This window comes from Lentzea fradiae (assembly GCF_900100955.1).
In the GTDB taxonomy this organism is placed as follows: domain Bacteria; phylum Actinomycetota; class Actinomycetes; order Mycobacteriales; family Pseudonocardiaceae; genus Lentzea; species Lentzea fradiae.
In genome coordinates this window covers 393,577-451,247 of record NZ_FNCC01000004.1, presented here as the reverse complement: position 1 = coordinate 451,247, position 57,671 = coordinate 393,577, and the positions used below count along the sequence as shown (strand labels likewise).

The 57,671-nt window shown below is 69.4% G+C and carries 46 protein-coding genes and 1 tRNA gene (2 of these 47 only partly in view); 22 read left to right on the top strand and 25 right to left on the bottom strand.

Going from position 1 to position 57,671, the window contains the following annotated elements; genetic code table 11:
• Positions 1 to 2,560, top strand: the 3' portion of a protein-coding gene (locus tag BLT23_RS11830; RefSeq protein ID WP_090048423.1) for a GH92 family glycosyl hydrolase. It extends 1,673 nt beyond the left edge of the window; only the last 2,560 of its 4,233 coding nucleotides appear in the window; its start codon lies beyond the left edge, outside the window; it ends in the stop codon at positions 2,558 to 2,560.
• Positions 2,561 to 2,809: 249 nt separating this feature from the next.
• Here BLT23_RS11830 and BLT23_RS11825 read toward each other — a convergent pair whose 3' ends face one another.
• The 3 genes from BLT23_RS11825 to BLT23_RS11815 form a co-directional block, all read right to left on the bottom strand.
• Entirely contained in the window at positions 2,810 to 3,718 is a 909-nt protein-coding gene (locus BLT23_RS11825) for a cation diffusion facilitator family transporter (RefSeq protein WP_090048422.1), read from the bottom strand.
• Positions 3,719 to 3,809: 91 nt separating this feature from the next.
• Positions 3,810 to 4,658, bottom strand: coding sequence for an alpha/beta fold hydrolase (locus BLT23_RS11820; RefSeq protein WP_090048420.1), 849 nt, complete (start codon positions 4,656 to 4,658; stop codon positions 3,810 to 3,812).
• A 115-nt stretch (positions 4,659 to 4,773) separates the two neighbouring features.
• Complete coding sequence (locus BLT23_RS11815; protein WP_090048418.1) at positions 4,774 to 6,330, bottom strand: S8 family peptidase; 1,557 nt, start codon at positions 6,328 to 6,330, stop codon at positions 4,774 to 4,776.
• A 184-nt stretch (positions 6,331 to 6,514) separates the two neighbouring features.
• Between BLT23_RS11815 and BLT23_RS11810 the strand changes: the two genes are divergently transcribed.
• Positions 6,515 to 6,589: transfer RNA gene (locus BLT23_RS11810), tRNA-Arg, on the top strand.
• Positions 6,590 to 6,722: 133 nt separating this feature from the next.
• On the opposite strand, the gene BLT23_RS11805 is transcribed toward BLT23_RS11810, so the two are convergent.
• The 5 genes from BLT23_RS11805 to BLT23_RS11785 form a co-directional block, all read right to left on the bottom strand.
• The gene (locus BLT23_RS11805) at positions 6,723 to 7,973 is read right to left on the bottom strand and encodes a DUF2399 domain-containing protein (protein WP_090048613.1); all 1,251 of its coding nucleotides are present in this window, start codon (positions 7,971 to 7,973) and stop codon (positions 6,723 to 6,725) included.
• Positions 7,973 to 12,139, bottom strand: a complete 4,167-nt coding sequence (locus BLT23_RS11800) for a TIGR02680 family protein (RefSeq protein WP_090048417.1) — start codon at positions 12,137 to 12,139, stop codon at positions 7,973 to 7,975. The genes BLT23_RS11805 and BLT23_RS11800 overlap by 1 nt, the downstream gene beginning before the upstream one ends.
• A gap of 41 nt (positions 12,140 to 12,180) precedes the next feature.
• A complete protein-coding gene (locus tag BLT23_RS11795; RefSeq protein ID WP_090048415.1) occupies positions 12,181 to 13,326 on the bottom strand; it encodes a TIGR02678 family protein in 1,146 nt (381 codons plus the stop codon).
• On the bottom strand, positions 13,323 to 14,855 hold the full coding sequence (locus BLT23_RS11790) for a DUF2397 domain-containing protein (protein ID WP_218133718.1): 1,533 nt from the start codon (positions 14,853 to 14,855) through the stop codon (positions 13,323 to 13,325). Before BLT23_RS11790 ends, BLT23_RS11795 begins: the two co-directional genes overlap by 4 nt.
• Before the next feature lie 97 nt (positions 14,856 to 14,952).
• Positions 14,953 to 16,599 carry an SWIM zinc finger family protein gene (locus BLT23_RS11785; protein WP_176946698.1) on the bottom strand — a complete coding sequence of 549 codons (1,647 nt, stop codon included), beginning with the start codon at positions 16,597 to 16,599 and terminating at the stop codon, positions 14,953 to 14,955.
• A 186-nt stretch (positions 16,600 to 16,785) separates the two neighbouring features.
• Here BLT23_RS11785 and BLT23_RS11780 point away from each other — a divergent pair, with 186 nt between their 5' ends.
• From BLT23_RS11780 to BLT23_RS11755, 6 genes are all read left to right on the top strand, one after another.
• Positions 16,786 to 17,517: a hypothetical protein gene (locus BLT23_RS11780; protein ID WP_143035904.1), complete on the top strand. Its 732-nt coding sequence runs from the start codon at positions 16,786 to 16,788 to the stop codon at positions 17,515 to 17,517.
• Between the two features lie 30 nt (positions 17,518 to 17,547).
• On the top strand, positions 17,548 to 17,925 hold the full coding sequence (locus tag BLT23_RS11775; RefSeq protein WP_090048410.1) for a WhiB family transcriptional regulator: 378 nt from the start codon (positions 17,548 to 17,550) through the stop codon (positions 17,923 to 17,925).
• A gap of 307 nt (positions 17,926 to 18,232) precedes the next feature.
• Positions 18,233 to 19,024, top strand: coding sequence for a hypothetical protein (locus BLT23_RS11770; RefSeq protein WP_090048408.1), 792 nt, complete (start codon positions 18,233 to 18,235; stop codon positions 19,022 to 19,024).
• Between the two features lie 505 nt (positions 19,025 to 19,529).
• A complete protein-coding gene (locus BLT23_RS11765; protein ID WP_090048407.1) occupies positions 19,530 to 20,324 on the top strand; it encodes a hypothetical protein in 795 nt (264 codons plus the stop codon).
• 89 nt (positions 20,325 to 20,413) lie between these two features.
• Positions 20,414 to 22,090 carry a fatty acyl-AMP ligase gene (locus BLT23_RS11760; RefSeq protein WP_090048405.1) on the top strand — a complete coding sequence of 559 codons (1,677 nt, stop codon included), beginning with the start codon at positions 20,414 to 20,416 and terminating at the stop codon, positions 22,088 to 22,090.
• Positions 22,091 to 22,139: 49 nt separating this feature from the next.
• The gene (locus BLT23_RS11755; RefSeq protein WP_090048404.1) at positions 22,140 to 22,421 is read left to right on the top strand and encodes an acyl carrier protein; all 282 of its coding nucleotides are present in this window, start codon (positions 22,140 to 22,142) and stop codon (positions 22,419 to 22,421) included.
• 290 nt (positions 22,422 to 22,711) lie between these two features.
• On the opposite strand, the gene BLT23_RS11750 is transcribed toward BLT23_RS11755, so the two are convergent.
• From BLT23_RS11750 to BLT23_RS11735, 4 genes are all read right to left on the bottom strand, one after another.
• Positions 22,712 to 23,323 carry a TetR/AcrR family transcriptional regulator gene (locus tag BLT23_RS11750; protein WP_090048401.1) on the bottom strand — a complete coding sequence of 204 codons (612 nt, stop codon included), beginning with the start codon at positions 23,321 to 23,323 and terminating at the stop codon, positions 22,712 to 22,714.
• 13 nt (positions 23,324 to 23,336) lie between these two features.
• Positions 23,337 to 24,041, bottom strand: a complete 705-nt coding sequence (locus BLT23_RS11745) for an ABC transporter ATP-binding protein (protein WP_090048400.1) — start codon at positions 24,039 to 24,041, stop codon at positions 23,337 to 23,339.
• Positions 24,038 to 25,159 carry an ABC transporter permease gene (locus BLT23_RS11740; protein WP_090048398.1) on the bottom strand — a complete coding sequence of 374 codons (1,122 nt, stop codon included), beginning with the start codon at positions 25,157 to 25,159 and terminating at the stop codon, positions 24,038 to 24,040. The genes BLT23_RS11745 and BLT23_RS11740 overlap by 4 nt, the downstream gene beginning before the upstream one ends.
• A gap of 126 nt (positions 25,160 to 25,285) precedes the next feature.
• A complete protein-coding gene (locus BLT23_RS11735; protein WP_245743900.1) occupies positions 25,286 to 25,768 on the bottom strand; it encodes a MarR family winged helix-turn-helix transcriptional regulator in 483 nt (160 codons plus the stop codon).
• Between the two features lie 64 nt (positions 25,769 to 25,832).
• Here BLT23_RS11735 and BLT23_RS11730 point away from each other — a divergent pair, with 64 nt between their 5' ends.
• Positions 25,833 to 27,284: an LLM class flavin-dependent oxidoreductase gene (locus tag BLT23_RS11730; RefSeq protein ID WP_090048395.1), complete on the top strand. Its 1,452-nt coding sequence runs from the start codon at positions 25,833 to 25,835 to the stop codon at positions 27,282 to 27,284.
• A gap of 39 nt (positions 27,285 to 27,323) precedes the next feature.
• Here the strand turns inward: BLT23_RS11730 and BLT23_RS11725 are convergent, their stop codons facing one another.
• The 4 genes from BLT23_RS11725 to BLT23_RS11715 form a co-directional block, all read right to left on the bottom strand.
• Positions 27,324 to 29,414 carry a M6 family metalloprotease domain-containing protein gene (locus tag BLT23_RS11725; protein WP_090048609.1) on the bottom strand — a complete coding sequence of 697 codons (2,091 nt, stop codon included), beginning with the start codon at positions 29,412 to 29,414 and terminating at the stop codon, positions 27,324 to 27,326.
• Positions 29,415 to 29,507: 93 nt separating this feature from the next.
• The gene (locus BLT23_RS42035) at positions 29,508 to 29,636 is read right to left on the bottom strand and encodes a hypothetical protein (RefSeq protein ID WP_281248833.1); all 129 of its coding nucleotides are present in this window, start codon (positions 29,634 to 29,636) and stop codon (positions 29,508 to 29,510) included.
• A 10-nt stretch (positions 29,637 to 29,646) separates the two neighbouring features.
• Complete coding sequence (locus tag BLT23_RS11720) at positions 29,647 to 31,185, bottom strand: SdrD B-like domain-containing protein (RefSeq protein WP_090048394.1); 1,539 nt, start codon at positions 31,183 to 31,185, stop codon at positions 29,647 to 29,649.
• A 533-nt stretch (positions 31,186 to 31,718) separates the two neighbouring features.
• Positions 31,719 to 34,667, bottom strand: a complete 2,949-nt coding sequence (locus BLT23_RS11715) for an AfsR/SARP family transcriptional regulator (protein WP_090048393.1) — start codon at positions 34,665 to 34,667, stop codon at positions 31,719 to 31,721.
• Between the two features lie 231 nt (positions 34,668 to 34,898).
• Between BLT23_RS11715 and BLT23_RS11710 the strand changes: the two genes are divergently transcribed.
• Complete coding sequence (locus tag BLT23_RS11710; RefSeq protein WP_090048391.1) at positions 34,899 to 36,020, top strand: hypothetical protein; 1,122 nt, start codon at positions 34,899 to 34,901, stop codon at positions 36,018 to 36,020.
• A 103-nt stretch (positions 36,021 to 36,123) separates the two neighbouring features.
• On the opposite strand, the gene BLT23_RS11705 is transcribed toward BLT23_RS11710, so the two are convergent.
• The 3 genes from BLT23_RS11705 to BLT23_RS11695 form a co-directional block, all read right to left on the bottom strand.
• Positions 36,124 to 37,320: a tetratricopeptide repeat protein gene (locus tag BLT23_RS11705; protein ID WP_090048390.1), complete on the bottom strand. Its 1,197-nt coding sequence runs from the start codon at positions 37,318 to 37,320 to the stop codon at positions 36,124 to 36,126.
• Positions 37,321 to 37,349: 29 nt separating this feature from the next.
• Positions 37,350 to 38,156, bottom strand: coding sequence for a P-loop NTPase family protein (locus BLT23_RS11700; RefSeq protein ID WP_176946697.1), 807 nt, complete (start codon positions 38,154 to 38,156; stop codon positions 37,350 to 37,352).
• Between the two features lie 206 nt (positions 38,157 to 38,362).
• Positions 38,363 to 39,280, bottom strand: coding sequence for a GGDEF domain-containing protein (locus tag BLT23_RS11695; protein ID WP_090048386.1), 918 nt, complete (start codon positions 39,278 to 39,280; stop codon positions 38,363 to 38,365).
• 215 nt (positions 39,281 to 39,495) lie between these two features.
• On the opposite strand from BLT23_RS11695, the gene BLT23_RS11690 reads away from it, so the two are divergent.
• The 4 genes from BLT23_RS11690 (at position 39,496) to BLT23_RS11675 (ending at position 43,403) form a co-directional block, all read left to right on the top strand.
• Complete coding sequence (locus BLT23_RS11690; RefSeq protein ID WP_143035903.1) at positions 39,496 to 40,203, top strand: hypothetical protein; 708 nt, start codon at positions 39,496 to 39,498, stop codon at positions 40,201 to 40,203.
• Between the two features lie 64 nt (positions 40,204 to 40,267).
• Positions 40,268 to 40,825 carry a hypothetical protein gene (locus BLT23_RS11685; RefSeq protein WP_090048382.1) on the top strand — a complete coding sequence of 186 codons (558 nt, stop codon included), beginning with the start codon at positions 40,268 to 40,270 and terminating at the stop codon, positions 40,823 to 40,825.
• Positions 40,812 to 42,026, top strand: a complete 1,215-nt coding sequence (locus BLT23_RS11680; protein ID WP_090048379.1) for an MAB_1171c family putative transporter — start codon at positions 40,812 to 40,814, stop codon at positions 42,024 to 42,026. The genes BLT23_RS11685 and BLT23_RS11680 overlap by 14 nt, the downstream gene beginning before the upstream one ends.
• Positions 42,027 to 43,403, top strand: a complete 1,377-nt coding sequence (locus BLT23_RS11675; protein WP_090048377.1) for an NAD(P)/FAD-dependent oxidoreductase — start codon at positions 42,027 to 42,029, stop codon at positions 43,401 to 43,403.
• A 207-nt stretch (positions 43,404 to 43,610) separates the two neighbouring features.
• Here BLT23_RS11675 and BLT23_RS11670 read toward each other — a convergent pair whose 3' ends face one another.
• Positions 43,611 to 44,084, bottom strand: a complete 474-nt coding sequence (locus tag BLT23_RS11670) for a VOC family protein (protein ID WP_090048375.1) — start codon at positions 44,082 to 44,084, stop codon at positions 43,611 to 43,613.
• 82 nt (positions 44,085 to 44,166) lie between these two features.
• On the opposite strand from BLT23_RS11670, the gene BLT23_RS11665 reads away from it, so the two are divergent.
• A complete protein-coding gene (locus BLT23_RS11665; protein WP_281248832.1) occupies positions 44,167 to 45,159 on the top strand; it encodes a helix-turn-helix transcriptional regulator in 993 nt (330 codons plus the stop codon).
• Here the strand turns inward: BLT23_RS11665 and BLT23_RS11660 are convergent.
• Complete coding sequence (locus BLT23_RS11660) at positions 45,117 to 45,608, bottom strand: DUF4262 domain-containing protein (protein ID WP_090048373.1); 492 nt, start codon at positions 45,606 to 45,608, stop codon at positions 45,117 to 45,119. The two genes, BLT23_RS11665 and BLT23_RS11660, sit on opposite strands and share 43 nt — an antisense overlap.
• Before the next feature lie 223 nt (positions 45,609 to 45,831).
• Here BLT23_RS11660 and BLT23_RS11655 point away from each other — a divergent pair, with 223 nt between their 5' ends.
• The 3 genes from BLT23_RS11655 (at position 45,832) to BLT23_RS11645 (ending at position 50,253) form a co-directional block, all read left to right on the top strand.
• Positions 45,832 to 48,891, top strand: a complete 3,060-nt coding sequence (locus tag BLT23_RS11655; protein ID WP_090048371.1) for a TIR domain-containing protein — start codon at positions 45,832 to 45,834, stop codon at positions 48,889 to 48,891.
• A 112-nt stretch (positions 48,892 to 49,003) separates the two neighbouring features.
• Positions 49,004 to 49,807: an SAM-dependent methyltransferase gene (locus BLT23_RS11650; protein WP_090048369.1), complete on the top strand. Its 804-nt coding sequence runs from the start codon at positions 49,004 to 49,006 to the stop codon at positions 49,805 to 49,807.
• Between the two features lie 17 nt (positions 49,808 to 49,824).
• The gene (locus BLT23_RS11645) at positions 49,825 to 50,253 is read left to right on the top strand and encodes a very short patch repair endonuclease (RefSeq protein WP_176946696.1); all 429 of its coding nucleotides are present in this window, start codon (positions 49,825 to 49,827) and stop codon (positions 50,251 to 50,253) included.
• A gap of 23 nt (positions 50,254 to 50,276) precedes the next feature.
• Here BLT23_RS11645 and BLT23_RS41295 read toward each other — a convergent pair whose 3' ends face one another.
• On the bottom strand, positions 50,277 to 51,884 hold the full coding sequence (locus tag BLT23_RS41295; protein ID WP_218133717.1) for a PI-PLC domain-containing protein: 1,608 nt from the start codon (positions 51,882 to 51,884) through the stop codon (positions 50,277 to 50,279).
• A 162-nt stretch (positions 51,885 to 52,046) separates the two neighbouring features.
• Between BLT23_RS41295 and BLT23_RS11635 the strand changes: the two genes are divergently transcribed.
• The 4 genes from BLT23_RS11635 (at position 52,047) to BLT23_RS11620 (ending at position 56,161) form a co-directional block, all read left to right on the top strand.
• Positions 52,047 to 52,553 carry a sigma-70 family RNA polymerase sigma factor gene (locus BLT23_RS11635; RefSeq protein WP_090048367.1) on the top strand — a complete coding sequence of 169 codons (507 nt, stop codon included), beginning with the start codon at positions 52,047 to 52,049 and terminating at the stop codon, positions 52,551 to 52,553.
• The gene (locus BLT23_RS11630) at positions 52,550 to 53,476 is read left to right on the top strand and encodes an LCP family protein (protein ID WP_090048364.1); all 927 of its coding nucleotides are present in this window, start codon (positions 52,550 to 52,552) and stop codon (positions 53,474 to 53,476) included. Before BLT23_RS11635 ends, BLT23_RS11630 begins: the two co-directional genes overlap by 4 nt.
• Positions 53,477 to 53,885: 409 nt before the next feature.
• Positions 53,886 to 54,980, top strand: a complete 1,095-nt coding sequence (locus tag BLT23_RS11625; RefSeq protein ID WP_090048362.1) for a nucleotide disphospho-sugar-binding domain-containing protein — start codon at positions 53,886 to 53,888, stop codon at positions 54,978 to 54,980.
• 35 nt (positions 54,981 to 55,015) lie between these two features.
• The gene (locus BLT23_RS11620) at positions 55,016 to 56,161 is read left to right on the top strand and encodes a glycosyltransferase (protein ID WP_090048360.1); all 1,146 of its coding nucleotides are present in this window, start codon (positions 55,016 to 55,018) and stop codon (positions 56,159 to 56,161) included.
• Between the two features lie 75 nt (positions 56,162 to 56,236).
• Here BLT23_RS11620 and BLT23_RS11615 read toward each other — a convergent pair whose 3' ends face one another.
• The 3 genes from BLT23_RS11615 to BLT23_RS11605 all read right to left on the bottom strand — a co-directional run.
• Complete coding sequence (locus BLT23_RS11615) at positions 56,237 to 56,620, bottom strand: STAS domain-containing protein (RefSeq protein ID WP_176946695.1); 384 nt, start codon at positions 56,618 to 56,620, stop codon at positions 56,237 to 56,239.
• A gap of 254 nt (positions 56,621 to 56,874) precedes the next feature.
• Positions 56,875 to 57,249 (bottom strand): ATP-binding protein, encoded by a 375-nt coding sequence (locus BLT23_RS11610; RefSeq protein WP_090048355.1) that lies wholly within the window; start codon positions 57,247 to 57,249, stop codon positions 56,875 to 56,877.
• 86 nt (positions 57,250 to 57,335) lie between these two features.
• Positions 57,336 to 57,671 carry the 3' portion of an FAD-binding oxidoreductase gene (locus tag BLT23_RS11605; protein ID WP_090048353.1) on the bottom strand. The gene runs 654 nt beyond the window's last position, so 336 of the gene's 990 nt are visible here — the last part of the coding sequence; its start codon lies off the right edge, out of view — the gene reads right to left on this strand; the stop codon is at positions 57,336 to 57,338.

Below are 57,671 nucleotides of genomic sequence, written 5' to 3'. Positions count from 1 at the left end.
CGACCCGGCGAACGGTGTCGTCACCGGCTACTCCGACTTCAACCTCATGGCGGGCGCGACCCGCATGTTCGTCTACGGCAAGGTCGACAAGCCCGTCACGGCGAGCGGCAAGCTCACCGGCGCCGGGCGGGACAACGTCGGCGGCTACTTCTCGTTCGCGGACAAGACGGTGCAGCTGCGCATCGCCACCTCGCTGATCTCCGTCGACCAGGCGAAGTCGAACCTGGAGCAGGAGATCAGGGACTCGGACACGTTCGAGGCCGTGCGCGACCGCGCGCAGGCGGCGTGGGACGACGTCCTCGGCATCGTCACCGTCGAGGGTGCGACCGAGGACCAGCTGATCACGCTGTACTCCAACATGTACCGGCTCTACCTCTACCCGAACTCGGGCTTCGAGAAGGTCGGCGACAAGTACCAGTACGCGTCCCCGGTGTCGCCCGCGACCGGTCAGAACACGCCGACGCGGACCGGTGCGAAGATCGTGGACGGCAAGATCTACGTCAACAACGGGTTCTGGGACACCTACCGCACGACCTGGCCCGCCTACAGCTTCTTCACCCCGTCCAAGGCGGGTGAGCTGGCCGACGGCTTCGTCGAGCAGTACCGCGACGGCGGCTGGGTCTCGCGCTGGTCCTCCCCCGGCTACGCGGACCTGATGACCGGCACGAGCTCCGACGTCGCGTTCGCCGACGCCTACCTCAAGGGCGTCACGAACTTCGACATCAAGAGCGCCTACGACGCCGCGGTCAAGAACGCCTCCGTGCTGCCGCCGAACAGGGCGGTCGGCCGCAAGGGCATGGACCGGTCGATCTTCCTCGGCTGGACCGGCAGCGACCAGCTCGACGAGGCGTGGTCGTGGGCCATCGAGGGCTACCTCAACGACTTCGGCATCGCGTCGATGGCGAAGGCGCTGCACGAGAGGACGGGCGAGAAGCGGTACGCCGAGGAGTACGAGTACTTCCTCAACCGCGCCCAGAACTACGTGCTGACCTTCGACGAGCGGATCGGCTTCTTCCAGGGCCGCAAGGTCGACGGCTCGTGGCGCGTCCAGGACCCGGCGAAGTACGAGCCGCGCGACTGGCGCCACGACTACACCGAGACGAACGGCTGGAACATGGCGTTCACGGTGCCGCACGACGGGCAGGGTCTCGCGAACCTGTACGGCGGGCGGGACAAGCTGGCGCAGAAGCTCGACACGTTCTTCTCGACGCCGGAGACCGCGAAGTTCCCCGGCGGCTACGGCGGCGTGATCCACGAGATGGTCGAGGCGCGGGACGTGCGGATGGGCCAGTACGGCCACTCCAACCAGCCGTCGCACCACATCCCCTACATGTACAACTACGCGGGCCAGCCCGCGAAGACGGCGGAGAAGGTGCGCGAGGTCCTGTCCCGGCTCTACGTCGGCTCGCAGGAGGGCCAGGGCTACGCGGGCGACGAGGACAACGGCGAGATGTCGGCGTGGTACCTGTTCTCGGCGCTCGGCTTCTACCCGCTGCAGATGGGCAAGCCCGCCTACGCGATCGGCTCGCCGCTGTTCACCAAGGCGACCGTCAAGCTGGAGAACGGCAAGAAGCTCGTCATCAACGCGCCCAAGAACAGCACGAAGAACATCTACGTGCAGGGCGTGAAGGTCAACGGCAAGCCGTGGAACAAGACGTCGCTGCCGCACGACGTGCTCGCCGCCGGCGGCACGATCGACTTCGACATGGGCCCGAAGCCGTCGAAGTGGGGCACGGGCAAGGACGACGTGCCGGAGTCGATCACCAAGGGTGACGCCGTTCCGACGCCGTTGCGCGACGTCGCCACGGGCGTCTCGACGGCGGCGCTGGTGGACAACAACTCCACCACCGCGGCGACGGTCCGCACGTTCGACTTCACGGCGGCCGACGCCAAGGAGAAGGCGGAGTTCTACACGCTGACCAACGCGAAGACCGGCACCTCGCCGTCGTCGTGGGAGCTGAAGGGCTCCTACGACGGCAAGACGTGGGCGACCGTCGACAAGCGTTCCGGCGAGAAGTTCCAGTGGCAGCAGTACACCCGGTCGTTCAAGATCGCCTCGCCGGGCCGCTACAGCTTCTACCGGCTGGAGTTCTCCGAGGACGTCGCGCTGGCGGAGTTCGAGCTGCTGTCGAAGCCGCTGACCGCGCCCACCACCACGGTGACCGGTGCGGTGGACGGCCCGATGCAGGTCAAGGGCGTGACGTACGTGGACGGGGCGACGATCAGCGGTCCGGTGACCGTCGCCCGCGGCGCCACGCTCTACGTCTTCGGCGGTGAGATCCGGGGCCCGGTGACGGCGTCGGACGCGGCCTCGGTCGTGTTCGTCGGCACCCGCGTGAACGGCCCCGTGTCGGTCAACGGTTCCGTCACGGAGGTCGCGCTCGAGAACACGTCGGTCGGCGGCCCGGTGTCGCTGACGTCGAACAAGACGCGGTCGGTGGTGGCCTTCTCGTCGGTCGGCGGACCGTTGTCGTGCACCGGCAACGACCCGGCGCCGGTCGGCAACGGCTTCCCGAACGACGTGAAGGGTCCGAAGGCAGGACAGTGCGCTGGGCTGTAATGCCCAACTGAGGTGGAAAGCCGCGTTCCGTCACGGAACGCGGCTTTTCTCATTCACCTGAAAGGATCTATCCGAATCGGACATACTCCGATGGGATCTTGGCGTTCGTTGTGCGGTGTCGGGGAGGCAGCTGTGGTTCCGTTCGAACGAGGCCGTGTCCGGGTACCGGTCCCCCGGCCCCGCACGGAGACAATTCCGTCACGGACAGGGGCCCCGTCCACGAAGGACGGCCTGCGGGACCTCCCGGCGTCACCAGGAAAGCTCCCGGCACCTCTGCGCTGACGAGCCGCCCTCGACCTGCAACGTGGCGTGCTCGATGTGGTACTTGGTCGCGAGCAGCGACTGAGCGGCCTTGAGCACGCTCTCGTGGTCGGCGTCGGCGGTGGTCGTGAGGTGCGCGGACGCCACCTCCATGCCGCTGGTGAGCGTCCACACGTGCAGGTCGTGGGCCTCGGTGACACCGGGGAGCCGCGCGAGGCTCTTCTGCATCTCCGTGACGTCCAGCCGCTCGGGGGCGTGCTGGAACAGGATGTGCAGGGCGTTCTTCGCGAGGCTGTACGTCCGCGGCAGCACCCAGACGCCGATCAGCACACCCATGATCGGGTCCGCGTACTTCCACCCGGTCGTGATGGTGACGACGGCGGAGACGAGCACGCCCACCGAGCCGACGAGGTCGGCCAGCACCTCCAGGTAGGCGCCGCGGACGTTGATGCTCTCCTTGGCGCCGTCGCGCAGCACGGCGAAGCTGACCAGGTTGGCCCCGAGCCCGAGCGCCGCCGCGATCAGCACGGGCCACCCCGGCACGCTCGGCGGGTCCTGGAAGCGCCCGACGGCCTCGTAGACCACGTACCCGGCCACGCCGAACAGCAGCACGGCGTTGGCGAGCGCGGCGAGGACCTCCGCCCGGTAGAAGCCGAACGTGCGGTTGCGCCCGGCCTTGGCCCGTCTGGCGACCATGATCGCCGCCAGCGCCATGCCGACGCCGAGCACGTCGGTGAGCATGTGGGCGGCGTCCGAGATCAGCGCGAGCGACGAGGTGGCGAACCCGACGACGAACTCGACCACCATGAAGACGGCGCCGATGCCGAACGCGACCCACAACTTGCCGGCGTGCCGCCCGCTCGCCGACGCCGACCCGTGACCGTGGCCATGACCCATGCCCGGAACATATAGCGACATGCGCATGAATGCAATTCGGCACGCGCGGAAGCCGCCCGGCCTCTGGGAGACCGGGCGGCTCTGCTGACGCTCACCGGTGGGAAGCCTTGGCCACCACCCGCTGGACGGCGTCCACGGCCACCCGCGGCGCGTCGACGTGGACGTAGTGGCCCGCGTCCTTCGCGGTCCGGATCGAGGAGTTCCAGGACAGCTTGAGCCACGAGCGCTGACCGGCCGCCCACGCCTTCTCCAGGGCGGGGCCGTACTGCGGGAGCGCCTCGAGGTAGCGCTGACCGTGCTCGACGACCTCGACGGGGATGCTGCCCGCCGAGCGCACCGGCCCGTCCTCGACCACGAGCCGCTCGGGGCTCTGCCCGGCGAAGACGGCGAGCGACTGCGCCCGGACGTCCGCAGCGGGACCGGTGGCGTGCGCCGGGATGGAGCGCTTGAGGTCGGCGACCATCGTGGGCGACGTGGCGTCCAGCAGCACGACGCCCTTGACGGTGTCCCGGTGCTCCGGGGCGTACCGGGCGGCGATCAGCCCGCCGAGCGAGTGCCCGACGAGCACGACCGGCCGCCCGCCCGCCGTCTTCTTGATGACCTTCGTCAGCACCGCGCCGGTGCTCTTCATGCTCTGCGGCCCGTTCGGCTGGTCGCTGCGACCCTCACCGAGCCGGTCGTAGGAGCAGACCCGGTCAGACCGGCTCAGCGTCTCCTGGAACCCGGCCATCGCGTCCAGGCCGTCCCCGAGACCGGCCATGAGGACCACGACCGGCCTGTCCCGCTTCTGCACGCCCGAGCACGACACGTGGACCGACTTGCCCCCGCCGACCTCGACGGACCGCACGTCCGGCTTGGACGGACCGGCGACCGCGACCCCGGCGGTGGCCGCGGCGGCGACCAGGGCGAGCGCGGCGGACGTCTTGAAGTGGCGGAACATCGGATCTCCCGGACGAGTCGGTGTCGTTTCTGACACCGCAAACGCTATGGATTTCCGCCGCCCGGAACGTCACCGCGCAGTGGACACTTCCCGGTAGCTCTCCCGGGGGACAAGGTCAGACGTCCAGCGTCCAGCTGTCGATCCGGCCGACCGACCAGAGCACCAGGTCCCGGATCCGCAGGGTCCAGGTGCCCTCGACCCGCTCGGCGGAGAGGTTGACGGTGTAGGTGGTGTGGATGCCCCACGCGAGGCCCGTCCGGTTCTGCAGCGTGTAGACGGTGCCGGCGGGACTGATGAGCTCGACCACCCAGTCGGACGCGAACCCGTTCTCGATGTGCACCTCGACCGTGGCCGCCCCACCGGCGACGCCCGTGCAGCCGGTGAGCGCCAGCGGGCTGGAGGCGGTCGCGTCGTCCCCGATCGGGTAGTCGGCCGAGTTGGTCGCCGCGGCGCAGGGGTTCTGCAACGGGTTGACCGCGGGACCCGTGTGCACCAACAGGTTCGGCGTGTCGACACCGATGCCGGTGATCTTGTTCGGCGTGGCCTCCGCCTTGAGCCGCGCCTTCACGACCGCGGGCGACGCACCGGGGTTCCGCGCCAGGAACAACGCCGCCGCACCGGCCACGTGCGGAGCGGCCATCGACGTGCCGTTGATCGTGTTGGTCGCTGTGTCACTCGTGTGCCACGCGGACGTGATGGCCTGACCGGGCGCGAAGATGTCGGTGCAGGGCCCGGAGTTCGAGAACGCGGCTCGCGCGTCCGAGTCCGTGGAGGCGTTGACGGTGATCGCCGCGGCAAGCTTGGCAGGCGTGACGAAACAGGCGTTCGCGTTGGAGTTGCCCGCCGCCACGACGTAGGCGACGCCGTCGGCCACCGAGTTCTGCAGCGCCCTCTCCAACGCCACGTCCGACCCCGAGGCGCTCAAGCTCATGTTGGCCACGGCGGGCCCGGAGGTGTGGTGCTGCGTCACCCAGTCGATCCCCGCGGTGACCCCGGCGAACGAGCCGGTGCCGGAGCAGTCGAGCACCTTGACCGCGACGAGGTTGACGTTCTTGGCCACCCCGTGAGCCGCACCACCGAGAGTCCCGGCGACGTGCGTGCCGTGTCCGTTGCAGTCGGTGTCGACACCGTCCCCGGTGGTGTTGATCCCCCACGTGACACGCCCACCGAAGTCACTGTGCGTGGCGCGGATACCGGTGTCGATCACATATGCGGTGACCGCCCCCGCCCCTTCCACGTACGAGTAGTTCCGGTCGAGCGGAAGCGCACGCTGGTCGACGCGGTCCAACCCCCACGACGGCGGATCGGCCTGGTCGGCGGCCAGCCGGACCGTCCGGTCCTGCACCACGTGGCTGACGGCGGGATCGGCGGCCAGCCGCTTCGCCGCCTGCCTGCTCATCGTCCCGGAAAAGCCGCGTAACGCCGCGGTGTACGTGTGGCCGACCCCGCTGCCGTACCGCCCGGCGAGGCTTTTGACCTGGTCCGCGACGCTCTGAGCCGACAGGGGCGCGTCCTTGAGCACGACGATGTAGCTGCCCGCGATCGCCCCCGGCGCTCCTTCGGCCAGGATCTGACCTTCCGCGGCCCGGGCTGCCGGCGCGAACCCGGCCGTCACCACCGCGGCGACGACGGCGAGCGTCTTGACACGTCTCTTCGAAGCGGTCTTCGGCATCTGATCTCCTCGGGGAGCCGGGGTGGTTTCACTTTCAACCTTCTCCGGAGATCATGTGCGCGCAAGGGAACCAGCCAAGAGAGACGGGCCGTTCGTCGCAGGCGCGGCGGGCGCCGCCGGGCGATCAAGAGGGGGTGGTCGAAACCGGGTTCCGGCGTGCGCTAAGCTTCTCGACGTAGCTACGGCCCCCGTAGCTCAGGGGATAGAGCACCGCCCTCCGGAGGCGGGTGCGCAGGTTCGAATCCTGCCGGGGGCACCACAGTGATTAAGCATTTCCGCAGGTCAGCCCCGTTCCCCTAATGAGGCTGACCTCGCGAGAAAACACAAAACCGCAGGTCAGCCCTGTTCCCCTTGGTCTCCTCCGGGGGCTCTACTCACTGAAACAACAGTGTCTACCGGGGCTGCTGATCAACAGAGCGCGCTACAGCCTCGAGGTCAGCCATCAGCAACGCGAGCACGCGCTCCTCGTGCACCGCAATGCGCGTGAGGTCGTGAACGTCCCGCAGTCCTCCGACAGCAGCCGCAAGATCGACGGGCGCATCGCAATGACCGCTCAAACCGCACTCCTCGGCATACGTTCTCGCATCGAAACGCCAAGATCTCGACCTGGGTGCCACGGAAAGCACCTGGTCGGCAATGGTGAACCCGGCCGGGTCGAAGTCTGCCCGCGCGTGGATCGTGCAGTCGGCGGTAGCGAGTCCGGCGAGGAGATCAAGGGCAGCACCGGAGGCGATCCCATCGGTGCACACCAGTGGTGGGCAATGCGCGCCAAGAGCGTCGGCGGCAGCTTCAGCGATCGTGGGGTTCTCGCACACGAAGACATCGCTCGCGGATGTGGTCCAGGTGCCCGTGAGCGAACGGAGCGTCAGCCAGACGGGCTCGCCCGGAGCGGCGGCGCAGAGCCGTGCAGCCGGAGATTCACCGGTCAGCGGGAGGTTCAGCACCAGCACGCGAGAGGACACTCCATCGCACATCACCCCCGCGGCGGCCCATGCCGCGCGCCAGGCTCGGCCCGCGCGTTGCGGTCGGGGCAAGTCGTGCAGGAGCGCGAGGAGACGGGCCACTCCACGACCCAGTTGTCGATCGGCATCGAGCGCGTGGGCATCGTGCAGAGTGCCTGCGGCAAGTTGAGCGAGCCTTGTCCCTCCGCCTGTGCACCGCAGTTCAACCAGGACGGTCGCCGTTTGTTCGGCGAGGGTCTGGAGCTCACCCGAGCCTGGCCGAGGTAGTCCTGCGTCGAGCAACCACCTTCCCGCCACGTCTGCGGCTACGCCCGCCTTGGTCAGGTGCGCGGCCGCGCGGTCGCGCTCAGCGGTTGCCTCGGCTTGGGCTCGGCTACGATGTGCCTTGTCTGGTTCGATCTGTTCTCCGTGCAGTGCCTCAACGAGTCCGAGCACGGTCAGGTGGTGTTCGGCCAGCTTCGCAGCGAGGTCTTGGAGACGAACGGGTTTACCGGACAGTTCCCACCGCGTACCGAGCATCAGCGCAACCTCCCGCCGCTGCTCCGCGCTCAGCGCAACACCGGTGAGAGTTCCCGTTTCGGTGCGGTGTCCGCGCCTGGCCCGGTTGTGGACGGTGGCGAGCACGGCCGCAGGACCTGACAGACGTGCCCAGTTCTTGATGCCAGACGGGATCGTGGTCATCACTCGGCATCCACCTCGGCGAACAGGCCGTCGGCCGTCATCAGCGCTTCGTCCGCCGCGCGTACATTCGAAAGTGGTAGTGCGACCGCGGTCAACTCGCCACCGCACCACAGGTACGGAACGGCATCGACTCCGGGCAGCCCCTTGTGCCTGGCAAGGTCGTACACGGCGACCGCCGGGACTGTCGGGTACTTGCACCACTCGTCGTGGGCGGTCAGCATCACGTCCAGGTCGAAGCTCACGGTCAGGCCCATGAACGAAGCCTTGATCTCGTCGTCCACTCCGGTCATCGCCTCGTCCAGCCACACGCAACGGGGGGCGCGCCCACTGGCGGCGTTGTAGGCAACCACCGCGGCGGCGAACAGCGGCTGGGACAGCAGCACGACCTTCTCGCCGCCGGACTTGGCACCGTGTTTCGCTGCGTCGAACGGCACCCAGCGGCTGGTGGAACCGGGACGGTACTGCAGCGAGATCTTCAGCCAGCCGCGGTAGTCCAGCGCGGTCGACAGTTGCTCCCGCCAGTCAGCAGAACCCCCGGCAGCCGCGTCCGCCCTGGCAGTGTCGATCTTGCGTGCGAGGAAGGCGCGCACCGTTTCCTGGCGCGCGGGTGAGAGTTGCTGGTAGCCCTGGGTCAGCGCGTCCACCACGGTGCCCGCGTCGGGGTCGTTGGGGTCGGGTTCCCACTTCAGCTGCACGGCGTTGCCGTGCCGCGTCGGGTGGCTGGCCAACTGCTTGTTGATGTCGGTGAACGTCCGGGCGGTGTAGTCGAGCCGGTCCTTGAGGTGCTCGATGAACGTGGAACCGAGCAGGGTGGTCAGCACTCGTTGCTGCTCGGAGTCGAACGCGTTCTCCTGCGCACGTACCTGGTCGGCGAGCAGGTTTGCGGCGATCGGGGGCGCCTGCCAGCCGGCGGAGCTGTCGGCCAGGACGACCACACGTTGGATCGCACCGCCCTGTTCCGGCTCCCGCACGCGGGCGTCGCGATCGGGCAACAGGTCTTGTCGCAGTGCTTCGAGCTTGCTGTAGCAGAGCCTCCAGGCTCGGTCCTCGTCGCCTGGGTCCGGTAGTTCCCGGCGTGCGGCGCGTGTCGACTCGCGCGCGGATTCCACGCTTCGGCGTTCCGGTTCTTCCAGTCCGAGGGGCTGTGCGAGGCCGGCGTCGTAGACCTCCCACCACACAGAGAGCACAGAGTCGCGCCTGCTTTCCGCGCTCTGGCGACGTTCCTCGTGCCGGGCAAGGGTTTCTTCGGCACGGGTGACCGCGACCAGCGCGCCAGTGAGCCTCTGCCCGAGTCCGTCGAGTTCATGACCGACCTGCTTCACCAGACGGTCAAGTTCGGCTCGGCGGTCCAACTGCGCGTGGATGTCGCTGGTGAGTGCCTCTTCCGCGGTGCGCAGGCGGACCTCCGCCTTGCGCTTTCGTCCACGCAGTTCTTGCAGTTCGGCATTGACGTCGGCGAGCCTGCGTTGAGCGCCGGCCAGGTCGGTTCGCAGACGTGTGAGGGTCGCTGTGTGCAGGTCGAGCAGTTCCTTGCGGCGGGCCAGATCGCCCACGGCCTGGTGGTAGTCCCGCAACGCCGAGTCGAGGCGTTCCAGATCGTCCAGCGGGAAGGCGTGTTCGCCCGCATACGCGGAAAAGTCCGCCCAGGCGGTGTCCTGGGCGGATTCGTTCTCCCGGTGGATGTTCCTGGCCGAGATCACCTTGCGTTCGCTGTCGGCCGCCTGACGTTCCCTCTCCCGCAAGATGGTGACGGCGTCGGTGACCACCCGCTCGCCCGGAATCCTCCCGAGCTCCTCGGCGAGGCGGCGCAGATCGTCGTCGAGTTCTCCGATCCTGGCTTCGATCTCGCTCCTCGACTCTTCAAGTGCTGCCAGTCGGGTCCGCAACCGGATGATCTCGCGCTGCCTTGCGGCCTCGCGGGCGGTGGCTCCCAAGTACGAGGCGGGTCTGGCCACCTCTACGCGTCCGGTCAGGGCGGCACACCGCCAGGTTCCGTCCGCCGCCAACCAGGTGCCGGCCTCATCTCCGCCAGGGCGAGAGCCGTACCAGCCGATCGAGGTGAGCACGGTGTGGATGGCGATCTGAGTGACACCACCGACCGGAGTGGGCTCCAGAACCTGCGTCAGGTTCCTGTCAGCCAGAGGTCCACCCGCGCGCACTACCGTGTCCGCCTGTTCTTCTCCTTCCAGGGTGATCAGCTCACCGTCGGCGCTCAGCCAGGCATCGAGTACGCCAGCGGCGGCCAGGGTCGCCTCCAGCAAGTCGACTTCGTCTGTCGCCAACTCGGCGACGGGCTGCACGCACCGCCAGAACGGCGCACCTAGCCCGCTGTCGGGCTGTGGCCGATCGCGACGGTGCCACGAGTCCGGAGAGGTCGGTGGGCGCTCGGTCCGGTCGAGCACTCCGGCCAGTTCCGCTGTGACCTGCTCTCGTTCCACACCGAGAGCACCGTGCTCGTGGACGAGTGCCGCGCGCCGCGATCTCAGCGCGTCGCGAACCTCCTCGACGTGCCGGGTGACCGCCGCTGCCGGGGAGGCACCGCGCTGTGCTGCGGGGGCGCCCGACGGGTCCACAGCGGTCAGCTCGGCCACCAAATCGCACCAGGACTCGACCGTTCGCTCGTCGGCCTTGGCGAGTACGACGCTCGTGCTCCATTCCCGGAGCTGCCTGCACAAGGTGTCCACTGCGGTCTCGACGCCATCACGTGCCACCTCGCGCTGCTCGGCGGCGTCGGTCAGGTCCGACTCACGGTCGGCGAGCAGATCGGCCGAACGCGCCGCGTTCGACTCGGCCCGCTCGAACTCCGCCCGTAGCCGCTGCAACCGCGTGAAGCGCTCTTGGCGGACCGAGAGATCTGCGCGCAACGCGGCCACATCGCGAATGGGCAGATGTCGACCAACCGACTGGTGCAGTCCGGCGGGACGTCCGGCTGCCTCGACGCGTTCGGACGCCTGAACCACATCGGCTTCGGCCAGCTCGATGACGGAGGCGGCTTCTGCCTCCGACTCGGCGACTCGCGCCACATCCTCAGCCGCACCTGCGTGGCGCTGTTCGACTCCCCCGAGTTGCTCTGCCAGTCCCCCTAGTTGGTTACGAAGTCCGTCGACACGGCTCGCGGCGCTCACCGCATCCTGGAAAGCCTGGCTGTCCAGCAACTCGCGTAGCTCCGTGCTGAGGTCGCTTTGGTGCGTTCGTGCCTGGCGGATGTCCTTGTCCAGCTCGTCGGCTTCAACACGGGCCGTGGTCAGCGCGGTTTCCGCAGCGCGGCGGTCCTTGGTGGTGCGGTCCAGCTCGGTGGTTGCCGCGGTCAACGCGTCGGCGCGATGGCGCACAACGGTGCGCGCCCAGGGGGTCCAGCCGGTGCGCACGAACCCGGCCAGCCGCACTGCCGCACAGCGGGTTTGCTCCACCGCCGTGCGCAGCTTCTCCAGGTTGTCCCAGCCGTCGGCGAGTTGGGTGACCTCCGCGGTCGCGAGCGGTGGCAGAGCCGCGCGCAGCGTCTCCGCCAGACTGGAGGGGTTGAGCCGTTCGCCGAGCTTGGGCTTGCGCAGCTGCTTGAGGAGCTCGGTCAGGTTGTCGTAGGCGTCGGAGCCCAATCCGAACAGTTCGGAGGCCACCACGGTTCGGTATCGCGCCGCGCCATCGGGCACCGTGACACCGGAGATCTTCTTGAGTTCCTTCTGGTCGAGCGGCCGATCGGCCGTGGACAGTTTCAGATCGCGGCCCGGACGCAGATGCGTGATCAGGTGCCACGTGGTCACCGGGGAGGTGCCGCTGCCACGACGGGCGCTCACACCGAGCCCGCACACGAAGAACCGCGGCGTGCCGTCATCTTCGAGCCTGCCGAACTCGGCCCAGGCGTATCCAAGACCGGCGTCCGAAGGAGCACGAGGGTCGTCGTCATCCCCCGTGGGCAGCAGGTTGAAACGCATCGTGCGGTGCTGGGATCCGAACGGATCGAGCACCGAGGCACCAATCTCCCCGCGCATCAACATCAAGGTCGTCAGTTCGAGCACCTTCGTCTTGCCCGCACCGTTGCCGCCGCGCAGCACCAAGCGACCGTCGGCGAACCAGAACTCCGCCCGGTCGTACTCCCACAGGTTGACGATGCCCACTCGCAGGGGCTGCCAGCGGTGCAGAGCCGGCTCCGGGAGACCACCCGTCATCGCCGCCGCCAGCCACTGCTCGCGGTCAGGTCCTGGTCGGCTCAACCCTCGCCCTCCTCGTCGAGCCTTGCGTTGACGGCCACCACCCGCGGGTCGCGGTAGCGGGCCGCAGCAGCGGTCAATCGCCAACTGTCCGGTGCGCCGGTCGGGCGCAACAGGTCCAGCGCTCCCAGCAGATCCCGTGCCGTGTTTTCCACGGCGTTGCCCACGCGTAAGTCGTTGGTCATCGCCTTGAAGTGCCGCTCCCGAACCGCGGTAGCCGCTGAACTCAGTTCCACGGCTGTGATGACCGAACCCGCACCGTGCGCGCGCACCAACTCGTCGAGGACCATCAAGGCGGCGAAGTCGGCGGCACGCAGCCTTGGGAACGGCAGGTCTGTGTCCGTCTCATCGGCAGCGATGAGCGCCAGCCCTTCCGCGCGTTGCTCGACCACCCAACCAGTCATCTCCACGCACCAGTTGAGAACGCGGTGCCGTTGACCGGTCAGGTAGAACCGTTCTGCGTCGGTGAGGTCCTCGTGCAGGACCACGGGCAGTTCGACCAGCTTGCGCATCAAGCCGATCCGCGCTGCTGCTTCGTGGGGCGCTCCTTCATCGTGGCCTCCGGTGAGCGCGGCGCGCAACGAAGCAGGGTCGACCAGACGCAGCAGCAACTCGCGGCGGACTTCATAGGCGCCGCCGATCGCGTCACGGCGGCGCGCCCAACCCTCGCGCTGATCCTCGTCGTCGCGACCGGTCGGCCGCAGCGCACCCACGGACACCAGCAGGTGGACGGCTTTGACGAACAGCATGCGCTCAGCGAACCGGTCGGGGTCGTAGTGAGCAAGCTCGACGTCCTCGTGCGTGGAGAGCGCCCGGACCCGGTCCGACAGGTCCTGGGTGGTGGTGATGTCCTCGGCGTCCTCAGCCGCGGCTGCGGCCAGGATCGTCAGGACGACCACTCTCCGAGCCGGCGGCATGAAACGTCGGGGCGCGACGACGACACCGTCGAGAGGAAGCCGGAACAACCTGGCGGCGGAGCCGGTCACCACCAGTCGGTAGCCGAGCCGTTGGGCGAACCACTCGCCCAACGTAGCCCGGTGTACCCGCACGAGCGGCCACAACTCGGGGTGGGTGTGCCGGTCGAGTACCGGCGAGCGGAGCAGGGCGGTGAACGCCCGTTGTCGATCCGCAGCCTCGCGGTTCACGCGGGTTCCATTTCGAAATACCAGTTCAAGGTCGTCATGCTGCCTTTGTCGGCGCGCAGGCTGGTGGTGTCGTGCGCCTGTGGTGGTCGACGCAGCGTGATCCGCCAGCGACCGTCCCCCGTCACAGCGCTCTCCGACCGTGTCCGCCGCACGACTCCGACGAACTCCAACAGCAGGTCCATTTCGGCATCGGTGATCTCTCCCCAGTCGACCAGGTGCGTTCCGGAACGCAGACGCAGCGCCGCCTCCGCACCGTTGCGGGCGGCTTGGGCTGCCAACCTGGCCCGTCGAGCGGCACTCTTGCCGGTCGAGTAGTCCGGGATCTTGGTTCGCCTGCCGACCGCCGCTCGAGCGCCTTGTTCGCGGAAGCGAGCTGTGACCGGCGCGGGCGGCGCGGTGGTCCAGCTCAAGTCGCTGTCGTCGGCAGAGTCCGGCGCCAGCATCAGGTGGCGTGTGGAGAACGCTCCGACCGCGGTGTCCCAGATCCGCCAGGCGGTTTCGTCGTCGGGGGCACGCTCGACCGCAACGGCCAAGGCGAGAAGTTCGGCTCGGCGAGTTACCGCGCCGCCGGTGTCCAGTAGGAGGTTCATGTTGCGCGCCCAGGGAGCGACCAGGTCACGCAGCTGACGACGCAGCCTTCTGGCCTGGCTGTCAACACCGCCGAACCAGGAACCGAGGGCGTCCCAGGTGTGCGCCCAGCGGCGTGCCTGGGACGCCACCACCTCGTCGTCGGCATCGGTGTCCAACGCGGCGCGAACACAGGCCCGCCACACGTCAGGGGTCAGCAGCGGGTCCAGCTCGACGACCAACTCCGCGATCCGCGGTGTGTGAACGTCGACCTGCTCTCCCCACATGCCGATGTAGGAACGCAATGTCTGCCACAACAGGTCCTGCTTGGCTGGGTCTGGGCCACCTGACAGGGCGTGTGCCAGGGTGCGCTGCCACCCGCGAGCGGCGGTGGCCATCGCCTGGTGCATGGCGCCGACCTGCTGGAACTCCGTAGCTGCGTTGGTGTACACCGCATTGCGAACAGACTCCGCGAAGGCGATCAGTCGTTCGTGGATGGCGCGCGGGGCCAGTGTCAGATCACCCGCGGCCTCCTCGGTGTCGTCGACCGATGACCAGAAGACGTGCAGACCCGCTGCTCTCGGGGTGAGCTGGTACCGGTCACGCCGGCGCAGGAAGTCTTCCCCCGAACGAGCCGGTTCCTGCCAACGGGTCAACACCTGCCACTGCACCAGCCGCTCCAACCGTGCGTCGAGGTGCAGGACCTCGGGTGCGAGCAGACGGTCGATCACGTCGATCGGCACCTGTCCGGCGAGACGAGCACGAATCCCGGTGGCGACCTCGTCGTAGGACAACCCGGTCAGGCTGGTGTCCTGTTCGGCCAGCAGGACCTCGACGATCACTCGATACTGTGCCGCGAACCGCGAGGTCAGGTAGGCCGGTACGAGTTCCTGTCCCGGCAGGAGCGCTGACCACGGATCGGCGGGTGACTCCATCTCCGGCGCCTCGTCGTGGTCGATCACGTGCCCAGAGTACGAACGCGAGATGCAGCGCTGCGAACAACAGCGACACATCACCCGTTGTGATGAATCTTCACCGTTCGGGTCCTGTCCCGGCTAATCAGGGCAACCGAGCCCAGTCGAGTTCCTGGCGTAGGGCCCACTTCGTGCGGTGCATGTCGCGGACCGCAGCCATGTGATCGTAGAAGTCGTCGTCTCGGTCGCAGCGGGCGAATAGCGCCTTGACCTCGACCAGCAGGCGAACGGCCGCCTTGTAGGAGTCACGGTTGCGCACTTCGATCGCTCTGTCGGCAGCGCGGAGCAGGATCGGAATCGCGTCGGCCGGGTGGCTCGCGGCACGGACACGCGCGAGACGAAGCCACAGAGCTTCCGAGCAGCCTCCGTCGACCGCTGCTTGCCAGGCGGCCTCGTGCTCGTCGTCGGCCAGCAGGATCTCCACCAACGTCGAGCGACCCGGTGACCAGGATCCCTTGATCGGCGGCAAGTCGGCGAGGAAGGCCAGCGCGCGTTCCCGCCAAAGCGGAAATTCGGCGGCGGTGGCCTCGCGGAGCGCGCGGAACGTTTCCAGACTCGGCCGGTCGGTGAAGTTGGACCAGAGCATCTCGCCTGCCTGGTCGAGCCGACCCGCGCGCACGTGGATCTCGGCAGCCAGATCGCGCAGGCGGAAGTCAGGTTCGAAGTCGACCAGGCCGCGTTCCAGCCAGGTCAGCGCCTCGTCGTCACGGTCGTCGGCGCACAGCCGCTCGGCGATGCGGAGCATGTCGTAGGCGCTCGACAAGTCCCGTGCCAGCACCTCGATCAGCCCATCCGCCCCTCCTGACGACTCGGCCAGGTTCTCCATGAGATGGGTGATGACGAAGCGGCGGGCGCTGTAGTCGTTCGGCTTCTTCGGCGGCAGTTTCTGCCAGGCATGCTCGACGAGTTCCCGGTACCGTGCCAAGCCCGCTGAGCCGAGCACTTCCTCGTAGGCGGGCAGCACGTCGAGAAACACCTCGTAGTCGGTGCTCAGCGCCCGCGTGACCAGACGTTCAGCCAGCTCCACCTGGTCAGGTGAGCCCGCCTCACACGCCGCAAGGTGGATCTCTTCCACGCGGGCGATCGCCTCGGACAGCCCGCCGTCGGAGTCGTCCACCCGCTCGGCCGAGGACTCGAGCAGTTCCAGCGCATATTCGGCGAGGATGATCGCGGCATCGGCGAACCCGGCGCCGATCAGCCGTTCGACTTCGTCCAGAGCCTCACCGACGTGCAGGAAATAGCCGTACGCCCCGCCGTAATCGACGAAATCAGGGATGTCGATAGCGCGTTCCAGACGGTCTCTGATCTCCCGGTCGTCGAACGCGTTCTTCTGCCCGGCCGCGGCAGCGAGCCGGGCACGCAGCACGCGATCCGATTTCGCGGCCGTCATCAGCTGCTCGATCAGCCACTCTTGATCACAACCGCGCAGGAACAACCGCAACCGCTTGTCCGACAACGGTCTTGCACGCGGTTCCCCCACCTCACCGCCTTGCTCCAGCCATGCCAGCGAAGTGGCGACGCAATGCTTGCAGAACACGCCGTCAGCTCCGTATGGGCAGGAGCAACGCCCGTGCAAGCCCTTCGGCGTAACGTCGAGCCGCACGCGATAAGTCCGGGTGCCGTCCACCGTTGCGGTCACGGTCGACCCGTCCACCGTGACGCGCCGAACTTGACCGGCCGCGAAGTACCGCTCGCCTCGCTCGAACGACCTCTCGTCAGCCAGCTTTCGCACCGTGCTCCTGCTCACCGCCACGGCTGGTCATTCTGCCAGGCACGCAAAAAGCAGTTCCCACTCCAACCACACCTCCGCCGAGCAACATCAGCGACACGCCACCCGTTTGGTGAATCTCTGCCACCGGACGCCGCTGGAGGTGGATTTGGCGGTGAGATGGTCCCCCGCCCGAAAGGCACCGCCCCGATGACCTCGCTCTCCCCCTCGCACCTGGACGTGATCGAACAACGGTTCCTCACGATGACCGCCGGCCCGCAGCCGCTGACCCTCGACTGCGCGGCACTCGGATGCGGCCTGCCCGACGAGGAGCTGCCTCTGGACCGTGTGCGCGTACTGCTCCTCAAACGACAGACGAGCTGGGTGAGCAAGGACGCCGTGTGGAAGGAACTCGTCCGAAGGGCACACGCGGCACCCGAACCGTGGACCACCATCGCCGCCGCGATGATGATGCCCGGCCTCAAGCACATCGCGGGAAAGCTGGGCACCCGCTTCTGCGGTGACCGCAACGACCTGGACTCCGAAATCCTCGAAGGCTTCCTCCAAGCACTCGACGTCGCCGACGCACGGTCACCGAAGATCTTCGGGCAGCTCTACTGGGCAGCCTTCCGACGTGGTCACGAAGCTTGCAACAGCGAAAAGCGGCGAGCGATGTCCCGATCGGAACTCACTGACACCGCACTCGATGTCCGTACAGCCGACGGACACCCGGACCTCGTCCTCGCAGGGGCCATGCTGTCCGGTGTCATCACACCCCACGAAGCCGACCTCGTCTCCGACGTGCTCATCGACCACGGAGACCGGTCAACTGCGGCCAAGCGACGCGGTTTGAGCCGCCATCAGGTTGCGGCGCAGCTGAACACCGCCTCCCGCCATCTCGCTGACTACCTTCTCGGCGGTCCTCTTCGTCCGGCCGTATGACGACACTCAGCAGGCCGAGACGTCGACTGGATCGACGCCGAGCCGAGAAGCGCGGCCGCAGCGGACTGCAAAGCGATCTGTCGCCTATGCCCTGTCCGCCTCACCTGTGCAATCACGGCCCTTACGAGGGACGAGAGCTACGGCGTGTGGGGCGGCATGGACCAGGGCGACCGCGTAGCGCTGAGACATGCTGATGCTCGGATCAGCAGCATGAACACAACTTCCGACTCCAGGCAGCGGGTCCGCCGCCAGCAGCAACACGAAGCCGTGAACGTCGTCTTCGAGATCAACCTCGTTGACGGCGCCGAAGCTGAGCGCCTCGGACTGCAACAGGCGACGGTCATCCGCGACGTCGTGCTGTGGCACCACCGAAACAGCAGCGCATCACCACACGCGAGCGCTACCTGACCACTACAACGTGAAACTGGCCTGCACGACCAAGCATCCAACCTGAACCTGCTGGTCAGCCCCGTTCCCATCCTTTGGTGCTCCTGCCGGGGGCACCAAAGACGAAGGCGATTCGTGTTCGCGGACAGCGCGAACCGGGTCGCCTTCGGGCGTTTTCCGGGGCCGAGCCCCCAGACCCCAGCCGGCGGCACGCCCCGGACCCCCGCGGGGCTCAGACGCCCCCTCTCCGGAGCTGGCAGGATGTGGTGCAGGAGAGGCGTGCTCGACGGAAGCGCGTTTCCTTTGCCTGCCCGAGGATTGGACGCAATTGGGACGCTCATCGGTGTTCACCTTCCACTACATCGCCATCGACACGGAGGCCGGTGTCACGCCGGAGGAGTTCGAGACGTTCGTGCGTGCCGAAGGTGTTCATCTGCCCCTGTACCCGGGGTGGCGGTGGACTCTGCTGCGCGGGTTGCGCGGGGAACGGACCGGGCAGTACCTGATGTTGTTCGAGATCGAGAGCGCTGAGCAGCGCGACCGTTACGTCACGGCGCGGGGTGAGCAGACCGAGCTGGCCCGGCAGTTCTGGGCACAACATCCCGAAGCGGAGGACGTGCTGGCACGATGGCGGCGGCTGGGTACGTTCGCTGAGCTGCCCACGTTGTTCACCGACTACCGGCTGCTGGCCGACAACCCCCGCAGCACGGTCACGCCCGGACCTCGGTACCGCGACCGTCCCGGGGAGGAGCCCGTGGCCAGGGTCATCGGGATCCACAACCTGGCGTTGCGTTCCGGGGTGACCGAGGAGATGTTCGACCGCTTCATCGCCGAGAACCACCACCGGATCGACGACTACCCGGACTGGCGCTTCCACGTGCTCAAGGGTGAGCGGGGCAACCGTCTCGACCAGTACGTGATGATGATGGAGATCGCGAGCCTCGAAGCGCTGGACGTCTTCTACCCCGAGCCCGACATCGCCACCGGCGAGGCCGCGGAGTTCGCGGCGGCCCACCGCGACACCAAGCAGATGTACGAAGAGTGGAAGCAGCTGGCCTCGTTCTCGGGCTCGCCGCAGATCTACACGGACTACCTCGCCGTCGCGGAGAACCCGGCCTGACCCTGCGCGACCACGTCACCTCTCCGGCAACGGCCGCGTTCACCGCTCGTGGCCGTTGGCGGGGATTTCGGGGGTCAACCAGCACACGATGGTGTGACCGGGCCGAGGGTGTATTGGCAGTCAGCGCTGGTTCTGCTTGTATCGAACCGGGTTGGGTTTCGGCGATTCTCGCCCCCGGCCCGCGAACGCGGTGCGCGATGGCGTAAGCCATGCCGGGTGGTGCGTGTGCCCGGCCGTACGGCACCGATCTTGTCGGTCAGGTCGTCCTACTCACCTGGCGTTGGGCAGCAAAGACCGCGGCGGTCACGGACATCCCGTCGAGCCGCGCAAACGCCCCGATGACGAAGCGTCGTCCCATTCCGCTGTGTGGCGCCCGGCCGTAGCCGGGCAGCAGCGTTCTCCCAGTTCGACGACGTGAGCCCATCGGCAGCCCGCACTGGCATTCGAGTTCTTCACATGTCGTCCATCTGACCGCGGATCACCTCATCCGCGGCGAGGAGCAGTCATGAACGAAATCAGCAAGACCCAGCTGGACCTGGAAAAACTGGAAATCTCGCTGTGGCAGGCGCCGTCCCCCTCGCCGGACTCCGAGACGTTGTCCGCGCTTTCGCTGTTCGACGCCGGTGACAACAGCCTCGGGGTCGGCAACAAGTCCGTGGAGGACGACAGCCCACTGCCGGACCTGGGACCGTTGGCGAAGTTCAGAACCTGGGAGTCCGTCGGCAGCACCATCGTCCACAAAGCCGTCACCACCAGCAACTTCAACCCCGGCAGCGAGAAGTTCGACCCGGTCGCCTGGGAGAACTTCCTCAGGAAGTTCTCCACGATCCCGTTCTTCCTGACGTACACGTCCGACTACCGCGAGGCGGCCATCAGCAAGACCTCGCTGGAGCAGGCCGTCAACGCGGTGTCGGACCTGATCGAGAACATCGTGACGAAGGTGAACTTCGAGGGAATCGTGAAGAGCATCAAGAAGGTCGGCGAGCTGGCGGTCGAGAACAAGGGCGAGAAGCAGTCGAACTCCAACCAGCAGATCGGCGTCCTGTCACGCCACGACAGACACCTGTACCTCGGAACCGTCCGGACGTCGGTGGCAATGGAGTACAAGTCGGGCAAGGGGTACGAGCAGCTGAACCAGCAGCTCAACGTCTACCGCGGCTACGGCGTGCTCGACTTCGACAAGTGCAAGCGCAACGCCGAGACACTGCTCAAGTGGGACACCCAGGACGTGGAGGAGTGGGAGCAGGACACGGCAAGCTACCCGGTGCCGCCGAACGAAAGTCCCGCCTGGAACAACTGACCCGTCCACGGCCGTTCTGACTCCCGGTGCGGGCCCCCGCCGTGTCACGCGGGGCCCACACCCGGAGCCCTTCACCCTGGGCAGGTCCCATGTCCTCCAAGGAAACGCCGCCTCCCGCGGGTGCGACGGTCTCGACCTTCGCCGAAGTCCTCGCGGAGAACCTCGGCCACACGGACGACGGCTACACCTTCATCCAGGCGGACGGGCACGAGCACTTCGTGAGTTGGTCGGAGCTGTCGCGGGAGGCTTTGCGCCGCGGGCACCGGCTGCTTCGAAGCGGTCTGCGCAAAGGGGACCGCATCGCGCTCGTCGTCCCCGAGCAACGGGAGTTCGTCCTCACGTTCCTGGGCGCGGTTTCCGTTGGTGTGATCCCGGTTCCGATGTATCCACCGCTGGGCTTGACCAGGTTCGAGACGTACTGCGAGGACGCCGCCCACATCGTCCGTATGTCGGGAGCCCGCGCGCTTTTGGTGCCGCGGGACCTGGTCGAGGCGCTGCTGCAAGCGGTCGACGGTGTGCAAGTCGTTGTCACGGAAGAGTTCTTCGCCGAGCCGCTGGTGGGGAGCGCGCCCCAGCCGGAGGCGATTCGCCCGGAGGACGTCATGTTCCTCCAGTTCACGTCGGGGAGCACGGCGGCGCCCAAGGGGGTGCGGGTCACGCACGCCAACGTGCTCGCCAACTGCGCGGCCATCATCGGGGCCCTCGATCTCCGGCCCGGCCGAGACCGGGGCGTGAGCTGGTTGCCCCTGCACCACGACATGGGGCTGGTCGGGTTCGTGCTGGCGCCGCTGGTCGCGCGGTGTCCGGTGAGCTTCCTGCCGACGCTGCGCTTCGCGTTCTCACCGGGGCTCTGGCTGGAAACGGTGAGCCGGCACCGCGCGACCGTCACGTTCGCGCCCAACTTCGGTCTGGCGCTGGCCGTCAAGCACACGACGGTGGAGCATCTGGACCTGTCCTGCCTCCGGGTCGTGGGCTGCGGCGCCGAACCCAACCATCCCGGGACGTTGCGTTCGTTCGCGGCGCACTTCGCCTCGGCGGGGCTGCGGCCGGGCGTGGTGGTGCCGTGCTACGGCATGGCGGAGGCGACGCTCGCGATCTCGTTCGGCGAGATCGGGGTTCCTGTCGTCCCGGACGTCGTCCAGAAGGAGCCTTACCTCGCGGGCGGTCTCGCGCGGCCCGCCGAGGCCGGCGAGGCTCAAGTGGCGTTCGTGCCGTGCGGGCGGCCGATCGCGGGTCACCGGGTCCTCGTCGTGGACGACGAGGGGATCCCGCTCCCCGAGCGGCACGTCGGCGAGGTGGTCTTCCAGGGCCCGAGCGTCGCCGCGGGCTACCACGGTGACGCGGAGGCGACCCGACGCGGTTTCACGGCCCAGGGCCTGCGGACCGGGGACTGCGGCTACCTGGCGGACGGCGTCCTGCACGTGACGAGCCGCAAGAAGGACCTGCTGATCGTCAACGGGCGCAACCACGACCCGCAGACGGTGGAGTGGGCCGCGGCCGAGGTGCCCGGCCTGCGCAAGGGCAACGTCGTGGCCTTCACCCGGCCCGGCCCGGCCACGGAGGAGGTGGTGATCGTCGCCGAGCTGCGCGGGGGCGACGCCGCCGCGGTGGCGCGGCAGGTCCGCGGCCACGTCCAGACCACGCTGTCCCTGGCCGTGGCGGAGGTCCTCCTGCTGACGCCGGGAGGACTGCCCAAGACCTCCAGCGGCAAGGTGAGACGGAGCCGGACGCGGCAGCAGTACCTCGACGGTGCTCTCCGCTGTTGAGCGACCCCCAGAACCGACCAAACCCTTCCACTACAACGAGGAGATGCCCGTGAACGCCCGTCTCACCTCCGAAGAACGACAGTGGCTGCACTCCCTGATCCGCGAGAAGCTGGAGCTCGGCCGCGAGGAGTGGATCGAGGACACCACCGATGTGAGGGAGCTGCCCGGCATCGACTCCATGAAGATCCTCCGCCTGGTCGCCGGGATCGAGCTGGGCTTCCACGTCGACCTCGGGTTCGAGGCCATCCCCGAGGTGCAGACCGTGCAGGACATCGAGCGGTTGATCTGCCAGGCGCGCGAGCGGTATGCCGTGAACGCCCCGAGCGACTGAGCGACGGCAGGTCGGTCGCGGACCGGCAGGCGCAGGGACATCCGGACGCCGCGCCCGAGAGGTTCGGCGAGTCGGCCAGGTCGCCCTCGACCGGCTGGGCCGGCTGCTGGAGCGGTTCGGCGGGCTGCCGCGTCGGCTGGGCCCGGCTGCCGCGGACCTCCGTCCCCGCGGTCGCGAAAGCGATGCCGGGACCGGCGATGACGGTCAGGCCGATGGTCACCACGGCGACGAGCCGTGCTCGCGCAGATCACTCTCTTGGAGAGGCTTGGGTGATCGCGCTCACACAGCGCTTACTTCGCCGCCGAGTCGTCCGGGAGCTGGAGATAGGGACCGAGGAGGCGGCGCAGCATGGCCAGCGCCGCGTCGAGGCGGCGCTTGACGGTGCGCTTGTTGGGCGACCACAGGTCGCGGCTCGCGCGGACCACCATCGAACCGATGATGTCCGCCATCACCTCGGGCTGGGCTTCGCCGTGCGCGCGCAAAGCGGCGAGGAGCGGTTTCTGCAGCGAGTCGTGGAACTCCTCCATCGGCGCTGCCAGGACGGCCGGGTCCACCACGCTCGTGAGGGCGCGGGCTACGGCCTGTTCGGAACCCGCGAACAGCTCGACGTTCGCGGTCACGTAGGCCCAGACGCGCTCACCGGGCGTCGGGGCGGCTTCGACGGCCTCGACGATCCTGTCCGCCCAGGCGGGCAGGACGTCGGCGACCACTCCGGCCAGGAGATCACCGCGCGACGAGAAGTACTCGTAGACGCTGGACCTGGCCAGGCCCGCACGTGCCCCCACGGCCGCGAGCGAGGGCGCCTCGCCGTTCTCGGCGAGCAGCGCCCGCGCCGCGTCCAGGATCGCCTGGCGTTGCCGGGCGCGGTGCTCGGCGACGGTCGGGGCCTGGATGCGGGGCACGTGCGAACCTCTGTCAGCGGGCGGAAACGGTCTGCGGGACGTACTCGCTCAAGATACCGTCGACCATCGACAGCACCCTGTCGCAGTGGTGCAGCACGTCGTGGTCGTGCGTCACCATCACGGTCGCGACACCGTGCTCGTGGGCTTCGCGGGCGAGCAGGCCGACGATCTCCTGGCTGCGCTGGCGGTCCAGGGCGGCGGTGGGCTCGTCGACGAGCAGCAGGTCCGGCCGCGTGACGAGCGCCCGCGCGATGCCGACGCGCTGGCGTTCACCACCCGAGAGCTGGTGCGGGCGGCGGTCGGCGCGGTGGTCCATGCCGACCTCCTTCAGCAGCGTGGCCGGGTCGCGCGGCTCGACCTTCTTGCCGAACGTGATCGGCAGCCGGAGCTGGTCCAGCGCCGTCAGCGCGGGCACCAGGTTGCCGGACTGGAAGACGAAGCCGATGTGGTCGCGGCGCAGGCGGGTGAGCTCCTTGGGCTTCATCCCGGTCAGCTCGACACCGCCAACCTGCACCTTCCCGCTGGTGGGCGGCACCAGGGCGCCCGCCACCGCGAGGAGGCTCGACTTGCCGGACCCGGACGGGCCGACGATGGCGACGAACTCGCCGGGCTCGACCACGAGGCTCACGTTGTCGAGGGCCGTGACCATCTCCTCGCCGTCACCGTGCTCGAGCGTGACGGAGTCGAGGACGAGGCCAGGGACGTCCTTGGCGCTCATCGGGAACCTCCCAGTGCGGTCAGCGGGTCGACGCGGGTGATGCGCAGCACGGCCACGCCGGCACCGATCACGCCGAGCACGATGAGCCCGGCGGTCGCGGCGCCGATCGAGCCGAAGTCGAGCTGGAACGGCATCGGCGCCCCGGAGATCGCGGCGCCCATGGCGACGCCGAGCCCGACGCCGACCGCCGACGCGGCGACCAGCAGGATCAGCGACTGCGCGAGCGAGTCGCGCAGCAGCCTGCCGGTGCTGGACCCCATCGCGCGCAGCACCGCGATCTCGTGCTTGCGCTGGATGGTGACGACGGTGAAGAACGCGCCCACCACCAGTGCCGAGATGGCGTAGAGGAAGACCTGGATCAGGTCCAGCGTCGAGGTCTCCGCGGAGTAGCCCGGCGACGCGCCGAAGGACTCCTCCAGCGTCAGCGACTTGGTCTCCAGCGCCTCGTCACCGGCCGCGAGGTCGATGCCGTCGCCCTTCAGGGCGATCGCGGTGACCTGGTCGTAGACGTGCGCGGGCACCTCTTCGCCCTGGCGGACGCCTGCCCGGATCTCCTGCCACGTCCGCAGGTCGAGGTAGCCGACGTCGACGTGCCCGAAGGTGTGCTGGCCGTCGAGGAAACCGGTGACCTTCAACGGCGTCTCGAGCTGGTCGACGACGACGGTGTCCCCGATCCGGACACCGGCCTCCTCGGCCGTCTGTCCCAGCAGGACGGTGCCGCGGTCGCTCAGCTTCTCACCGTTGGTCGCCTGCGGGGCGACGAAGCTGCCCGGTTCCACCCCGAACAGCGCGAGGTCGATGTCGACCCCCGAGTCGGTCTTGGCGTTCACCAGCGTGTTGCCGAAGGGGGCGGCGTCCTCGACGCCGGAACGTCCCCGCCAGGTCTCGGCGACGCTCACGTCCACCGTCGACCGGGAGAAGGCGCCGTCCGTGGAGGTGCCCTTCTGGAAGGAGAACGCCGACACCGGCAGCTTCTTCAAGCCGGAGACGCCGTCGTTCACGAGACCGACCGACAGGCCCGACAGCAGCACCATGAGGATCGCGATGAGCGCGACCACGGAGCCCATGAGGGCGAACCGGCCACGAGCGAAGACGAGTTCACGCAGGGCGAGGAACACAGCGCCCCCTTTTAACCGACATCATGTCGACAACCATACCGACACGATGTCGGCAAGTTTCGGGCGTGTGAGAAACTACGCTAATCGGACATCGCAAGGCGACACCCGGTGGGGTCACAGACGGGGCTACGAGGTGCTCGCCGCGATGTCCTGCACGGCCTGGCAGGCGCTCGGCACCGGGTCCAGCTCGTTCACGTGCCCGGCCACCCGGCGGAGCAGGCCCTTGAACGCCGCCCGGTCCTCCTCGGACAGCCCGGACAGCACGTGCGCCTCGGCGTGCGCGAGCCGGAGGTCCAGTTCGCGCAACCGGTCGCGGCCGGTGTCGGTGGCCACCACGAGGCGGGTCCGGCGGTCGGTGGGCGCGGGTTTGCGGACGACGAGTGACGCCGCTTCCAGGTCGTCCAGCAGGTAGGTCATCACCGTGCGGTCGACGCCGAGCTGCCGGCAGAGCGCGGACTGGCTCTCCGGCCGGTCGCGGACGGACGCGCTCAGGACCTGGTAGCCGCGGTGGCCTCCTGGGAGGTCGCCGACCGCCGCATTGGTCGCCTTGACGAAGGCGCGGAAGACGACGCCCAAGGTCCAGCCGAAGTCGTCCGAGAGAGCGGTCACCCGGCCAATGATAGCCACGACAGAACGTCTGCACAGCAGAACATCTGCGTGGCATACTTTCGGCATGACAGACTACGGTCACCCGCTGGAGTTCGGCGTGTTCCTCCCGCCCACGGCGGCGCGGTTCGCCGACACGCTCCGCTTGGCGAAGGCCGCTGACGTGCTCGGACTGGAGCTGGTCAGCATCCAGGACCACCCGTACAACGCCACGCACCTCGACACGTGGACCTCGCTGGCGGTCATCGCCGCGAGCACGACGAATGTGCGGGTGTTCCCCAACGTCGCCAACCTGCCGCTGCGGCCACCGGCCGTGCTGGCGCGCGCGGTGGCGAGCCTGGACGTCGTCACCGGCGGGCGGGTCGAGCTGGGGCTCGGCGCCGGGGCGTTCTGGGACGCCATCGCGGCGATGGGCGGGCCGCGGCGGACGCCCGGCGAGTCGGTGAGGGCGCTGGAGGAGGCGATCACCGTCATCAGGGCGTTGTGGACGCCGGGGCGGGGTGCGCGAGTCCAGGGGGAGCACTACTCGCTCGACGGGGCGCGGCCGGGGCCGTTCCCGGTGCACGACGTCGGGATCTGGCTCGGCGCCTACAAGAAGCGGATGCTGCAACTCACCGGGCGCGCCGCCGACGGGTGGCTGCCGTCGAGCGCGTACGCGCCGCCGGAGCAGCTGGCGTCGATGAACGCGGTCATCGACGACGCGGCGCACGAGGCCGGACGATCACCCCAGGACGTCAGGCGCCTCTACAACATCTCGCCCGGCTTCACGGCCGAACAGCTCGCCGGGCTGGCGCTCGACCACGGCGTCAGCGGGTTCATCCTCGTGGTCGAGAACGACGACGAGCTGCGGACGTTCGCGGAGGACGTGGCACCGGCCGTCCGGGAGATCGTGGCGAAGGAGCGCACCGCCCTCCCAAAAGCGCTGGGCGTGACGCCCACGCCTGACGACGGGAAGCGGCTTTCGCCGACGAGTCCGTGGGACGAGTCGAAGCGTCCGCGCGGTCCGAAGCCCGAACCGGATGCCGTGTACACCAACGCGGGGCGGACGCACAGCCGTCAGCTCGTCGGCGTGCACAACCACCTGCGGGAGGAGCTCACGAAGATCCGCGCGCTGGTGCGCAAGGTCGCCGACGGTGTGCTGGGCGTGGGCGACGCGCGGGACGAGATCAACGCGATGACCATGCGGCAGAACAACTGGACGATGGGCGCGTACTGCGAGTCGTACTGCCGGCTGGTGACCATCCACCACACGCTGGAGGACCGCAGCCTCTACCCGCAGCTGCGGGCGGGGGACGCCCGGCTGGGGCCCGTGCTCGACCGGCTGACCGAGGAGCACCACGTCATCCACGAGGTGCTCGAACGGCTGGACGCCGCCCTGGTCAGCACGGTCGCCGAGCCCCAGCGGATCACGGAGGTGTCGGACGCGGTCGACCTGCTCACGGACACGTTGCTGTCGCATCTGTCCTATGAGGAGCGTGAGCTGGTCGAGCCGATCGCACGCATCCCGTACCACTACTGAGCGCGTGCTCCGGGCCGGAGAGGCCCGGAGCCACCGGCGTCAGCGGCTGGTCACCGTGCAGCTGGCGGTCGCGGACCTCCCGGGGTTGCTCTCGGAGACGGCCGTCAGCGTCACCTTCCCCATGACCGGGCCGCCGGTGCGCCGGGCGTGCACCGGAACGTCGACCGTGTCACCGAACTCGGCCGTGGCCAACGCGTTCGGCAACGAGACGGTCCAGCCGTCGGCCGCCTTCGCCGACACCCGGTAGACGTCGCCGCCGAGGTACTGGTCGACGGGCTCCGGGTGCTGCGCGGTGGGCGGCGCGGCGCGGCCGGTGTTGGTCAGCCGGAAGCGGCACGTCGCCACCCCCGAGGAAGCGGCACGAGCGGCGGCCGGCGTGACCCGCACGCCGCGCTGCTGCGGTCCGGCGCCGTCCAGGGACCGCACCGCGACCGTGTAGGACAGGACGCCCCGCGCGTCGCGCTGCACGTCCAGCACGTAGAAGTGCAGCCGGTTGGCCTGGTCGACGAACTCGAACTCGCTGCCCGAGTTCGTGCCCGCGTGGAAGAGGGCGTCCGACAGCTGGCGGTAGTCGCCGATCGTGATCGGCACCTTCGTGCCGTCGGGCAGGACGTGGTCGGTCATGCCGATGTCCTGCGGGTTGGCGTCGATCACCCACGTGAACGGTGCGGCGTCGGCGTTCTTGGTCTTGGCCAGCAGCACGCCCGAGTCCGGGGTGAACGAGTCGGAACCCATGCGGTCGACGACTTCGAGCGTGTAGTTGTTGTAACCGCCGCCGTCGCAGAACGGGTCGGTGTTCACGTTGCAGGACGGCGTCTTGTCGCCGGTGCCCAGCGCGAGGTTGATGCCCGTCAGCCCCGCCGGGCCGGGGTCGACCTCGCGGGCGGTGATCTTCGCGATGACCGTCCCGGAGCCGGCCAGCGCCTCGCGGGACAGCCGCAGCACGTTGCGCTCGTCGATGATGCCGAGCTTGATGCGGTTGCGGAACGTCTGCTGGGCGCCCATCGACCCGCCGCCGGTGGCCGGGATCGTCCACCGCGAGTGCGGGCCGCCGGGACCGTTGAACGAGCCGCGCGACAGCATGTCCCACGGGCCGCTGTAGTCACGGCGCGGCGGGTTGCCGTACGGGTTGTTGTAGTTGTCACCGATGCCGAGGAGGTGGCTCAGCTCGTGCGCGTAGACGCCCTGGCCGGAGCTCTCGGCCTGGGTGGACGAGCCGCCGCCCGCGTTCGGCCAGATCGCCGACCCCGCCGCCCACGAGGTCCAGTCGACGTACCGGGTGCGCGACCAGTTCGGCAGCGCCGGGTCCGGTGGGCCGAAGTCGTCGGTCACGTCCTCCTTGGTGCGGAACTTCATCATCCCGAACTCCTGCCAGGTGCCGGACTCGTCCTGGCCCGCCGACAGGTAGTAGATGAAGTCGTAGCCCGCAGGCACCTCCGCGCCGACGTCGGCCACCCACGCGGCACGGCCGTCCGTGCGGATGTTGCGGTTGCAGTTGTCCCCGGCCGGGCAGCCGGTGCCGCCCTGGAACTCCATCGCGTACTCGTGGTCCTTGCCCGGCATCGTGTACGGGCCGAACGCCTTCAGCTCGACGCCGTAGCGCCCGCCGGAGGTCTCCATCCAGTACTCGTGCACGGTGTGGCCGCGGTTGAGCACGTTGGGCTTGTTCAGGAAGTCCTCGTAGAACTGCCCGACCCGGTCGCGCGGGACGTTGCTCGCCTCGGTGCTCGGGTTGCCGAACACCGTGGAGTTGGCGGCCTGCGTGACGACGAACGGCTGGTTCGGGTAGTCCAGCAGGACGAGCGCGCCCTTGAAGTTGCGCACCGACCCCCGGACCGACGGGTCGGCCCAGTTGGTGCCGGGGATCTTCGTGTAGTCCCGCTCCCACGTCATGTGGTCGGGGTTGACCCAGTTCTGCGGGTCGATCGGGCCAGGGAACCCGTCCTGCGCGAGCACACGGGCGGAGTCGCGGGACTGCTGCCACGGCTGCTGCTGGGGCCAGTGGTTGTACTGCCAGTGGTTCGGCGGCTGCTCGGGAGTGGGGGCGGCGGCGGAGTTGCCGGCGGTGACCATCGCGACCGAGAGGAACGCGGTGATCAGCAGGGCAGGGCGCCGGTGTCTGCGGTCCATGCCACCACCGTGGTGCACGGCGGTCCCGGTCAGCCACCGTCGATCGTCGGGGACCGTTCCCGGTCGTCACCGGGAACGGATCACCCGGACACCTCAGGGCGGCCCGGCGCGCTCTCCCCCTGGCGGGTCCGCACCGGTCGCGTTCTCCTGACCGGCACGGACCTCCTCGTCGGCGAGCAGCCGACGCACCTGTTCCTCGCTCGCACCGAACATGAAGCACATGCCTCCGACGCTAGGTGCGGCCGCCGGACCGAGCTTCTCGATTCCTGCCCATCACGCGTGCGACGACTCCGAGCGCCACGAGCAGCACCCCCAGCAACGCCAGGCCGGGCGCGGACGGACCCGTCCTCGCGAGCGCCGGCTTCGCCTTCTGCTGCTCCGGACCGGGACCTCCCGGATCGGACGCGGCGGGTTCGAGCGAGATCCCCAGCCACGCCTCGCGGTCCGCCACGACCGTGACCTCGCGCTCGATCGGACTCGGGTACGTCCACGCGCCTTCGACGTGCGCACGGTGCGAACCGGCGGGCACGCGGTCGAACCTCAGCATCCCCGTCGCGTCGGACACCGCCTCGCCCGTCACCGCGTCCGTGTGCCGGTCGCGCAACACGACCCGGACGTTCGCGACACCCTCGTCCTCGTCACCGACGTAGTTCCGGTTCCGGTCGTGCCACAGCCGCCCCGCCACGGACCCGAACCCGCCGGGGACAGCCGCCCGGGCAGTCGCCTCGACGTATCCCTTCCCGTTCAGCACCTGCGGCCCGAACCGGCACACCGCGAGAACTTCCCCCGCCGCAACGGCTTCCTGCGGCACGACGTCGGTGACGTGGAACGTCCTGCTCTCCCCCACCGGCACACCCACACCCGCGCCGTTCGGTGCCAGCTCGCCCCAGTTCGCTTGCACACCAAGGTAGTTCTTGCGGCCGTAGTCGAGACACGTCGCCTGCACGCCCTCGATCGGGCGCGTGCCGTCGTTGGTCAGCGTGACCGTCATCGTGACGGCCTGCTGGGGCTGGTAGCTCTCCTGGTCGAGGACCAGCGTCGCCCCGAGCGAGTCCGCGGCCGGACGTTCGGCCCGCACGGCGAGGTCGGCACCTTGCGGCGTGATGAGCACGTTCTCGTTGGGCGCCACCCAGCCATCGGGGTGCGTGTAGCCGACGAGCCAGCGACCGCCGGGCGTCTTCTCGAACAGGAACCGCCCGTCGGCGCCGGTGGTGCGCTGCGCGGTCATTCCGCGACCGCCCCAGATCTGGACGAGCGTCCCTGCGAGCGCTTCACCCGCGTCCATCCGGCCGTTGTGGTTGCTGTCGCCGTAGACGACACCACCCAGGTCGCCCTCGGTCGGCGTGACGGTGGCGAGCGCGCTGAACCGGTCCTCGGCGTTGTCCTGCCTGCCGATGTAGTCGAACCAGCCGTCGGCGATACCGGCCGTCTGGTTGCTCCCGTTGTAACGGTCTGCGACTCCGCCGGAGAACTCGAAGACCTGCGTCTCCCCCGGGCCGATCCGCACGCCGTTGCCGCCGTCTTTCAGCTCGCCCCAGTCCCACCTTTCGTAGCCGGGAACTCCTTGTGGGAAGGGGAAACGGACGCGTTCGGCGGCCTGACCGCCGACGTTGGTGATGGTGAACTTCATGCGCATGTCCTCGTGGAGGAGGTAGTGCGACTTGTCCAGTTCCACGGTGGTGCGGAGGGCCGCGGGCTCTTGGGCCTGGGCGGCCGGAGCGGCCCCTAAAGCGAGCAGCGCGGCCGTGATCACGGCGCCTGATTCGATCATCGCGCGTCTGAGAGGTCTGTCGGCCACTGTTCCCCCAATGGTCAGTCTTCCGATGAACCTCCAACGTCACTGCTGCCAGGATTGTTGAGCACCGCGGTTGGCGTTCCGGGAGGTGGCAAGCCTGCCTCCCGGAACACCAAGGTGAATCAAGTTCAGGATTATCCGCGGCCAGCCGGTCTTCGAGCAGACTGCCGCCTGCTCTTCTGTCCGGTCATCGCCCTTCTACGTGACGTGATGACGACTGCTCCATCCCGTCGCAACCGAAGAAGCCTCGGTGGTCTGAACCATTACGGGCTCAGCCGGAACCGCGCTCACGCCCAGCAGGAAAACCAAAACCGCTGCGAAGCGAGTGATCTTGTGCTCCTTGATGAATGTTCTACTACCTGGAGGTGGGCCAAGATGTTGCCCGGGGGTGTGGAATGGATACAGGCCCACGGGGCGTCACGTCAACTCTGGCAGCTCACTCGATTGAGTGATCCAGAAGAGTGGATCTTTGGCCTGAAGAACACTACATCAACGTCAATCGACGACCTTCACGGTTCGGGATGAAAAACGGGTGACCCCGATCGAGGCTCAGGCAGGTCAATTTCAGAACGAAGACGTTCCAGTTCCGCCGCGACTCGGCTCGCCCGCTCCGCATCCTGCTCGACGAGCAGCGGCCAGGCCCGCTCCAACGCCTCCACCGCCGCCTCTCGCCGACCGGCGCGCCCGAGGATCCGAGCGAGCACGCACAGAGCAGTGGCCTCGCTGAGTGACGCACCGACATGTCCGCAGAACCGGACGGCCTGACGGGCGTACTGGGTCGCCTCCCAGACGTTGCCCGCCTCCTCCTCTATTTGACACAGGAGCGTCAGTACCTCACCCACGGCGCCGATGGCGCGTTGCCCGGCGTACTTCCACAGGCTGTTCTGAGCAAAGGCACGCGCCTCGCCGACACGTTCCCGCGAGAAGCTGAGCGAACCGAGCAACTGCAGAACGGTGGCTTCCGCCCATTCATCTTCCTGGGCGCGAGCCAGCATCAACGCTTGGTGGTAGTAGGAGGCGGCCCGCTCGTACTCGAAAGCCTTCTGATATGCCTCTCCGGCACGAAAGAGGAAGAAGGTCTCCAGACCGCGTTCGTCGATCTCTCTGATCAAGGACAACGCCCGCTCGTGGGAGTCTATCCCCATCTGGATGTTTCCGGTGGCCACCAGTATTCGTGCACCAGTGTGCAGGCAGCTCGCGATACCGGATCTCTGGTCACCGCCTGCCTGCAGGTAGGCGATATGCGCGGAATGGACGTAGTGCTCGGCCTGCCGGTACTCCTGCCGCACCAGGTGGCTGTGCCCGATCTGCTGCATCAGATCAGCCGCGGCCTCGGTGGAGGATTCGCCCAGTGCCTTCGTGGCCGCGAGCCCGAGGCGCAGCGCGGAAAGCATCTCGGCGGTCATCCCGCGGCGCGGCCAGATTTCCATCAGCGGGGGAATCTGAACCGCGTAGGAGTAAGCACCGGTCTCGACCGAAAGACGAACCACCGCCAGCACCGTCTGCACCTCGGCCATGCACCAACGTTCCGCTTCGGAGGCGTCTTTGAACTCCAGCGCTCCGAATTCCGAACCAGTAGAAGAAGTGAGCACCCGGACCATTCCCGGGAACAACGTCATGTCGGCGTTCTCCGCCGTGCGCAGGTAGAAGTCGAACATGCGGCGCTCGATCAGCATCCGCTCCTGCGGATCGTCGAGCAGGCCGCTGGAGAACTCCCGCAACAGGTCGTGTAGCTTGAACCTGTCCAGGTCGTTCGCCTGCTCGACGAGGGTCGCCTCCACAAGGGTGTCGAACGCCGCGTGCACTCTCCTGGTCGGCAACGCCACCATCGCGGCGGCGGTGCTCACGCTGATGTCCGGCCCCGGATGGACACCGATCGTGCGGAAGAGCAAGCGTGCGTCAGGTTCCAAGGCACGCAACGACTGCATGAACACCGCACGCGGGCCGTGCATCGTTCCGATGTCGAGAACGCCGCGCTCGCGGAAGTGGTCGACGAACGCGCTCAGCCGCACGTTCGGACGTGTCGCGATGTGGTTGGCAAGAACTTTCAGCGCGATCGGCAAACCGCTGCACACCCTGGTCAGCTCGGCGAGCGCCTCGGTGTTTTCGGCGCGCTCGCCGATGCGGTCGAGGAGCAGGCGCGCGGCCGCGTTCTCACCGAGCGGGTCGATCGAGATCCGGTGGGGGGCCAGGCGGGCGGCCAAGCCGGACAGGCGTGAACGACTGGTCACGATGACGAGGCAGGACGAGAACAGCGGAAGGAGCTGGCGGATCTGCTCCGTGTCGTACGCGTTGTCCAGCAGCACGAGCAACCGGCGTCCGGACACCAGCGACTGGAGCCTGGCCATGCGGTGATCGGGGTTCGTGATCTGGTCCGGCCGCACGCCGAGCGCGAGCAGGAACCGGTCGACGACCGTGGCGGCGTCCAAGACCGCGCCATCGGAGAACCCCTGCAAGTCGGCGAAGAGGACTCCACCTGGGAACCTCGTCCGCCGGGTGTGCGCCCAGTGCACGGCGAACGCGGTCTTGCCGACCCCGCCTTGGCCGCTGACGAGGACGAGACCCGCTTCGGACGCCACGTGGTCCAAGGCCGCGAACTTGTCCTCGTGACCGACGAACAACGGGACGTCGAGCGGTAGTTGTTGCGGCGTCAGGACCTCGGGAGCCCGGGCCGCCGGTTTCACGGACTCGGTCCGGCCCTTCTGCAGCCCGTCGTGGAACTTGCGAAGGGAGTCGGCAGCGGCGTCGTTCGGCTCGGCCCGGAGGGCCTTGTGCACGGTCAGGTAGAGCCGACTGGCCTCCTCGGTCCTCATCAGCCGGTACAGCGCGTGCAGCCTCCGTTTCAGCAACCCGTGGTGAATTCGGTAGTCGAGCTCCAGGTCGTCGAGCTCGTCGATCACCTGCTGGTGCTCGCCGAGCGCCAGCAGTTCTTGGCACAAGAGGTCGTACGCGGGCATCAACCGGTTCATCAGGACGTTGCGGCGCCAGGTCTCGGCACGGTCGGACCGCAGGTCTTGCAGAGGGACCTGGTGGCGCCAGATCGCGAATGCGGACCGAATCTCGCTCAGAGCTTGCCGATGATCTCCGAGCGCGGAGAGTTCACGCGCCCGGTCGACCTGGTCGAGGAACCGGAAGTAGTCCACAGCCTTTCGGCCGACGTCGATCCGATAAGCACCGTTACGAGTCGACAATTCCACCCGGTTCGGCAAAGATTCGAGTTTCGCGCGCAGCCGCGAGGAATAGAGGTACAGCGCCTGCTTCGGATTCCGCGGCAGTTCGCTCCGGTCCGGCCAGATCCAGTCGATCAGCTCCGCTGCAGGCACGAAGGTTCCCGGCCGCGTCAGCAGGACGGCGAGCAGGGCTCGCTCCCTCGGCCGGCCCCATTGCGTGTCGACGCGGTCGCCGACTCGAATTCCGGTTGGGCCCAAAATTGTGAATCGCGCGTCCACGAGCGCCACCCCTCATCCCCGCCAAAGAGTGTCCTCCCCGTTCAACACCAACGCAACGGACTCGTTCGGCCGAAGATGACAGATCGCTGACAGTCCATTGACATGAACGCGTGAATGGACACGGAAGTGGTCCGGGAACCTTGATCAGGACTGCCGTGAAGTGCGCGAACAGTTTTTGACAGCTCGATGAACACTCCGGGCGCGACGGTCTTCCCATCACTTCGACCGATGGAGGACTGGATGAACTGGTTCACCACCCCGCTCGGAGCAGGGGGTGCGCACCGGGCGACCGTGCCGGGATGCCGCAGGGTGTTGGTGGTCGTGCCCAGCGTCGTGGCGGGCACGCGGTTGCTCGACCTGTTGCCGTTGCTGGACGGCGACTTCCGCGTGCAGACCTACTTCACACAGCCCGAGCCGGACGAGAGCACAGCGCGGTTCATCCGCGCCGTCGGCGGGCTCGTCGTTCCGTGGGAGATGGCGTTGCAGCACGAGTTCGACCTCGTGCTCGCGGCCAGCTACCGCTTCGTCGAGAAGGCTCCTGGGCCGGTGCTGGTGTTGCCGCACGGTGCCGGCGCGGTGAAGTCCCGGCAGCGGGTGAGGGCGGCCGGATCGGGGGCGCGGCCGGTGCACGGGCTCGATCGGCAGATGCTCGTGCGTGACGGGAGAGTGCCCGCGTCGGCGATCGTCCTTTCGCACGACGACGAACTGCGGTTGCTCGCGCGGTCTTGTCCCGAGGCGTTGCCGGCCGCGGTCGTCGCCGGTGACATCTGCCTCGACCGCATGCGGGCCAGTCTGCCGTTCCGCGAGCAGTACCGGCGGGCGCTGGGTGTCGGCCCTGGCGACACACTCGTCACGATCAGTTCCACGTGGACCGCGGAGTCGGCCTTCTTCCGGTGTCCCGAGCTGTACCGGGAACTGCCCACCACCGCTAGGGTTGCCGCGGTGCTGCATCCGAACATCTGGGCGGTGCACGGCGAGTGGCAGGTGCGGTCGTGGCTCGCGAACTGTGACGTCATCGTCATTCCACCCGAAGAAGGTTGGCGTGCAACGGTTGTCGCGAGCGACGTGGTCGTCGGCGATTTCGGTTCGACGACGGCGTACGCCGCGGCCGTCGGTGCCCGCATGTTGCTCGCCACCTGTCCTGACGTGCGCCGCGGCAGCCTGGCTGACAAGTTGCGGGAGGCCGTCCCCCGGTACGCCGGTGATCTGACGGACGCCGTGCGGGTTCCGGGTTTCGCAGAACTGGTGAGTTCGCGGCTCGACCAGTCCGGTGCGATCCTGCGCGCGACCATGTACCGGCTGCTCGGCATTCCCGAGCCTGCACACGCCGTGCCCGTCTCACCGGTGCCCCATGCGCGTTGACGAGGGCGTGGTGCGGAGAGACGGAGTGCTGTTCGTCCGGTGTGACCGGGCGCCGGTCAGCTGGTGGTCGCTGGCGGACGTGCTGCTCGTGGCGCCTGAACGGTCAGCTGTCACCGCGTTCGCCGCCGCCGCGGTGGTGCTGCGGCGGTATGTCGGGTGCTCGCTCGTCGTCGTCCCCATCCAGTGCGGCGAGCCGGTCTCGGAGACGGCCGGCGCTCGGGTCGAAGGATTCGCCGTAGCAGGACAAGGCAGAGCGGTAGTGGTCACGAGCCTGGACGAGGTCGCGCTGCCGTTCGGCGATCTCGCCCAGCAGCTCGAACACGTCGGCGACGTGCGGCGGTGACCCGGCGTCGCGAAGATCGGTGAGAACGTCGTGGGCGAGCCGGGAAGCCTCACCGAAACTCGAGGTGTGGAGGAGCGCACGAGCCTGGAACATCCGTGCGCGTGCCTTGTCGACGACGTTGTCCAGCAACGCCTCGGATTCCCGCAGCTCGATGATCGCCTCTTCGGGACGACCCATCTCGATGAGGACCTCACCGACACGACGGCGAGCGAGGCCGATCCCCCTGACTCGCTCGTGGCGGGTCTCGACGTCGACTCCCTCGCGGAAGTACCGCAGCGCGACGTCGAGCTCGCCTTTCAGACGGTAGGTGTAGCCGAGCTGCACGAGGGCGGTCGCGCGGCTGCCCAGGTCGTGCTCGCCCGCCAGCTCCAGAACCGCACGGATCTGCTCGGCGGCGTCGTCGAGGCGGCCGAGGTTGCGCAACGCCACCGCGAGCTGGTTGCGCAGCCGGGCCTCGGCGACCGGTTCCCCGCACTCCTGCGCCGCGAGGACACCGCGCTCGTGGGTGAACAGCCAGTCCGAGTAGTGGTGCCGCCGCTGGAACAGCGCGTACATCCCCTCCGCCAGCTGCCAGACGAGGTCCGGCCAGCCGTGGACGGCGGCGGCGCGCAACGCCTGCACCAGGTTGTCGCGCTCGTGGTCGAGCCAGTCGAGCGCCGCTGCCCTCGACTCGAACGCGTCCGGGTCTGCCGACTTGAAACGAAGGCCGACGCGGGGGCGGCCGGGAATCGCGGCCGAGTCCGCGACGACGGCGCGATCCAGGTAGAACTCCACCACCCGGTGGATCGCCTCCTCACGCTCGGCGTCGTCCTTCTCGCGCGCGTGCAGTCTCAGCAGGTCGTGGAACCTGAAGCGATCGTCGCCCACCTCGTCGAGGAGGTTCTTCTCGACGAGGTCGTCGAGATCGTCCTCGACCTCGCCGACGTCGTCCGCGACCATCGCCGCCGCGGCCCCCACCCCGAAACTCGGTCCCGGATGCCACGAACTCAAGCGGTAGAGCCGCGCCTGGCGTGGCGGCAGGTCCACATAGGAGAGGTCGAGGACGGCGCTGACCGAGGTCGAGTCGTCGAGGTCGAGTCGTCGAGGTCGAGACTCGCCAGGCGGCTCGTCTCGGTCCTCAGCTCGTCGACCTCCTTGGCCAGCGTGCGCCTGGGCCTCCTGGACAGCCGCGCACCGATCACCCCCAGCGCGATCGGCAGCCCTCCGCACAACCGGGCCAGCTCACGCGCGGCGTCGGCCTCCTCCGCGAGCCGGGGCTCGCCGACCACCTGTTCCAGCAGCTCGACCGAGTCACCCACGTCCATCGGGTCGACCTCGACGAACCGCGCGCCGTCCACGCCGAGCGGGCTGAGGCGCCACCGGCTCGTCACGACGACGGCGCAGCACGGCGACGCGGGCAGCAAAGGCCGGACCTGAGCGGCACTGGCGGCGTTGTCCAGCAGGATCGAGAACGCCCTGTCGGCGGTCAGGGATCTGAAGAGGGCTTGGCGCTGCGCGAGGCTCGGCGGCGGCACTTCCACCCCCAGCGCCCCCAGGAACCATTCGAGCACCTCGTCCGGCTGGGCCGGAGTGTCCGCGTGCGCGCCGAGATCGACGTAGAGCTGGCCGTCGGGGAACCTGTCGCGCGCGCCGTGCAGCCACCTGAGCGCCAGGGAGGTCTTGCCGACACCACCCGGTCCGCTGATCACGACCAGCAGCTGCCGTTCCTCGTCCGCGTGCCACCTGTCGAGCTCGGTCAGCTCCTCGGATCGGCTGACGAACAGCCGTGGCGCGGGCGGCAACTGTTGCGGCACAACATTTCCAGGTGGCGAGGAATGAATGTGCAACGTTCCGATCGACCCGGCCTGCACGACGTTCCCCCGTGCGGTCCCGGACACGGTGTTCTCCACTCCCGCCACCCGCATCACCCCCCGACCAAGGTACGACTTGGAGTTCGTCCACAGCACCCGGCCGATCCACGTTCGCCAGATGGTGGGATCGATCGGCAGACGCGGACGGACTAGCGCGGCACGCCGTGGTGGCGGGTCGTCCACGCCGCCACGGCGGGCAGCACGTCGCTGATCCACTCGCGGGCGGCGGCCGTCAGCTCGTAGCGTGTCGCGCGGCGGATCACGAAACCGTTGTCCTGCAACCGTTCGAGGGTGAGGATCACGCGCGGGCCCAGTGAGCCGACCAGCTCCTCCATCGACTTCGGCGCCTCCGAGAGCGCGACCAGCACCTGGGGCAGCTGGTCGCTGCTCATCAGGGCCTGCAACGCGACCAGGTGCTGGAGGGCCGCGGTGTCGCACTTGCGGTCCATCATGACGGCGCGCGGGTCGTGCACCTGGACTCGGGCCCGGCCGTTGCGCTTCGCCCGCTGGAGGGCCGCGTCCGTGTCGCGGACCAGGTCGATGAGGGTGTCCTCGGGGCCGGGGACGTGGGAGGCGACGCCGATGGACGCGGTCTGGTCGTACAGCGTCACGTGGTGACCGTCGTTCGTCGTCACCTCGGAGCGCAGGGCCCGGATGCCGCGCAGCACGCTCTCCGCGACGCAGGCGGCGTCGGTGGCGGACGTGCCCGGCAGGAGCACCAGGAACTCGTCGCCGCCGTAGCGGCACACCAGGTCCGTGGGGCGGGTGCTCGCGGCCAAAACGGTGGCCACGTCGCTCAGCACGACGTCGCCCGCGGGGTGGCCGTACTCGTCGTTGATCTTCTTGAAGCGGTCCAGGTCGATCATGAGCAGGGCGACCTGTTCCCAGCGGTGCTGGGCGCGGCGGTAGACGGCGGGGGCCTGGTCGTCCCAGCCCCAGCGGCCCAGCAGGCCGGTCAGCTTGTCGGTGGACCAGGCGCCGACGGGTTGCGCGCACGCGCCGCAGCGCGCCGGCGTGCTCTCGTCGTACAGGCGCAGGGGACCTGTTCCTGTCCGCGCAGTCGCCATGAGTCCCCCCACGCTTCGGCTTCGGACCGGCCCGATCTGCCACCTTCAACTGAAGTGACGTCGTTCGGATCAAACGCGACACACCAGTGCAAGCGGCGGAGTGTGATCATAGGGACACGCAGTGATGGATTCAACCCCTGTGATGCCATATGCTCACCGGGTTCCACAGCAGTGGAAAGATCGCTGGCCTGGAGACGCTCCAGCGGAGGTGTGGCGTGAGGCCGTTCGCCGAGGTCCTCAACGAGCTGTGCAACAACCCGCCCGACGGCCGTGGCAAGGTCACCAACGTGGGGCTCTCCGCCGCGGTCAGGACACGGGGCGGCGACATCGGCCACGGCTACATCTCCCAGCTGCGGCTCGGCGTCAAGGACAACCCCACCTGCCAGGCGATCGTCGACCTCGCCGGCGCGCTCGGCGTGCACCCGGCCGTCTTCGTCGGCGGCCGCCGCGAGCTGCACCCCGGGGAACGGCCCGGCTGGCGCGCCGGTGCGGTGGCGACGCTCTTCGAGGCCGTGCACCCGCCGGACCGCGGGCCGTGGTCGCCGGAGGAGGTCGCGGCGTCGATCAGCTCCTCAGGGCAGTTCGGCAGCATCTCCGCGAGCTACATCCGCGAGCTGCTCAGCTCGGCGAGCGGCAACCCGCGCCTCAAGCACATCCTGGGCCTGGCCGACCACTTCGGCGCCGACCCCGCGTACTTCTTCGACGACGACCTCGCGGCGCGGGTCGACTCGGAGCTCACCGACTTCCTGGCGCTGCGCGAGCTCGGCGTCGTCGAGTTCGTCACCCGCCTGGCGGAACGCACCGGCGACCTGTCCCCTCAGGCCAGAGCCGCCGCGGTGGAAGGGTTCCGGCAGGCCCTCGAGGGCGGTGAGGGCTGGTCGTTCCCGTTGAACAGCCGTCGCGCGTTCCCGGACCACACCTGATGACGACATCGGCGTGAAGATCTCTGCCTGGACCGCTGCTGACGACATCGAGAGGAGGCGACGGGTGAACCGCAGGAAACTGCGCAAGCTGGTCGACGAGGTCGCCCGAGACCTCGACCTGCCGCCCGACGCCACGCACCGGGACGCGAGCCGCCGGGTCTGCGAGCTGATGAGCGAGCGCCTGGGACGTCCCGTCGACGTGCGGTTCGCCGCCATCAGCAACGCGGTGTGCCTGAGCGGCGCGACCGCGTTGCTCGAGAACGGCACGTACCTGGTGATCTGCGCGGACTCGCAGTCGTGGTACCACCGGCTGCACGTGCTGCTGCACGAGTTCGCGCACGTGCTGCTCCAGCACCAGCCGGTCGCGCTGGGGCGCAGCGAGGGCCTGCGCAAGCTCGCGCCGCACCTGCTGCCACGGATGGCGCAGATCATCGCCGGGCGCACGACGCTCACCGAGGACGAGGAGCGCGAGGCGGAGAACCTCGCCGACCACCTCCTGGAGCGCCTGACCGAACACCGGGTCTGGTCCGACACGGCCGCGACCGCGGAACCCGCGCACGTGCGGCGGGTCGCGGAGCTGCTCGAAGGGCGATCACGCTGGGTGCGTCGTGACGATCTTTAACCTGATCTACCTCTCGTGCGGTTCCGTCGGTCTGCTCGTCCTCGCGTACAAGATCCGCTCACTGCGGTCGAGCTGGGGCAGCCCCAGGGTGATCGCCCTGATCTCCACGGTGTTCTTCGGCGCGATGTCGCCGCTCCTCGCGGCACCCGCGAACATCACCTGGGTCAACCGGACCACCGGCGTGCCGAACTTCGCGGCACTGCTCGTCTACAGCATGGTGGTCTGCTTCGCGGGAGCGTCGGTCGCGCTGGTGCTGTACTGGCGCTACCCGGCCGCCGAGGCATGGCGGCGGGTCCGGCTCATCGTCTTCGGCTACGCCGCGGTCGTCGCCACGATGGTCGTGCTGTTCTTCAGCTCCGACATCACCGAGGAACGTCAGGTCGACTTCGACACCTACTACGCCTCGCAGCCGACGATCGGGGTCCTGCTCTTCATCTACTTCGCCGCCACCGCCGCCGGCTGCGGCGGGCAGTCCTACCACTGCTGGCAGGGTGCGCGGGACGGGGCGATCTCCGCACGTCCGTGGCTCGCCCGCGGCCTGCTCTGGTACTGCGCCACCGGCCTCTTCCCGGTGTCGTTCGCCGTCATCAAGCTGTTCGTGCTGGTGCTGAACTGGACGGGTGAGCACCGGTTCGACGTGTTGAGCACGGCCGCACCTCTGCTGGCGTCGCTGGGCATGATCCCGTTGGTCGTCGCGATGGCGTTGCCGGCTTTCGGACCTCGCCGTCCGTCGCCCTCGTTGTGGCTGCGGCGCTGGCGCACGTACTTCGCGCTGCGGCCGTTGCACCGCGCGCTCGTGCACGTGAACCCCGCGATCGTCCTCGTGGCGCCGGGGAAGTTCCTGGACCCGCACCACCGCGTGCGGCGGCAGATCATCGAGCTCAACGACTGGCGCTGGGCGCTCACCCCGTACTTCGACCTGGCCGTCGGCGAGGCCGCGACCTCGCTGGCCCGGCAGGCCGCGCTCCCCCAGGACGAGGTCGCCGCCGTCGTGGAGGCCGCCCAGCTGCGCGCGGCGGGCACGTCCGGCCGGTCGAAGCCCGCGCAGCGCCGCCCGGCCGCGGAGATCGTCGACGGCACCGACCTCAACACCGAGCACGACAGGTGGGTGCGCATCTCGCGGGCCTACCAGCACTCGCCGATCGTCGAAGCCGCCGTGGCCGACGCGGCGCGCGTGCGAGCAGCAAGGGGATCTGACTAGATGGCACCCACTCACGCCGTTGTGCTCGGCGGCGGTCTCGCGGGCGTGCTCGCGGCGTCCGTCCTCGCCCGCCACTTCGACGAGGTCACCGTGGTGGAGCGGGACAAGCTGCCGGACGGGCCGCAACCGCGGTCCGGCGTGCCCCAGGCCCGGCACGCCCACCTGCTGATGTCCGGTGGCGCGCGGGCGATCGAGTCGATCCTGCCCGGCACGCTCGACGCGCTCTTCGCCGCCGGGGCCCACCGCATCGGCGTGCCGAACGACCTGGTGTCGCTGAGCGCCCAGGGGTGGGTGCCGCGGTTCCCCGAGATGCAGTTCATCGTCACGTGCAGCCGCACGCTGCTCGACTGGGTCGTGCGCCGCGAAGCCCTGCGCGACGACAAGATCTCCGTGCTCACCGGCACCGAGCCCGTGGCGCTGCTCGGCGACCGGACCGCGGTGACCGGGGTGGTCGCCGAGGACCGCATCTCCCGCGACCGGACCGAGCTGGAGGCGGACCTGGTCCTGGACGCGACCGGCCGCGCCTCGCGCCTGCCCGCGTGGCTGGAGGAGCTCGGCCTGCCGCCCGTGCCCACCGAGTCGGTCGACTCCGGACTCGCCTACGCCACCAGGATCTTCCGCGCTCCCCCGTCTGCCGCCACCGGCTTCCCGCTCGTCAACGTGCAGGCCAACCCGCGCGACCCGAACCCCGGCTGCACCGCGACACTGGTGCCGATCGAGGACGGCCGCTGGCTCGTCACCCTGTCCGGGACGCGCGGCGGCGAGCCCACGACCGACGAGTCCGAGTTCGTGCCGTTCGCCCGGTCGGTGCGCAACCCGGTCGTGGGCGACCTGATCGAGTCGGCGGAGCCGATGACCCCGGTGTACGGGTCGCACGGCACCGCGAACAGGCGGAACTACTTCGAGCGCCTGAAGACCTGGCCCGCCGGGCTGCTGGCGCTGGGCGACTCGGTCGCGACCTACAACCCCGTGTACGGGCACGGCATGTCGGTCGTGGCGCAGAGCGCGCAGACCCTCCACGCCGGGCTCACCGCGGGACACGACACCGCGCGCATCCAGCGCGGCATCGGCAAGGTCGTCGACGGCGCCTGGGCCATGGCCACCAACCAGGACATCCTCTACCCCGGCGCGGTCGGGAAACCGCTTCCGCTGGCCGGGCGGGTCTTGCAGCGGTACGTGGACCGGCTGGTGCGCACGGCGACTTGCGAAGCCGCTGTCACGCGGGCGTTCCTGGACGCCTTCACGCTGTCCGCGCCCATGACGAAGCTGATGAGCCCGCGGATGATGTGGGCGACGCTGCGAGGGCCCCGGCAGGCGGTCTCGGGCGAGCCCACGCTGACCGCCGACGAACGGGAGCGCGTCACCGCTTCCGAGTGAGGTCCGGGCGGGGTGGTGCCTTGTCCGGGCGGTGGCCTTGTCCGGGCGGTGGCCCTGCCTGCGTTGCGGGGCGGCGGCGTTGCGGGGCGGCGTGACGGCGGGGCGTGGCAGCGAACTATCGCTGGTTGCCGGGCGGTGAAGCGGCTGATCGCTGTCTTCCGGGACGTCTCGGTCAGCGCTGTGAGGCCCTGCGGACCGACGGGCACGTCATCGGCGTGGGGTGAACTCCAGGCTCTGCACGTACCTCATCGCCTCCTCGAACGCCGGGTCCCGCATCCGGGCGGCCAGCTCGTCCCCGGTCGGCTCGGCGACGCGTTGGTGCAGCCACCACAGGTTGCCGAACGGGTCGGCGAAGCGGCTCACCCGGTCGCCCCAGAACATCTCGGTCGGCACGGTCAGGGTTGTCGCGCCGTGGTGCACGGCCCTGGCCAGGGTGGCCGCGTCGTCTTCGACGTACAGGCGCAGGAAGGCCGGGGTGGGTGGCCAGGCCGGGACGTCGAAGAGCATCACCACCGAGTCGCCGATGCGGACCTCGGCGTGGCCGATGTTCGGCGGGTCGCCGACCCGGCCCAGCTCGGTCGCGTCGAAGACGGCGGTGATGAAGCCGATCAGCTCGTGCGTGTGGCCTTGAGTGATCAGCCACGGCGTCACGGTGTGGTAGCCGGTGGGCACGACGTTCATCGGTCTCCTCCTGGTCGTGGTGAGGCGACCGTAGGGCCGAAATAGGACCGGTGCGGTCCTCGTTCTGGCCTACGTTGTGCTCGTGAGTGATGCCGCCCGGCTTTTGCGCCTGTTGTCGTTGCTGCAGATGCCGCGTGAGTGGCCCGGCAGCGAACTCGCGAGGCGCCTGGAGGTCACCTCGCGCACGGTGCGCCGTGACGTCGACCGGTTGCGCGGGCTCGGTTATCCCGTCGAGGCCACGCAGGGCGTGCTCGGTGGGTACCGGCTCGTCGCGGGCACGGCCATGCCGCCGTTGTTGCTCGACGACGAGGAGGCCGTGGCGATCGCTGTCGGGTTGCGCACCGCCGCACGGCAGCCGGTCGCGGGCATCGCCGAGGCTTCCGCGCGGGCGTTGGCGAAGCTCCGGCAGGTGTTGCCGGCTCGGCTGGCCCGGCGGGTCGCCTCGCTGACGGCGGCCACCAGTTCCAGCGCGGCGCCGGGGGCCTCGCTCGTCGACCCCGGCCAGCTCGCCGTGGTCGCGGGTGCGGTGGAGGCGCGGTCGCGGGTGCGGTTCGGCTACGTCGCGCAGGAGAACGTGGTCTCGCGGCGGCACGTGGAGCCTGTTCGGTTGGTAGCGCTGGACCGGCGCTGGTACCTCCTCGCGTTCGACGTGGAGCGGGACGACTGGCGGACCTTCCGGCTGGACCGGATCTCGGCGGCGATGGTCACCGGGGTGCGGTTCGCACCCCGGCAACCTCCTGGCGGGGACGCCGTCGGCTACCTGACGCGGACCATGTACGCGACGGCGCCGACCTACCGGGCCGAGGCCACCCTGCGGCTACCCGTGGAGCTGGCACGGGCGCGGCTCGGCGACTTCGCCGGTGAGCTGACCGCTCTCGACGACGGCTCGTGCTCGTGGCACAGCGACGACGACACGGTGGAGTACCTCGCTTTCCGGCTCACGGCACTGGGCTGCGAGTTCACCGTGCACGGGCCCGCGGAACTGGTGACGCACCTGCGCGGGCTCGTGGAACGGGTCGGCCGTTCGGTGGCTCACCCTCCCGGCGCTCTCGCCCGCACGCCCAGCACCGGCTGACCGCCCGGCAGCCCCGCGTACTCGGCGTCCCAGGGCCACCTGCCCGCCGCGTCGGCGTGCACGAGCTGCAACGCCTCGATGCCCTCGCCGAACAGCCGCACGGACACCAGCAGGTGGGCCCACGGCCGCGCCACCCGCACCACCTCCAGCTCCGGCCCGCCGGGCAGCGAGAACTGCCTGCCCGGCGTCGGGACGCACGTGTGGGTGAAGTGTTCGGCGACGTCGTCGAGCAGGCGGCCCGCCGCCAGGACCGGCAGGCCGGTGGTGACGAGCTCCGGCAGGCCCAGCAGCGTCAGGCCGACGGTGTAGGCCCACGGCGGGTGCGCCCGGTTCCTGTCCAGCACCTGCACGGCCCAGCCGCGCGCGTCGATGCAGCGGCGCAGCGTGGCCAGGTGCTCGGCCATCCGGTCGGCGGGGTGGTCGGCTCGGTGATCACAGTCGCGGCACATGGCGGTCTCCTCGGATCGGTGGTGGTTCCAGTGTGGCGAGGAGGACCGACAAGATCGTTTGGGCAGTTCATGGACAGAAAGTTGACAAACGATCTGTGGGCCGTCTGGATCGTTACCCTGCGACGCACGGAGGATCGTCCATGCGCCGAAGAGGGCTTCACATCGCGATAGCCGACGCTGTACGCGGGTTCACCACGACCGCCGTGGCGGTCCGGGACCGCTGATGGACATGGAACCCGGTTCGCCCCTGGCCAACGCGGTCAAGGCCGCTCGTTCCGCGGCGCTGCGCGGCAACGTGCTGGGGGTGGACCTCGCCTACGCGAGGGCCGCCGAGATCAGCCCGGTCGTCACCTACGACCACTGCTCCACGTTGCTGCACCTGGGTGCCATCGGCAGGGCCGCTCAGCGGTGCGACGAGTACCTCTCCCAGTTCGACGACACGGCGTTGCGCGTGCTGCGGGCCCAGATCCGCAGCAGCGCGACGAACCACGACGGCGCGACGCGGGAAGTTCGCGAACTGCGGCGGCGCAAGCTCTCCGAGCTGGAACAGGCGAAGCTCGCGCGGGTGGCCGCACTGGCCGCCGCCGACCGTTACGACTTCCCCACCGCCGAGAGCGAGCTGGACGCCGCCGAACGGCACTTCCGCCGCGCGGGCCGCAGCGAGTTCCTCGAAGACGTCGGCAGGGACCGGTTGCTGCTCGACGTCCGCAGGACGACGCACGTGCCGCGGCTGGCGTTCCCCGGCTTCCTCACCCCGGCCGAGTTCCTGCGGCGGTCGGCGGCACTGCGGCGGGACGTGCGGTACGAGGAGGCGCTGGCGCTGATGACCAGGGCCGTCACCAGCTACCAGGTCGAGCCTTCGCTGCGGTTCGCCGTGCTGTACGAGCTGACGGTGCTGCTCGTCCTGACGCGCCAGGCGGGTGCGGCGCGCAAGCTCTTCCCGCTGCTGGTGTCCGCGGCGGGACCCGAGGTGATCTCGAAGCTCCCCGACGCCACCAGGACGCCGCGCGTCGAACGCCGGCTCGACCACGTCCGGCGCTTGGTGGTGGACGGCGAGCTGCTGAAGGCCAAGGGGATGCTGGGCGAGGGCAACTCCGCCCTGTGGCACCTCACGGCCGCGGAGATCGCCCACGCGGAGGACCGGTTCATCGAGGCCGCCTGCCACTTCCGCGAAGCGGCGGACCGGTCGACGCACTCCGAGCTGAAAGCGTTGGCACTGCGCAAACTCGGTGACGCGTGCGCGGACGCCGGGCAGGAGGACGAGGCGGCACGGCACTGGCGCGAGTCGCGGCACGTCGAACAGACCGCGGTCAACTGGCAGAACCGCCCCAACGCCAAGCTCAGGATGTTGCGCGCCACCCCGGACGAGAACGACGGCAGGGTGCTCGCCGCGGTCCGCCGCGTGCACCGCGAGGGCGAGAAAGCGTTGCCAGGGCTGGTGGTCGCGGTCGAGGCGGCGTTGAACTCCTCCGGCCTGTGCGAACCCAGCGACCTGCCCCGCTACACCGACCTGCGCGCGGCCCGGCGCTGGCTCGCCAGGACGACCAGGCGGCTGCCGCGCGACCAGGTCGTGTGGATGATGCACGCGACGCCGGACCAGCTGCACCACGTGCTCGTCGGCCGGGACGTCGTGCACCTGACGACCGACGTCCACATCAGCGACCTCACCGAGACCGTGCGCAGGCTCAAGGCGTGGAAACCCCGGCAGGAACCGACTGTCCTGGGCGCGTTGCTGCTGGAGCTGCGGGCGTTGATCGGGCTGGACGCCGTCGTCGAGGCGTTGCCGCCCACCGTCACCAGGATCGCCGTGGCGGCGGGAGGTCTGCTGGCCGACGTCCCGCTCGCCGGTCTCCCGGTGCCGGGAGACGACCGGTTCCTGGGCCTGGGCCACGCGCTGTCGGCCCTGCCGTGCCTGTCCGCCCTGCCACTGCTGCGCGGTCGCGCCGGTGCGCAACGAGGCGACGAGACCGCCGTGTTCAGCGCCGACCCGTCGTTCCGCCCGAGGTCGGGCGTGCGGTTCCGGGAACTGTCGGACCTCGGGTTCGCGCTGGAGGACCGCCGTTTCCGCCGCGTCCGCATCGACGCGCACGGCACGTCCCACCGGCTGAGCCCCGACCGGTCGTGGTTGAGCTTCGGTGACGAACGGGTATCCGCCGAAGCATTGGGAAGCATGGACTTCAGCAGCTGTGGCACGGTCGTCTTCGGCGCGTGCGGGCCTGCGTTCGTGCGCGCGGCCCTCGCGGCCGGTGCCGGGGCCGTGGTCGCGGCGCGCTGGGCGACGGCGGACGGTCCGGCGCGCAGGGTGCTCGACGCGTTCGACCGGAACCTCGCGACGCTGCCGCGTGACCAGGCGTTGCAGCACGCGTTGAGGGAGATCGGCGACCGGCACCCCGCGGAGTGGGCGTGCTGGTCGCTGCACGGTGACGCGGGAGTCCAGACCGCGGCGGGCCCGCTGCGGAGACGACTGAGGAAGAACGGAGAACCGGTGCCGCTCGAGACCCGTCCCAAGGTGTTCCTGTCGTTCGCCGAGGAGGACCGGGCGCACGCCGAGCGGCTGCGCGCGGACCTGGAGGAGCGCAACGTCGAGACCTACCTGGACGAGACGGGGACAGCACCGGGCGGCACCGTGGGCGGCGAGCTCGCCACATCCGACTACCAGGTCCTGCTGTGGTCGGCGAACACCGCGCGGCACGAGTGGGCCACCGACGAGTGGACTTCCGCGGTCGCCTCGGAGGTGACGCGGCGGCGGGCCTTCCTGTTCCTCGTGCGGCTCGACGAGGAACCGTTGCCGCCGTTGGCCCCCCGCAAGCACATCGACCTCGTCGACGCGGCCGACCGCCTGGTGGCGACGTGGCGCACGGACCGCAAGTCGGAGCTGCCCGTGTTCCCGCAGCCGGTGCCGCCGGCGCCGGACGGGCCGACCACCGCGATCTCCGTGCGCAGCCACGACCTCGGCGTCACGCACGTCGTGATGGTCCCGCTGCACGTGACCGGCGCCGAGCTCTACCAGGCCGTGTTCGACGGGCTGCGGCTGCCGACCGAGCAGGCCACCTTCGACGGCGCGACCGGGATGCGGTTCTCCTACGAGCTGTTCCAGCAGAACACGTCCATCCCGACTGATCAGTCCATTGTGGAGCTTGCGTCGGACGTCGTCGACATCGCCGTGCGGGTCGAGCCGCTCGGCACCGGCTCGTCCCCGCGGGCGCAACGCGCGGACGAGGGATTCGACGTCGACCAGCAGCGGATGTTGCTCGTCGCCGCGTTCCGCCACCTCTTACCCTGACCGGGTGCCCCCGCTGGTGAGGCAGATCTCCGCGCATTTCGCAGGCCGTGGTCGCGGTTTTCACCCATTCCGGGCCGATACACACGTACGTGTGAACGGGTAGGTTCTCCGCATGGCCGAGCCTTTCGCGTGGGTGCCCGCCGGGATCAACACGGACGTGCCGAGCGCGGCACGCGTCTACGACTTCCTGCTCGGGGGTGGCCACAACTTCGCGTCGGACCGCGTCGTCGGCGACAAGGTGCTGCAGATCCTGCGCGACGGACGCGCCATCGCGGCGTCGAACCGCTCGTTCATGCGCCGCGCCGTCCTGCTGATGCTGGAGCAGGGCATCACGCAGTTCCTCGACCTCGGTTCGGGCATCCCGACGGTCGGCAACGTGCACGAGATCGTGCAGCAGGAGAACCCGGACGCGCGCGTGGTGTACGTCGACTACGACGAGGTCGCGGTCTCGCACAGCCAGCTCATCCTGGAGGGCAACGACAGGGCGGGCGTCGTGCAGGCCGACATGTGCCGCCCCGACGACGTGCTGTCCGACCCGGTCGTGAAGGACCTGATCGACCTCTCGCGACCGGTCGGCCTGCTCATGGTCGCCGTGCTGCACTTCGTCTCGGACGAGAAGGGCCCGGCCGAGGTCGTCGCCCGCTACCGCGACATCATGCCGCCCGGCAGCCTGATCGCGCTCTCACACCTCACCGCAGACTTCAAGCCCGCCGAGATGGGCGGCGTCGTCGAGGCCATGCGGCACAGCCGCGACCCGATGTACTTCCGCCCGTTAGCCGAGTTCCAGGCGATGTTCGAGGGCATGGAGGTGCTCGATCCGGGCATCGTCACCGCACCGCGGTGGCACCCGGAGCTCGGCCCGGCGGGAGAAGGCGGCCCCGAGGACGTCTACGTGGGCGTCGCCCGCAAGCTCTGACTCCGCCGATGTGAAGAATGGCGCGCGTGGAGCCCCTCGACACCGCACCCGCCGTGCGGGCGCGGATGAGCAAGCAGAAGACCCGCGACACGCGGATCGAGGTCGAGCTGCGCCGAGCCTTGTTCGCGGCCGGCCTGCGCTACCGGGTCCACCGCCGTCCCGTGCAGGGCGTGCGACGAGAGGCTGACATCGTCTTCACCGCGGCGAAGGTCGCTGTCTTCGTCGACGGCTGCTTCTGGCACGGCTGCCCGGAGCACGCGACGTGGCCGAAGAACAACGCGGAGTTCTGGCGCACGAAGATCGAGACCAACCGGCGGCGTGACCGGGACACGGACGCCAAGCTGGCCGAGGCCGGGTGGCTGGCGGTCCGGGTGTGGGAACACGAGACGGCGTCAGCCGCGGCCACCCGCGTGCACGAGGCCGTGCGCGGCAGGCGGCCGGGCTGACCAGCCACATCGATTCCCTCCGGCTAGCGGAACGTCCACGTCTGGGCCGGGGTGCCGTTGCACGTCCAGATCTGCAGCCGCGTGCCGGGAGTCGTCGACGCCTCGGGGTTGTCCAGGCACAGTCCCGACTGCGGGTTCTGGACCGACCCGTCCGCACGGACGCGCCACTGCTGCGCGCCGGTGCCGTTGCACTGCCACAGCTGCACGCGGGTGCCGGGGGTGGTGCCGCTGCGGTCCACGTCGAGGCACTTGCCGGCGATGGCGATGGTGCCGTCGGGGACGACGCGCCAGCGTTGGGCGTAGGAGTTGTTGCACGTCCAGATCTGCACCGGGTTGCCGTCGGCGGTGGCGCCCTTGTCGTTGTCCAGGCAGAGGTTCGCGGACAGCTCGACTCGGCCCGCGCCGGACGGGAGGCGTTCGGACGGGAGGGTGGGGGTGTTGCGGTGGTAGAAGTCGACGGCCAGGTAGTTGGGGGTCTTGCGGGCGGCGGGTTCGCAGAAGCGGCGGGCTCGGTCGGCGGCCTTGGAGTTGTCGGTGGCGACGGTGTTCTCGATCGGGACGTCGCGGAAGTGGTTCATGACGAACAGCGGGCGGAAGTTGTTCTCGGTGGCGGTGAGCGGTTTGTCGCCCCAGCGGGAGTAGCAGGACCAGTCGGACGCGCCGAGGCCGGAGCCCATCGACCAGTAGTTCTCGACGGTCCAGTCCTTCTGGTACAGCACGCCGGTGTCCTCGCGGCCGTCCCTGGCGTGGTCGGTGAAGATCAGCAGGCGTTTGCCGGAGGCCCTCAGCTGCGACAGGGTCGGCCAGCCGTTCTCGCGGACGCCCTCGGCGCGGAACAGGAGGTCGTTCAGGCCCTGGACGCGGGCAAGCTCGGCGCGCAGGACGTCGGCGGAGACGTAGTCCTCCAGGAAGACCGTGACGATCTCGGTGGGGCGTGACCGCAGGAAGTCGACGATGCGCTGGAGGTCGACGTTGAGGGCGACCGGTCGGCTGACGAGGGTGCAGCTGTTGTGGCAGAGGATGGCGCCGTCGGGGGTCTGGTGGATGTCGAGCATGAAGCCGCGGACGCCGTCGTTGAGCTGCTGGACGATGCCGCGCGACTGGTTCGGGGCGATGTTGGCGAACGAGAAGCCGCCGTCGACGCCGTTGGCGTAGGCGTTGTGGGTGGTCAGGAACGTCATCTCGTCCAGGCGCGGGTCCGCGGGGCGGGGCACCCTGACCGGGTTCACCGGGGTGAGGTACCACGTGTCGGCGCCGGTGCCGACGCGGATGCCGTCGGTGCCGGAGGCGACCAGCCAGCGGTCGGCGCCGGGGTCCTTGAAGCGGTACCTGTCCTGGTCGTCGAGGGTGGCGACCCAGCGGGCGGCGTCGCTGGAGCAGCTGGTCATCTGGACGGCGTCGCCCGCGCGGCCGAGGCACTGGCCGCCTTCGGACAGGGTGGTGCCGTTCCAGGTGAACTGCTGGCGGTCCTCGTTGCCCCTCGGGCGGTGCTGGACGACGGACGAGCCGGAGACCGCGGCGTTCTGGCCGGTCACGGCGCTTTGCAGGTAGTAGTCGCCGGTGGGTGCGGCTGTCGCGTCGACGGGGACGAGCAGCAGCGGCACCAGCGCGAGTGCAGGGATGATGCGCATGACGTGAAGACTCACGCACCCGGATGAACATGAAAAGGCTTCACGTCGAAATTCGCCCCAAAGCGAGGCCGGTGTGGCCCGGACCACAGAACCCGTTGCAGCGAACGGCGGCGCGCGCGGGTTTCCCGGACCGCACACCATCCACGGACAGAAGGGGGCGGCGTGGGGTTCGACCAGTTCGTCGCTGACCGGTTAGACCGGCTGTTGCGGTACGCCACGGCCATCACCTGCGACAAACACCTGGCGCAGGACATCGTCCAGAACGTGCTCATGCGCGCGCAGAGCAGGTGGGAACGCATCGAGAAGATGAGCGCCCCCTACCTCTACGTGAAGCGCATGGTCACCAACGACTACCTGTCGTGGCGGCACCGCAAGGCGGCGCGGGAGATCGCCGTGGAACGCGCCGAGCTCGCCCAGCGCGTACCGTCGATGGCCGACCCGGCCGACGCGCACGCCGAACGCGATGCCATGCGCGCACGGATCGCCGTTCTGCCGCGCAAGCAGCGTGCGGCGTTGGTGCTGAGGTTCTACGAGGACTGCACCGACGCGGAGATCGCACAGGTGCTCGCCTGCACGGAGTCGACCGTGCGCAGCCAGATCACCCGCGCGCTCAAGACGTTGCGGGCCCACGAAATCGCTCGATCCACCACCCTGGGGGTGCACTCGTGAACGACCTCATCCGCCGGGCCATCGCCGCCGAGGCCGACGAACGGCCCGATCCCGCGACGGTGCTGGCCGGGTTGCGCAGGACCAGGCAGCGCAAGCCGTTCGGTCTGGTCGTCGGAGTCGCGTCGCTGACGGTGGCCGCGGCGGCCGCCGCCGTGGTCATCCCGATGACGATCAAGAAGACGGAGTCGGCGCCGGTCGCGGCGGCACAGCCGGCCACCGCGCAGAACGTGCTGCTCGTCGGCACCGACGACGTCGACTTCGCCGACGCGATCCTGCTCGCGCGGTTCGAGGCGGACGGGTCGGTCAACGCCGTCTCGGTGCCGCGCGACATCGCGGTCGGCGACACGACGATCAACCGGCTCTACCGGGACGATCCCGCGCGGCTCGTCTCCGCCGTCGAGCAGGTGACCGGGCAGAAGGTGGACCACCACGCCGCGGTCAGGATGGCCGAGTTCGGCAAGATCGCCCAGGTCGTCGGCGGTGTCGAGGTCTGCCTGAAGAAGGCGGCCGTCGACAGCATCACCGGTGTGTCCTTCCCCGCGGGCAAGCAGACGCTCGAAGGCGACAGGGCGCTCGCGTTCCTCCGCCAGCGCCACGGCCTCGCCCACGGCGACCTGGACCGGGTCCGGCGGCACCAGGCGTTCCTCGCCGGGCTCGCGGCCAAGATCAGCAAGGACAACGCCCTCGCGCTCGCCCGCGAGGCGGGCGGGTCGATCCGCGTCGACAGCGGGTGGGACGTGCTCGCGTTCGCGCAGCGGTTCCAGGGGCCGGTCAAGATCGTCGTGGGGACGCTCCCGGTCGGCGAGCCGGTCACCATCGCGGACAACGTCCTGGCGCTGCCGGCCGACCCCTCGCGGGCGAAGCAGTTCGTCGAGCAGCAGTTCGCGGGCGGGGCACCGGCCCAGGACGGGTGCGTGGACTGACCTTCACCCGGTTGGAGCATCAAGTCCCCCGGCCGCACCGCCGATGACCATCGTGTAGCCCGCCGGATGGTCGCGACGCCTGGCGGAGCACCTCCACGGGTGCCGTGAACTCGAAGGACGTCTCCACCGGTTCGCTGTAGCGCGGTGGCCATGTCGTCACCGCGACGTCCGCGACCGGCTCGTTCCACGTAGCGCGGGCCGTCAGCTCCCAGCGCGTCACCGTCCGGTAGATGCCCGGCTGTAGCGACTCGTCCTCGACGATGTTCTCGTCGTCCTCGACACGGCCCGGCAGATGGTCGAGGCGTTCGACGTGGTCAAGTGATCCGGGACGAAGGGCCGCACCTCTCGCCGCGGGGGTGCGGCCCTTCGCCGTGTGCGGCGCCCAGCGAGCGGCCCGTAGCCTGGCCGTATGCGCGTTCTTGTGGTCGCCGCACCGCTGTTGGGCCATGTGTTCCCGTTGATGCCGCTCGCGCTCGCCCTGCGCGACGCGGGACATGACGTCGTGGTCGCGACCGGTGGCGAGGCGTTGCGGGTCCGCGAGTCGGGGCTGCCCGTCGAGGACGTGGTGCCCGCGAACGTCCGGTTCGGACGGATCGCCCTGCGGATCGTGCTGGCGCACCCGTTCGTGGCGCGGCGGGAGATGCTCGGCAGCGGGCGGCTGGACTTCGTGTCGCGGCTGTTCAGCGCGGTCGGCGACGCGATGGTGGGGCCGCTGCGCGCGTTCAGCGAGCAATGGCGGCCGGACGTCGTCGTGCACGAGCCGCTGGCCGCCGCCGGGTCCGCGCTCGGGCTGCCGTCGGTCATCCACGACGTGTCGCTGTTCGACGGCGTGGACCTGACGGCCGCGGTCGGCGCGCGGATGAAGGCCGGGGTGCGCTCCCCGGTGACGATCCTGCGGACCGCGCCCAAGAGCCTCGCCGAGTTCCTGGGCGGGAAGCCGTTGCGGTTCGTCCCGTACAGCGGTGACGGCGAGCTCCCCGCCTGGCTCGCCGAGCCGTCGGGCAGGCCGCGCATCCTGGTCAGCCGCAGCACCGCCCCCGGTCCCGGCTCCGGCCGGATGATGGCCGCCGTGGCGCGGGCGGCCGGTCAGGTGGACGCCGAGTTCGTGCTGGTCAGACCCGAGCGGGCGGACGGCCTGCCGGAGAACGTGCGGACCGTCGGCTGGGTGCCGATCCCGCGGGTGCTGCCGCTGTGCGACGGGATCGTGCACCACGGCGGCGCGGGGTCGCTGCTCGGCGCGCTCGCGGCCGGGGTGCCGCAGCTCGTCGAGCCGGGGCCGGGCGACCGGACCGTGCACGCGACGATCCTCAGCGGACGCGGCGCCGGGCTCGCCGCACGGCCGGAGGAGGTCACGCCCGCGTTGCTCACGCGGCTGGTCGAGGACTCGAAGCTGCAGCGGGCCGCCGGTGAGGTGCGGGACGAGATCGCCGGGATGCCCTCGCCCGCCGAGGTCGCGGACCGCTGGGAGTCCTTCCTGCCCGCGGGTGGCTCTTCGGGAGTTTGACCCCGGCGTAATAAAAGAGCCTCTAATGTGGATCGGTGCGCATTCTCTTCTCGAGCTTAGGCTCGCACGGACACGTTTATCCGATACTCCCCCTCGCCATCGCCGCCCGCGATCAGGGACACGACGTCCTCTACGCCGTCGACTCGGGATTCCACTCCACTGTGGAAAAACTGGGTCTCACGGTCGTCGACGCGGGCGTCAGCATCTGGGACTCGTTCCGCCAGGCGAACGCACTGCACGGCACCGCGCAGTTCCGCAGGGACATGCTGCGGCAGACCGCCGTCGACGCCTTCGGGTCGGTGCTGCCCAGGGCTTTCGTCAGCGACCTGGAGCCCGTGCTGGAGCGGGACAAGCCCGACCTCGTCGTCTTCGAGCTGATGAACGCGGGCGCGGGCCTCGCCGCCCTGCGCGCCGGCATTCCCGCGGTGTGCCACGGATTCGGCAAGATGGACGGCGACCTCGTTCCCGAGGCCATGAGCGACCTGTTCCTGGAGTACGTCGCCGAACTCGGCATCACCGTGCCCGATGGGCACCATTACGGACTCGGATCGCCTTATCTCGACCCCTTTCCGCCGTCCTTGCAGGACCTCGGCTTCCTGTCCGACGTGGACCGAATTCCGCTGCGTCCCGTCCCGTTCGCGGAACCGGGTGAATTGCCCGACTGGGTGACGAAACGGTCGCGTCCGCTCGTGTACCTGACGTTCGGGACGGCGTTCTCGAACCCGGACGTGCTGCGGACCGCGATCACCGGACTGTCCGGGGTGGACGCCGAGGTGCTCGTCGCGACGGGACCCCAGGTCGACCCGTCCGTGCTGACCGACGTGCCCGCCAACGTGCACGTGCTCCCGTGGGTGCCCCAGGCGGATCTGCTCGCGCACGCAGATCTCGTCGCGCACCACGGTGGCGCGGGCACGACGGTGAGCGCGATGGCCAACGGCGTGCCGCAGCTGGTGCTGCCGCAGGGCGCCGACCAGTTCCGCAACGGCGAGATCGTCACGGGCACCGGTCTCGGTGCCGCGCTCGTCGCCGAGCAGTTCACCCCCGAGGCCGTGCGGGACACCGCGGCGGCGCTGCTGGTCAGCGAGGACGTGCGGGCCGCGAACGCCCGCATCGCCGCCGAGATCGCCGCCATGCCTCACCCGGACGAGGTCGTGCCGAAGCTCGTGGAGCTGGCCGGCTGACTGCCGCCCGGGAGGAAACGCGGGGCCCCCGCGTTTCCTCCCGGGAAACGAAGGGCCCCCGCGTTCCCCCAGAAGCTATTCGGTGGGCACCGACCTCAGCGCGGTCAGCGCCTCGTCGACGGAGTCGTGCAGCAGCAGCACGTCGGCGACGCCCGTGACCTGCAGAGGCCGCTTCACGGCGCGCTGCGGCGCCACGACGTGGAAGTCCTTGCCGTGCTCATCGGCCAGCTCGTGGGCCGTGATCAACGTGGAGATGCCGGTCGAGCCGAAGAAGGTCACCTCGGTGAGGTCCGCGACCAGCGCGGGGCCCTCCCCGCGGAACCCTTCGCGCAACGCGTCGAGCACCTCGTCAGCCGTGTCCACGTCGATCTCACCCTCGACCGCGACGACCACCACACCGGCGATGTCTGCGGCACGCACGGTGAGCAGCGGCGACTCCCTGAACTGATCTTCGTTCACCAGCACTCCCCGGTGGCCGAAGCACGTGGAACGCGGACTCCGAGCACGCTGCTGAACCCGGCTACCCGTCCGACGTTACGGCCGTTGCTCCCGCACCACAACCTATTGCTCACCCAACCGTCTGATCGCCGCGACCGGTCCAGTGTCGCGCACTCCCCCGGCCAGGTGGACGGTCACCCCCCTGAGTCACCTCGTCGGCGCCGCCGGGCCGGTGCGGGCGGAGAACGCCAGGACGCGGGCGGGCACCATCTCGGTCAACGGGCTGTCAGCTCACCCCAGACGACCTTGCGACCGGCCCGTTCCCCGACGCCCCAGCTCGTGCACAGCACGGCGACGAGCCGCAGCCCCCAGCCGCCGGGACGCGGCACCGGACGGGCGGCGCCGTCGTCGGCCACCTCGACCAGGACGCGGTCCGCGGCGCCGGTCAGCCGGACGACCGGGCAGCCGCCCCCGTGCCGGACGGCGTTGGTGACGAGCTCGTCGACGACCAGCACCACGTCGTCGAGACCGCCGCGGTACCCGCAGCCCAGGACGACCCGGCGGGCGAAGTCGCGGGCGAGCGACGCTCCCCCGCCGCGGTCCCCCTCGGGCAGGGAGAACACCGCTTCGGTGAGCGCGCCGGTGGTCACCCCCCAACACTGCTCCGCCGGAGCCCGTCCGTGCAGGTGCAGCCGAACCAACCCCGCTGGTGCGGGTGCACCAGCCGAGCGGCGCCTCACCCCACGGCGTACCGGAAGTTCGGCGTTCGTCCGATGACCCACGGCCGCAGGACGGCGAACACCTCCTCGTGCAGCTCCTCGACGCCGAGCCGCGGCGAGATCAGCTTGACCACGTGCGACGCGCCCAGCGCGCCACCGAGCGGGAGGACACCGATGAAGATCGGGACGGTGGAGCGTCCCGCCAGCCGCCGCACCTCCTGGAGCGCGTCCAGCGGAAGATCGCTGACCAGCACGTTGTCGCCCTGGTAAGAGTGCGGCGGGAGCGGTTTGCCCGCTGCCTCCGCGAACGGCCGCGGACCGACGTCCTCGCTCAGGCGTGGTGCGACACGGAG

Coding starts and splice junctions, on each gene's coding strand:
- BLT23_RS11655 (WP_090048371.1), top strand. CDS start 45,832: ATGGACATGGAACCCGGTTCGCCCCTGGCCAACGCGGTCAAGGCCGCT.
- BLT23_RS11745 (WP_090048400.1), bottom strand. CDS start 24,041: ATGAGCGCCAAGGACGTCCCTGGCCTCGTCCTCGACTCCGTCACGCTC.
- BLT23_RS11800 (WP_090048417.1), bottom strand. CDS start 12,139: ATGACGGGTGGTCTCCCGGAGCCGGCTCTGCACCGCTGGCAGCCCCTG.
- BLT23_RS11625 (WP_090048362.1), top strand. CDS start 53,886: ATGCGCGTTCTTGTGGTCGCCGCACCGCTGTTGGGCCATGTGTTCCCG.
- BLT23_RS41295 (WP_218133717.1), bottom strand. CDS start 51,884: ATGCGCATCATCCCTGCACTCGCGCTGGTGCCGCTGCTGCTCGTCCCC.
- BLT23_RS11675 (WP_090048377.1), top strand. CDS start 42,027: ATGGCACCCACTCACGCCGTTGTGCTCGGCGGCGGTCTCGCGGGCGTG.
- BLT23_RS11695 (WP_090048386.1), bottom strand. CDS start 39,280: ATGGCGACTGCGCGGACAGGAACAGGTCCCCTGCGCCTGTACGACGAG.
- BLT23_RS11760 (WP_090048405.1), top strand. CDS start 20,414: ATGTCCTCCAAGGAAACGCCGCCTCCCGCGGGTGCGACGGTCTCGACC.
- BLT23_RS11815 (WP_090048418.1), bottom strand. CDS start 6,330: ATGCCGAAGACCGCTTCGAAGAGACGTGTCAAGACGCTCGCCGTCGTC.
- BLT23_RS11670 (WP_090048375.1), bottom strand. CDS start 44,084: ATGAACGTCGTGCCCACCGGCTACCACACCGTGACGCCGTGGCTGATC.
- BLT23_RS11650 (WP_090048369.1), top strand. CDS start 49,004: ATGGCCGAGCCTTTCGCGTGGGTGCCCGCCGGGATCAACACGGACGTG.
- BLT23_RS11765 (WP_090048407.1), top strand. CDS start 19,530: ATGAACGAAATCAGCAAGACCCAGCTGGACCTGGAAAAACTGGAAATC.
- BLT23_RS11725 (WP_090048609.1), bottom strand. CDS start 29,414: ATGGACCGCAGACACCGGCGCCCTGCCCTGCTGATCACCGCGTTCCTC.
- BLT23_RS11825 (WP_090048422.1), bottom strand. CDS start 3,718: ATGGGTCATGGCCACGGTCACGGGTCGGCGTCGGCGAGCGGGCGGCAC.
- BLT23_RS11720 (WP_090048394.1), bottom strand. CDS start 31,185: ATGATCGAATCAGGCGCCGTGATCACGGCCGCGCTGCTCGCTTTAGGG.
- BLT23_RS11780 (WP_143035904.1), top strand. CDS start 16,786: ATGACCTCGCTCTCCCCCTCGCACCTGGACGTGATCGAACAACGGTTC.
- BLT23_RS11645 (WP_176946696.1), top strand. CDS start 49,825: ATGGCGCGCGTGGAGCCCCTCGACACCGCACCCGCCGTGCGGGCGCGG.
- BLT23_RS42035 (WP_281248833.1), bottom strand. CDS start 29,636: ATGTGCTTCATGTTCGGTGCGAGCGAGGAACAGGTGCGTCGGCTGCTC.
- BLT23_RS11660 (WP_090048373.1), bottom strand. CDS start 45,608: ATGTGCCGCGACTGTGATCACCGAGCCGACCACCCCGCCGACCGGATG.
- BLT23_RS11730 (WP_090048395.1), top strand. CDS start 25,833: ATGACAGACTACGGTCACCCGCTGGAGTTCGGCGTGTTCCTCCCGCCC.
- BLT23_RS11710 (WP_090048391.1), top strand. CDS start 34,899: ATGAACTGGTTCACCACCCCGCTCGGAGCAGGGGGTGCGCACCGGGCG.
- BLT23_RS11820 (WP_090048420.1), bottom strand. CDS start 4,658: ATGTTCCGCCACTTCAAGACGTCCGCCGCGCTCGCCCTGGTCGCCGCC.
- BLT23_RS11805 (WP_090048613.1), bottom strand. CDS start 7,973: ATGACCACGATCCCGTCTGGCATCAAGAACTGGGCACGTCTGTCAGGT.